At 40.3% G+C, this 57,671-nt stretch carries 40 protein-coding genes and 1 other RNA gene (2 of these 41 cut by a window edge); 38 read left to right on the plus strand and 3 right to left on the minus strand.

The features are described 5' to 3' along the window. From L877_RS0100310 to L877_RS0100350, 9 genes are all read left to right on the plus strand, one after another. Nucleotides 1-809 carry the 3' portion of a PEGA domain-containing protein gene (locus tag L877_RS0100310; protein WP_026834382.1) on the plus strand. It extends 565 nt beyond the left edge of the window, so 809 of the gene's 1,374 nt are visible here — the last part of the coding sequence; the start codon falls outside the window, past its left edge; it ends in the stop codon at nt 807-809. Between the two features lie 31 nt (nt 810-840). After that, nucleotides 841-2,568, plus strand: a complete 1,728-nt coding sequence (locus L877_RS0100315) for a phospho-sugar mutase (protein WP_026834383.1) — start codon at nt 841-843, stop codon at nt 2,566-2,568. A 22-nt stretch (nt 2,569-2,590) separates the two neighbouring features. Beyond that, nucleotides 2,591-4,837, plus strand: a complete 2,247-nt coding sequence (gene glgB, locus L877_RS0100320; RefSeq protein WP_242837095.1) for a 1,4-alpha-glucan branching protein GlgB — start codon at nt 2,591-2,593, stop codon at nt 4,835-4,837. Nucleotides 4,838-4,843: 6 nt separating this feature from the next. Further along, nucleotides 4,844-5,788, plus strand: coding sequence for a S1 RNA-binding domain-containing protein (locus L877_RS0100325; RefSeq protein ID WP_051437583.1), 945 nt, complete (start codon nt 4,844-4,846; stop codon nt 5,786-5,788). A gap of 51 nt (nt 5,789-5,839) precedes the next feature. Continuing rightward, nucleotides 5,840-7,960, plus strand: a complete 2,121-nt coding sequence (locus L877_RS0100330; RefSeq protein ID WP_026834386.1) for a fibronectin type III domain-containing protein — start codon at nt 5,840-5,842, stop codon at nt 7,958-7,960. Nucleotides 7,961-7,990: 30 nt separating this feature from the next. Further along, on the plus strand, nt 7,991-9,121 hold the full coding sequence (locus L877_RS0100335) for an exonuclease SbcCD subunit D (protein ID WP_026834387.1): 1,131 nt from the start codon (nt 7,991-7,993) through the stop codon (nt 9,119-9,121). Nucleotides 9,122-9,125: 4 nt separating this feature from the next. Beyond that, a complete protein-coding gene (locus L877_RS0100340) occupies nt 9,126-11,894 on the plus strand; it encodes an AAA family ATPase (RefSeq protein WP_026834388.1) in 2,769 nt (922 codons plus the stop codon). 199 nt (nt 11,895-12,093) lie between these two features. Next, nucleotides 12,094-13,248, plus strand: a complete 1,155-nt coding sequence (locus L877_RS0100345) for a hypothetical protein (protein WP_026834389.1) — start codon at nt 12,094-12,096, stop codon at nt 13,246-13,248. Between the two features lie 115 nt (nt 13,249-13,363). Then, entirely contained in the window at nt 13,364-14,512 is a 1,149-nt protein-coding gene (locus L877_RS0100350; protein WP_026834390.1) for a hypothetical protein, read from the plus strand. Nucleotides 14,513-14,716: 204 nt separating this feature from the next. Here the strand turns inward: L877_RS0100350 and L877_RS0100360 are convergent, their stop codons facing one another. After that, nucleotides 14,717-15,082, minus strand: coding sequence for a putative signal transducing protein (locus L877_RS0100360; protein WP_026834392.1), 366 nt, complete (start codon nt 15,080-15,082; stop codon nt 14,717-14,719). Between the two features lie 249 nt (nt 15,083-15,331). Between L877_RS0100360 and L877_RS0100365 the strand changes: the two genes are divergently transcribed. The 25 genes from L877_RS0100365 to L877_RS0100480 all read left to right on the plus strand — a co-directional run bounded on the left by L877_RS0100365 (nt 15,332) and on the right by L877_RS0100480 (nt 49,580). Continuing rightward, the gene (locus L877_RS0100365; RefSeq protein ID WP_026834393.1) at nt 15,332-18,862 is read left to right on the plus strand and encodes a CotH kinase family protein; all 3,531 of its coding nucleotides are present in this window, start codon (nt 15,332-15,334) and stop codon (nt 18,860-18,862) included. Between the two features lie 210 nt (nt 18,863-19,072). Further along, on the plus strand, nt 19,073-19,591 hold the full coding sequence (locus tag L877_RS0100370; protein ID WP_207637205.1) for a hypothetical protein: 519 nt from the start codon (nt 19,073-19,075) through the stop codon (nt 19,589-19,591). Between the two features lie 25 nt (nt 19,592-19,616). Further along, the gene (locus L877_RS0100375; RefSeq protein WP_026834395.1) at nt 19,617-19,814 is read left to right on the plus strand and encodes a helix-turn-helix transcriptional regulator; all 198 of its coding nucleotides are present in this window, start codon (nt 19,617-19,619) and stop codon (nt 19,812-19,814) included. A gap of 267 nt (nt 19,815-20,081) precedes the next feature. Continuing rightward, the gene (locus L877_RS0100380) at nt 20,082-20,294 is read left to right on the plus strand and encodes a FeoA family protein (protein ID WP_026834396.1); all 213 of its coding nucleotides are present in this window, start codon (nt 20,082-20,084) and stop codon (nt 20,292-20,294) included. 17 nt (nt 20,295-20,311) lie between these two features. Then, nucleotides 20,312-20,533, plus strand: a complete 222-nt coding sequence (locus tag L877_RS0100385) for a FeoA family protein (protein ID WP_026834397.1) — start codon at nt 20,312-20,314, stop codon at nt 20,531-20,533. An 18-nt stretch (nt 20,534-20,551) separates the two neighbouring features. Continuing rightward, a complete protein-coding gene (gene feoB / locus L877_RS0100390) occupies nt 20,552-22,960 on the plus strand; it encodes a ferrous iron transporter B (RefSeq protein WP_026834398.1) in 2,409 nt (802 codons plus the stop codon). A 20-nt stretch (nt 22,961-22,980) separates the two neighbouring features. Then, nucleotides 22,981-23,160, plus strand: coding sequence for a FeoB-associated Cys-rich membrane protein (locus L877_RS0100395; protein WP_026834399.1), 180 nt, complete (start codon nt 22,981-22,983; stop codon nt 23,158-23,160). Between the two features lie 325 nt (nt 23,161-23,485). Then, the gene (locus L877_RS0100400; protein ID WP_026834400.1) at nt 23,486-24,289 is read left to right on the plus strand and encodes an alpha/beta fold hydrolase; all 804 of its coding nucleotides are present in this window, start codon (nt 23,486-23,488) and stop codon (nt 24,287-24,289) included. Nucleotides 24,290-24,428: 139 nt separating this feature from the next. Then, a complete protein-coding gene (locus L877_RS0100405) occupies nt 24,429-25,394 on the plus strand; it encodes a helix-turn-helix domain-containing protein (RefSeq protein WP_026834401.1) in 966 nt (321 codons plus the stop codon). Then, the gene (locus L877_RS0100410; protein ID WP_156922945.1) at nt 25,379-26,131 is read left to right on the plus strand and encodes a hypothetical protein; all 753 of its coding nucleotides are present in this window, start codon (nt 25,379-25,381) and stop codon (nt 26,129-26,131) included. Before L877_RS0100405 ends, L877_RS0100410 begins: the two co-directional genes overlap by 16 nt. A gap of 167 nt (nt 26,132-26,298) precedes the next feature. Next, nucleotides 26,299-27,906: a GNAT family N-acetyltransferase gene (locus L877_RS0100415; RefSeq protein ID WP_026834403.1), complete on the plus strand. Its 1,608-nt coding sequence runs from the start codon at nt 26,299-26,301 to the stop codon at nt 27,904-27,906. A 73-nt stretch (nt 27,907-27,979) separates the two neighbouring features. Beyond that, nucleotides 27,980-28,444, plus strand: a complete 465-nt coding sequence (locus L877_RS0100420; protein ID WP_026834404.1) for a low molecular weight protein-tyrosine-phosphatase — start codon at nt 27,980-27,982, stop codon at nt 28,442-28,444. 64 nt (nt 28,445-28,508) lie between these two features. Continuing rightward, the gene (locus tag L877_RS0100425) at nt 28,509-29,105 is read left to right on the plus strand and encodes an HAD family hydrolase (protein ID WP_034784712.1); all 597 of its coding nucleotides are present in this window, start codon (nt 28,509-28,511) and stop codon (nt 29,103-29,105) included. 35 nt (nt 29,106-29,140) lie between these two features. Next, on the plus strand, nt 29,141-30,922 hold the full coding sequence (locus L877_RS0100430) for a sensor domain-containing diguanylate cyclase (protein ID WP_026834406.1): 1,782 nt from the start codon (nt 29,141-29,143) through the stop codon (nt 30,920-30,922). Between the two features lie 62 nt (nt 30,923-30,984). Further along, nucleotides 30,985-31,193: non-coding RNA, 6S RNA (gene ssrS, locus L877_RS13770), on the plus strand. Between the two features lie 82 nt (nt 31,194-31,275). Continuing rightward, nucleotides 31,276-34,728, plus strand: coding sequence for a PD-(D/E)XK nuclease family protein (locus L877_RS0100435; RefSeq protein WP_156922946.1), 3,453 nt, complete (start codon nt 31,276-31,278; stop codon nt 34,726-34,728). Further along, nucleotides 34,715-38,317, plus strand: a complete 3,603-nt coding sequence (gene addA / locus L877_RS0100440; protein ID WP_026834408.1) for a helicase-exonuclease AddAB subunit AddA — start codon at nt 34,715-34,717, stop codon at nt 38,315-38,317. The genes L877_RS0100435 and addA overlap by 14 nt, the downstream gene beginning before the upstream one ends. Then, the gene (locus L877_RS11585; RefSeq protein ID WP_051437584.1) at nt 38,310-39,083 is read left to right on the plus strand and encodes a class I SAM-dependent DNA methyltransferase; all 774 of its coding nucleotides are present in this window, start codon (nt 38,310-38,312) and stop codon (nt 39,081-39,083) included. The genes addA and L877_RS11585 overlap by 8 nt, the downstream gene beginning before the upstream one ends. Further along, complete coding sequence (locus L877_RS13225; RefSeq protein ID WP_026834409.1) at nt 39,070-40,953, plus strand: SH3 domain-containing protein; 1,884 nt, start codon at nt 39,070-39,072, stop codon at nt 40,951-40,953. Before L877_RS11585 ends, L877_RS13225 begins: the two co-directional genes overlap by 14 nt. A gap of 25 nt (nt 40,954-40,978) precedes the next feature. Further along, nucleotides 40,979-42,280, plus strand: coding sequence for a cohesin domain-containing protein (locus tag L877_RS0100455; protein WP_026834410.1), 1,302 nt, complete (start codon nt 40,979-40,981; stop codon nt 42,278-42,280). An 11-nt stretch (nt 42,281-42,291) separates the two neighbouring features. Further along, nucleotides 42,292-44,733 (plus strand): ATP-dependent Clp protease ATP-binding subunit, encoded by a 2,442-nt coding sequence (locus tag L877_RS0100460; RefSeq protein WP_026834411.1) that lies wholly within the window; start codon nt 42,292-42,294, stop codon nt 44,731-44,733. 82 nt (nt 44,734-44,815) lie between these two features. Then, nucleotides 44,816-45,232 carry a hypothetical protein gene (locus tag L877_RS0100465; protein ID WP_026834412.1) on the plus strand — a complete coding sequence of 139 codons (417 nt, stop codon included), beginning with the start codon at nt 44,816-44,818 and terminating at the stop codon, nt 45,230-45,232. Between the two features lie 90 nt (nt 45,233-45,322). After that, the gene (gene radA / locus L877_RS0100470; protein ID WP_026834413.1) at nt 45,323-46,702 is read left to right on the plus strand and encodes a DNA repair protein RadA; all 1,380 of its coding nucleotides are present in this window, start codon (nt 45,323-45,325) and stop codon (nt 46,700-46,702) included. A 54-nt stretch (nt 46,703-46,756) separates the two neighbouring features. After that, nucleotides 46,757-47,212 (plus strand): hypothetical protein, encoded by a 456-nt coding sequence (locus tag L877_RS0100475; protein ID WP_026834414.1) that lies wholly within the window; start codon nt 46,757-46,759, stop codon nt 47,210-47,212. 49 nt (nt 47,213-47,261) lie between these two features. Next, entirely contained in the window at nt 47,262-49,580 is a 2,319-nt protein-coding gene (locus L877_RS0100480; protein ID WP_026834415.1) for a CotH kinase family protein, read from the plus strand. 116 nt (nt 49,581-49,696) lie between these two features. Here L877_RS0100480 and purF read toward each other — a convergent pair whose 3' ends face one another. Both purF and L877_RS0100490 read right to left on the minus strand, forming a co-directional pair. After that, a complete protein-coding gene (purF, locus tag L877_RS0100485; RefSeq protein WP_026834416.1) occupies nt 49,697-51,064 on the minus strand; it encodes an amidophosphoribosyltransferase in 1,368 nt (455 codons plus the stop codon). A 33-nt stretch (nt 51,065-51,097) separates the two neighbouring features. After that, complete coding sequence (locus L877_RS0100490; RefSeq protein ID WP_026834417.1) at nt 51,098-53,194, minus strand: glutamine synthetase III family protein; 2,097 nt, start codon at nt 53,192-53,194, stop codon at nt 51,098-51,100. 222 nt (nt 53,195-53,416) lie between these two features. Here L877_RS0100490 and L877_RS0100495 point away from each other — a divergent pair, with 222 nt between their 5' ends. From L877_RS0100495 to L877_RS0100510, 4 genes are all read left to right on the plus strand, one after another. After that, nucleotides 53,417-53,875, plus strand: coding sequence for an NUDIX hydrolase (locus tag L877_RS0100495; RefSeq protein WP_034784715.1), 459 nt, complete (start codon nt 53,417-53,419; stop codon nt 53,873-53,875). A gap of 113 nt (nt 53,876-53,988) precedes the next feature. Beyond that, nucleotides 53,989-54,813 (plus strand): hypothetical protein, encoded by an 825-nt coding sequence (locus L877_RS0100500; RefSeq protein ID WP_026834419.1) that lies wholly within the window; start codon nt 53,989-53,991, stop codon nt 54,811-54,813. 221 nt (nt 54,814-55,034) lie between these two features. Beyond that, complete coding sequence (locus L877_RS0100505) at nt 55,035-56,807, plus strand: ammonium transporter (RefSeq protein WP_026834420.1); 1,773 nt, start codon at nt 55,035-55,037, stop codon at nt 56,805-56,807. A 24-nt stretch (nt 56,808-56,831) separates the two neighbouring features. Then, nucleotides 56,832-57,671 carry the 5' portion of a CTP synthase gene (locus tag L877_RS0100510; RefSeq protein WP_034784718.1) on the plus strand. The gene runs 762 nt beyond the window's last position, so 840 of the gene's 1,602 nt are visible here — the first part of the coding sequence; the start codon lies at nt 56,832-56,834; its stop codon lies beyond the right edge, outside the window.

A 57,671-nucleotide genomic window follows, 5' to 3' on the forward strand; every position in this document is an offset into this window, starting at 1 on the left:
ATAGCCTAGTTATGACCAAGGGACATGGATATTTAAAGCCAGATAAGTACGAGAAATTCGTGGGTGGAACCATGACTATTGGCGGTATTAGTATATTGCCGGTGACGGATAAGATGCTGATTCCTTTGCCTGAGGGAACTTATGATGTCAGCATGAAAAATGGTGATATCGAGGGTGAAAGACAGATAAATATTCAGCGAGGCAAAGAATATGTACTAGATATGTCAGTATTTAAGAGCAAGGAAGTTGGAAGCGGAGCTGTGGTATTTAAGATCGATCCGGTTGGGGCAGATCTCTATATCAATCAGCAACTGACAGATTATAGCAAGCCGGTTTCGCTAAAATATGGCAAGCATTCAGTTAGAGTTGTGTTGGATGGCTATAGCACTTACTCTGGAATTATAGATGTTCAGACGGCCAATCCAACGGTAAATATAAGTCTTGCCAATAAGGATGCATCAGTGCAAGAAGCTGACGAAAAAGCTGATAAAACAAGTAAGACGGAGAAGAGTGAAAGCTCTAATGACACGGGAAGCGGGTCAAAATCGTCAAGCGTGGAGAAGTCGGAGAATGTAACTGCCGACCAATATGACAATGATCATTCGATAAAGGTTGAGACGCCGAAGGGCGCCACCGTTTATCTTGATGGTACATATATGGGAACTGCTCCTTGTAGTTTTCCCAAAAAAATAGGAGACATTACACTTACACTGGAAAAGAGTGGTTATACGACAAAGAGCTATTCTGTCACTACGATAGATGATGACAAGGATGTTCAATGGAGTTTTCCGGATTTGACAAAAGAATAATGTCGGATACAATTGATAGGAGGATTATGTTATGGGTTACATGGAAACTTACAAAGAGTGGCTGGAGAGTCAGACATTCGATGAACAAACAAAAGAAGAGCTGAGAAGTATTGCAGGAGATGAAAAGGAAATCAAAGAGCGTTTTTACGCAGACTTGGAGTTTGGTACCGCGGGACTTAGAGGTATAATCGGTGCCGGAACTAATAGAATGAACATGTATACAGTTCGCAAAGCAACACAGGGACTTGCCAACTATATAATAAAGAAAAATGGTCAGCAAAAGGGTGTTGCTATAGCCTATGATTCTCGAAGAATGTCACCGGAGTTTGCTGAGATTGCTGCATGTTGCCTCGCTGCCAATGGTATTAAGGCATATGTATTTGAGAGCTTGAGACCAACGCCTGAACTCTCTTTTGCAGTCAGAGAGCTCGGATGTATTGCCGGCATCAATATTACAGCGAGTCACAATCCACCGGAATACAACGGATACAAGGTTTATTGGGAGGACGGAGCACAGATTACTCCTCCAAATGATACTGGAATTATGGATGAGGTTAAGGCAGTAACGGATTATAGTATTTGTAAGAGCATGTCAAGAGAAGAAGCTGAAGCTCAGGGCTTATTCGAAACAATCGGTGAAAAGATAGATGATAGATATATAGAAGAATTGAAAAAAGTTGTTCTTCATGGAGATATAATCGGAGAAGTGGAAAAGGATCTGAAAATTGTCTATACTCCGCTTCACGGAACGGGAAATATTCCGGTTAGAAGAATCCTCAAAGAGCTTGGATTTACCAATGTCTTTGTTGTTCCGGAACAGGAACTTCCGGACGGCGAGTTCCCTACAGTTAGTTATCCTAATCCTGAGGCAGAAGAGGCGTTTGAGTTGGCTCTTGCACTGGCAAAGGAAAAGGATGCAGATCTTGTTCTGGCAACAGACCCGGATGCCGATAGACTGGGTGTTTATGTGAAGGATACAAAGTCAGGTGAGTACATCTGCCTTACAGGAAATATGTCAGGATCATTTCTTGCAGACTATGAGATCGGTCAGAAGCTTGCTATCGAGGGCAAACTTCCTGATGATGGAGTTCTTATCAAGACTATTGTTACGACAAATTTCGTCGATGCTATCGCTAAATCATATGGGGTTGATGTGGTTGAGTGCCTCACAGGATTTAAGTGGATAGGTAGAGAGATCCTCGGCATGGAGACAAGCGGTAAAGGACAGTATTTGTTCGGTTTCGAAGAGAGCTATGGATGCCTTATCGGCACACATGCCAGAGATAAGGATGCAGTTGTTGCGTCAATGGCACTTTGCGAGGCAGCAGCCTACTATAAGAGCCAAGGAAAGACAATCTGGGATGCCATGATTGAGCTCTATGACAAACTTGGATATTACAAGGATGCAGTTGTAGCAATTACACATAAGGGAATAGAAGGGCTCGAGAAAATCAAGAATACTATGGAGAATTTGAGAAATAATCCACCACAGAGCTTTGGGGATTATAAAGTGCTCAAGTTCAGAGATTATGAAAAGGATATAATCAAAGATCTTGCGACCGGAGAGGTTACACCTACAGGACTTCCTAAGTCCAATGTTCTCTACTTTGAGTTGGATAACGATGCTTGGATCTGTATCAGACCTTCCGGAACAGAACCTAAGATCAAGATTTACTACGGAGTTGTGGGAACTAGTATGGAGGATGCCAATGCTAAGTCAGCTGCACTTGGTGAGATTGTCAAAGACTTGGGAAATTAGTCATTAGGAATGGAGAATGTGTATGAATGATGTGGTAAAAGCTTGGATGAACCCCGCTCTTCTAGATGAAATGGATGAGGGAGTACTGAATGCGCCACAGGACATTTTGGGGATGCATTTTTATGAAAATGTTCAGATATTTGTAGTGCGCAGACCGGGAGCTAGACGAGTTTGGGTGTTCGACCCTGAGGGGACGAGAGATTTGGAGCTAGAGCTGCTTGACGTCGGCCTTGGAATATTTGGCGCAGATATCAAGAATAAGAAGAAGCAGTTCAAAGACTATAGAGTCAGGATTGAATACAGTCCTGGGGATGTTGTGGAGACGGCTGATCCGTATAGTTTTGAGACAACATTTACGGAATTTGACAGATATATCTTCGGAGAGGGAAGACACTTCAAGGTGTTTGACAAACTTGGAGCCCATCCGGGAGAGGTGAACGGGGTCAAGGGAACACACTTTGCGGTGTGGGCGCCGGATGCCAGAAGCGTAAGCGTTGTGGGAAACTTCAATATGTGGGATGGAAGACTTCACACTATGAGGCTTTTGGGAGAGAGCGGAATATTTGACCTTTTTATACCGGATGTGGGAGAAGGGGCAGTTTATAAGTATCAGATTACTTCGAGATCGGGAGAACTTCTGTACAAGACGGACCCCTATGGAAACTATGCTGAGCTCCGTCCGGGCAATGCTTCCGTGGTCACCAGTTTAGAGGGATATGAGTGGAATGATGAAGATTATATGAAAGCTCATGCCAAGAAAAAACGTGAACAGCGAGACCGCGGACCGATGAATATCTATGAGGTGCATCTCGGGTCTTGGAAGAAGCGAGTAGAGGACGATGACAATGGATTTTTCTCCTATCGTGAGCTTGCTGCAATGCTTGGGGATTATGTTGTGGAGATGGGATATACTCACATCGAGCTAATGGGAATTTCAGAGTATCCATTTGATGGCTCGTGGGGATATCAGGTTGGATGCTACTATGCGCCAACCAGTCGATATGGCAATCCGAAGGATTTTATGTATTTTGTAGATGAGATGCATAGGCGGGGCATCGAAGTGATTCTCGACTGGGTGCCTGCACATTTTCCTAAGGATGCGCACTGCCTGGGAAATTTCGACGGACAGGCTCTCTATGAGCACCCGGATAGAAGGCGTGGAGAGCATCCGGATTGGGGAACATATATCTTTGATTATGGCAGGAAGGGCGTTCAGAACTTCTTGATTGCCAATGCTCTTTTCTGGATAGAGAAGTTCCACATTGATGGATTGCGCGTTGATGCAGTGGCGTCGATGCTCTATCTTGATTATGGAAAGCAGGACGGTGATTGGCTGCCAAACGAAGACGGTGGAAATGAGCACTACGAAGCGGTTGATTTTCTTCAGAATCTCAATACAGCTGTTGCAAAGTATCATCCAGATGCGTATATCATCGCGGAGGAGTCTACGGCATGGCCTGGAGTGACAGAGCCGGTTGAAAACGGTGGTTTGGGATTTTCCATGAAGTGGAACATGGGATGGATGAATGACTTCCTAGAATACATGAAGTTGGATCCGTATTTTAAACAGTTCCACCATGACCAGCTGTGCTTTAGTTTGTCCTATCATCTCAGTGAGAGGTATATCCTTGTATTAAGTCATGATGAAGTGGTTCATGGAAAATGTTCGCTTCTCAACAAGATGCCTGGATTGAAAGGCGACAAGTTTGCAGCGCTCAAGGCGGCATATGGTTTTATGTACGGACATCCCGGCAAGAAACTTTTGTTTATGGGGCAGGAATTTGCTCAAGAGAGAGAATGGTCCGAGATGAGAAGCCTTGATTGGTTCTTGCTTGACGAGGAGCCTCACAAGGGAATCCAGAGATTTGTTAAGGACTTCAATAAGCTATATAAAGATTATAGTGCATTGTGGTACAATGACAATGATATGATGGGATTCGAGTGGATGGATGTTGCCAGTGCGGAGAGTAGTACTGTGGCATTTGTCAGAAGGGGCAAGACCAAGAGAAGGCAGCTTCTGTTTATGGTGAACTTTACGCCGGTTGGTCATGAAAAGTATCAGACCAAAGTTCCATGTGGAGGAACATTTAGAGAAATCATGAACTCCGATAAATCCATATACGGGGGTCAAGATAGATTGAACAGTGAACCGATTAGAGCAAAGAAGAACAAAGGGGAAACTTCCAAAGCAGGAGATGGAGAGTATTACATCGAGTGCAATTTGCCACCTTTGTCTGTTGTTGTAATGGAATATGATTATAAGGATTGAGTATATATGAGTGAAGAAAGAATTGAAAGCATGGCAGACTATGAAGATGCTATAAATGCTTCGTTTAAGAGATTAAGAGAGGGAGATATCGTCAAGGGAACGGTGGTTTCTGTTGAGGAGGATGAGGTGCTAATTGATCTTCATACCTTTAGTCAGGGGGTTATACCTTCAGATGAGTACAGCGATGATCCTGATTTTCATGCTATGGATGAGATCGCTGTTGGGCAAGAACTGGATGTGATGGTTCTATATGAAGATGATCAGGGGCGCACAGTGACTTCTCTTCGCGAAGCAAATCGCAGCAATGGCTGGGAAGCGCTAAGAAATGCCATGGATTCTCACAGACGCTGCAAGACCAGAATCAAGGAGGTTGTTCCATCTGGAGTAGTGGCATATGTGGAGGGAATCAGGGGCTTTATCCCTGCTTCAAAGTTGGATTTGAACTATGTTGAAGAAGAAGATTTAAAAAATTTTCTTGGAAAAAATGTAGAAGTTTATCCAATAACTATTGACGAAGAGGGGGATAAGCTGATATTATCAGTAAAGGACGTCTTGCGAGAAGAGGCGGCAAAGGAGCATGAAGTTAAGCTCTCAGCGCTGCAAAAGGGCTTCATCACAACGGGAAAAGTGTCGCGAATCGAGCCATACGGCTGCTTCGTTGATATAGGTGATGACTTGACAGGTCTTGTTCATATCTCGCAGATTGCCAATAAATTCATCAAATCACCAAAGGAAGTTGTCAAGCTGGGAATGGAAGTTAAGGTTAAGGTTCTTGATGTGGAAGAAGGCAAGATCCGACTTAGCATGAAACAGGCAGAGATGGATGGCTCTGAGCTTGACCAAAAGGAAGATGATTCTGAAAAAATCGAGTCAAAACTCGAGTACCATGATGACGAGGAGGCGACGACAACCCTTGGTAGTTTGCTTGCGGGGATCAAGATTGATGAATAAGTAACAGGGAAAAATGTATTGGGCGTAATAAAGATAGGAAGGCGAAAAGAAATGAAAAAAATGAAAAAAATGATGACTGGAGTGCTCTCAGCAGCACTAATCGGAAGCATGGTATGCTCATCAGTAGAAGGTGTTGCATATACAGGAGATGCTTCACAATTCTTGTATGAAGAAGATGCAGGAATACAGAATGAAAAAGTAAAGGGAATGTACGGGGAAGCTAAGAATGCTCTTGGCGCTGCAAAGACAAAAGTTGATGGCATTGATGGAGTGCTAAAAACAGCCAAAGCTAACTTTGATGCCAGCACCCAGAGACTTACTGAACTTCGAGAGGAAAAGCAGAAGATTGTTGATGGACAGGCCAAGGCAAGAGAAGATCTTAGTGTTAAGAAGGAAGAGCAGAATAAATTACAGAGTGAAAAACCTGCAAAGAGAGAGGCGGCGGATGCTGCACTAACTGCGGTGGAAAAAGCAGAGACGGATCTGGAGACTGCCAAGGACGAACTCGGTGAGGCTAAAGTACAGTTTGATAAGGGCTCAAGAGGCTTTTTCGAGACCGTTGGCGCCACAGGTGCACTTAATGCACTCGATAGAGAGGGAAAGAACAATCTCGGTGCTGACCTCAGGAAAACAGATTCATCAGGAAAAGAGTTTTCTTCATATACTCAGAATGGAGAAAAGGACGATGCAACAAATCTTGATAATATGAAAGAATCCTTGGAGATGATTAAAAAGGCTAATCTTATTCGCAAGAATGAGAATTATCTAACAGCTTGCAATAGCGTTATGCTCAAGGTGTCTGATACTCTCATGGCTATGTCTCAGTCAAATGCCAATTGGTCAGATCAACATCTAAACCATGCTTCATCAGCCGGAAGTAATTATAATATAGGCGAGAATATTGCATGGAATTACGGATCTGATCCATTTATTCAGTGGTATGACGAAGAGAAAAATGTATATATCGAGATGCAGGAAAATCTTGATCTTGATGGTGATGGCCAAGTTGGAAGTTCTGATACGCAGACTGGACATTATACCAATCTCTGCAATGCAGGATACAAGACAACAGGATTTGCTATATGTACTCGCGGTAGCATGCATGGTTGGAATACATATGCACAGTCATTTTCCAACGCCTCATATAATGGAGAAACTGTATACTCTGTAAGTGATTACTATGATAGATTTATGGAGTACTATGACAATTTGACTGTTGTACCTGAGGAAAAAGTTTCGGTTGCAGAGGGCAAAGTTGAATCGGCAAAGGATGCATCCCAGGATGCTGAAGCAGAGTACCAGGCTGTTGTAGATAATATTGCAAAAGTTGCAAAAGAAATATCAGAAATACAGAGTGCTATTACAGCTTACAATGTTAACAGCGGAAAATACAACAAGAGTATCTCAGAAGAGGAAGATGAAAATGAGAGACTTGAAGGTGTAGTTGCTGATTATACGGATAAATATGCGGCAGCAGTTGAAAACTATAATACGAAACTTGCTGCATATGAAAACGCCAAAAAAGCATATGTAGAGGCATTTGGCGTGGATCCTGAGACAGGTATGGCTGTAGGTGAAGGCACAAATAATGACGAAAATAATAAAGAAAATAATAAAGAAGAAAACACTACAGTGGATGATAGTTCAACCAATGTGGAAAACAAGGAAACTACTCCAAGTGAAGGTAATGGAAATAATACAAATAATGCCGGTACAGATGCAAGTACTGTTCCAACCAGTGCGCCAACGGGCATGCCAGCCAGCACTCCTGCCAACACTCCTTCCAGCACTTCTGCCAGCACTCCGAGTGCTTCTGTAAATGGAGCTAATAATTCTGGTGCGGCATCAAATGATATTAATAGTGTTAATTCATATATTGCAAAGCCGGGAAAGGCCAAGATAAAGTCCGCTAAGAACCGCAAGAAAAAGACAGTTGTTGTGAAGTGGAAGAAAGTGAATGGAGCAAAGGGATATCAGATAAGATATGCTCTTAACAAAAAGCTCACTAAGAAGAAAAAAAGCAAGATTACTGTTAAGACTTCATGCACAATTAAAAAGCTTACTAAGAAGAAAAAGTACTATATTAGAGTAAGAGCTTTCAAAGTTGCAGCCGGCAAGAAGCGCATATATGGTTCTTGGAGTGCAGTTAAGAAAGTTAAGATTAAAAAGTAATCATGTAATTAATATAAAGGAGAAGGGGAATTGAGGTTTATACACATATCCGATCTTCATTTGGGGAAAAGACTTAATGGATTTTCTCTTATAGAGGATCAAGACTATATAATCAGAAGTATTATAAATATAATTGAAGAAGAGAAGCCGGATGGAGTACTTATTGCCGGAGATATCTATGATAAAGCAGTTCCATCTGAAGAAGCAGTGAGACTATGGGACTTCTTCCTAGTTAGTTTGTCAAAGCTTGGAGTCAAGACATATGTAATTAGCGGAAATCATGACTCGGCTGTTCGTCTGTCCAGTTACAGCTCCTTGATAGAGGAGGAAGGAATATATCTTTCGCCTGTATATGATGGAAATGCCAGAAAACTAACATTGACAGATGAATTTGGTCCACTGAATATATATCTTCTTCCATTTATAAAACCTGCAACTGTGCGCAATTTGTTTCCGGAGGAGACGATTGAAAATTATACAGATGCATGCCGCGTAGCAGTTGAACAAATGAATGTAAATGAAACTGAGCGCAACATTCTTGTTGCGCATCAGTTTGTTACGGGTGCAAGTAGGTGCGATTCTGAGCAAATTGTAGTAGGGGGCATAGACAACGTTGATGCAACAGTTTTTGACGTATTTGATTACGTTGCCCTGGGACATATTCATGGTAAACAGCGAATTGGTCGAGACAGTGTACGCTATTCTGGAACGCCACTCAAGTATTCTTTATCAGAAAAAGACCATATAAAGTCAGTTACGATTCTAGATATTAAATCCAAAGAAGATATAAATATAAGTGAGAGACCTCTGGTTCCGTTGCGAGATGTTCGCGAAATCAGGGGAGCTTATGATGAGTTAATGTTAAAATCAAATTACGAGGGAACAGATGTCAGAGATTATCTGTCAGTTGTATTAACTGATGAAGATGATATTCCCAATGCGTTAGCTCGACTTCGGAACATTTATCCGAATATCATGAAATTAAGTTATGATAATGCCAGAACAAGAGAAAATAGAACAATAACTGACACTGCTGATGTGGAGAAAAAGTCGCCGTTAGAGCTGTTTGAAGAGTTTTATGAGACGCAAAATAATCAGCAAATGAAGGATGTACAGAGAGAATATGTAACAAATATGATTAATAAATTGTGGGAGGAGTGATTGTATGCGACCTTTGAGAATTAAGATGTCCGCATTTGGACCATATGCGGGAGTTGTTGAGATACCGATGGAGGATCTTGGGAGCAGTGGGCTTTATCTGATTACCGGTGATACCGGGGCAGGAAAGACCACTATTTTTGATGCTATTTGCTATGCACTCTATGATAGTGCAAGTGGTGATAATAGAAGTAATACCATGCTTCGATCAAAGTATGCGACACCAGAGACACCGACAGAGGTGGAACTCATATTCCTTCACAGAGGAAAACAATACAGAATCAAGAGAAATCCGGAATACATGAGGCCTGCGTTAAGAGGTGATGGCTTTACTAAACAGGTTGCAAATGTTGAACTAGAGTGTCCGGACGGAGAAATTGTGACTAAGAAGAAGGAAGTTGGAGATAGAATAGAGTCAATTCTTGGGATAAATAGGAACCAGTTTTGTCAGATTGCTATGATTGCTCAGGGTGATTTTATGAAACTCCTATTGGCGGATACTAAGGATAGACAGACGATATTTAGGCATATTTTTAAGACTGGTCCTTATCTGTCACTGCAAAAGAAATTGTATGAAGAATATGCGGAAATTAGCAAGGAAGAAGAGCAAAATAGAGCCGGAACAGAACAATATATCTCCGGAATCAAGACAAAGGAAAATGATCCGCTAGAGATGCAGGTGGAAAAAGCCAAGAACGGAGAGATGACAACTGGCGAAGTAATTGCTTTGATGGAAGATTTGCTTGAAAGAGACCAGAGGGAGCTTAGCGGGCTTGCGGATAATCACAAAGAAATGAGTGAGAAGCAGGAAAAAATCGTGAAAGAGCTTACTAACGGGGAAAATGTGGAGAAGAGCCGTCAGGAGTATGCGAATGCGGAAATAAAATTGAGAGAAGAACTCGAGCGAGAAAAGGAGATTTTGGCTTATTTTGAGGAGGCTAAGAAAGCGCTAGAGGAAATGGAGCCAGAAACTATCAAACTTAATAGCTTGAGAGAAGATTTGGAATCTTATACCAAGCTAGACAATAATAATAAAGAAGTATTAAGGCTTAAAAGTGAGATAGAATCGAAGAATGCCCAGATTAATACAATCAAAGAAAGTATTGATGACTTAAAATGTCAGATAAAATTATATAAAGATGAGCTTGAAAATTTGGATGATTCTAAGGCGAGTAAAGTCCAGCTCGAAAGTGAGAAGAAAGAAGCTACATTGCGTCAGGAAGCTCTTCTGTCTCTTGAAAAGGACTTGAAGCAGTATGAATCTTTGAAGCTAGACTTGGAGAAAAAGCAGAATATTTACATGCAATGTGACCAGATGTACAACGAATTGGATAGTAAGTTCAAACATCTCAAGCAACTTAATAGGGATGACAAAGCCGGTATACTTGCAGAGAGATTGTCAGAGGGGGAACCATGCCCAGTTTGTGGATCAACTTCTCATCCAAAACCTGCAACTCGAGGAAAAGAGGTGCCATCAGAGACGGAACTCGATGAGTATGAAAAAAAGGTCGATGATGCCAAGAATGCTTTAGATAAGAGTGCTAGTGAGGCAGGAGAGTCCAAGGGTAAATTAGTTACCATGTCTGAGAATCTGGTCAAACGCGGCAGAGAAATCGTGGGTATAGAGGATGTGGAGAAACTGAAAGCAAGTATCGCATCAGAAAAAGAAACAATAGGTGAGCGAATTCTTCTAATCCAAGATAATATCAATAAGATACAGAAAAGTATAGAAAGAAAAGAGGAGCTTGAACGACTAATACCTGCGAGAGAAAAGAAGATTGCAGATAGTGAAGAAGATTTGAAGAGGTATTTTTCAGATGTTCAAAACAGTGAAATAAGCCTTGCGGAAAAGGTAGCAAGCCTTAATGCACTCCGACAGAATCTTCGTTTTGAGAAGAAAGAGGAAGCTGAAATAGAAATCAAAAACCTTGAAAATAAGATTTTTAAGACCAAAGAGGCATATGATAATGCAGAAAAGAATAGGAATGATATACGGGGCAGAATTCAGAAACTTGAGACGAAAAAAGAAGAGCACAAAAGAATAATAGAAGGATATGATGAAGTTGATCTGGGCGCTCTTAGGGAGAAGAAAGCTGCAATTGATTCTAGTTTAGAGGAGCTCAATTCGAGATATAATGGTGTATTTGCGAGAATTAAGAGTAATCAGGATATTCTTGATAATATTCGCGCAAAAAATGAGGAACTGGCAGAAATAGAAGAAATTTACAAATGGAAAAAGGATCTTGCTGATACTGCCAATGGAAAGATTAGCGGGAAAGACAAGATAACTCTGGAGACTTATATCCAGATGACCTTTTTCGATCGCATAATAGATCGAGCCAATATAAGGCTTTTGAAGATGTCCAATGCACAATATGAATTGATGCGTAAGAGAGAGTCAGATACTAAAAGTGCGCAGAGTGGACTTGACCTAGATGTGATTGATCACTACAATGGAACAACCAGAAGCGTCAAGACACTTTCAGGTGGTGAATCCTTTATGGCATCTCTATCTCTAGCCTTGGGATTATCGGATGAAATCCAGCATGTTGCAGGAGGAATACAAATCGATACGATGTTTGTTGACGAGGGATTTGGATCCCTTGATCCGGAATCCCTTGATCTTGCATACAAGGCGTTGGCGGATATAAGTGAAGGGAACCAAAGACTTGTTGGAATAATATCTCATGTGGCGGATATGAAAGAAAGAATAGATAAGCAGATTGAGATAAAGAAGAACAGGGACGGTGGAAGCGGCTTTAGGATGGTTTTGTAAGGGCTAATTATATGGCAGAGAAATAATTGGTTTTTTCGAAAAAGTATTGATTTTACGAAAAAGTATTATATCTTTCGAAAAAGCATTGTCTTTTTCGAAAAAAGTATTGACTTTTTTCGAGGGGGAGGTATACTAAAGTGGTAAGTGTCACTTTGGAGAAGAAACATATTATCAAATACAAGATGTAGAGGAGCAGATAATGAATAAGATTATAGCTAGATTTGCGATGATAGCAACTATTATACCTATTATGGTTGGATGTGGAAATGAGAAGTCGAAGGTAAATAAAGAAGATTATGATGTGGTTTTAGAAAGCAGGACGGAAAGTAGAGAAATAGTTCATGATATTATAAAACTGCCATTAGAGAATGAGGTTGGTATAAATAATGGATTTCACTTATTTGATCAACTCGTTATAGAAAAAGAGGGGAAGCCTGTTGTTATATCTAGAATGGAGAATGAAAAAAAAGATAGGATGCATTTCACAGTATCCGAACTACAGGACGATGGTACTTGGAAGACCGAAGACCCTAAGTGGAATGATGCGTGTTGCGGAAAAGATCGGTATGGCGCATTACAATTTATGTTTTCACCGAATAACGAATTATATGTTTTAATGGTAAAACAAAATTTTTCTAATCCGATATTGCGTCATTTAAGCCCAGATGGAGAAACATATGATATAGATCTAGGAAGTGTTATAAAAGAGAATCCCAATCGTACGCTTTTGGGAGGTAAATTTATTGATAATTCAAGGATTGCTTTAAGTTTAGATGTGGTTAGTTTTTCGAGTGAATCAAATCTGGAAAAAAAGAAAAAGCCATCAAACGAAGATGAATATAATAATGAAAAAACTTTAATACAGGTTTTTGATATTACCAAGGCTCAAATTGATAAGGAAAAGGAGTTTGTATTTGCTGAGCCGAGATTTTATGATTTGGATTTAAATGGGTATATTTATAATAGTGAGTATGATTCCATTGAGGTGAGAAAGATTGGTGAAAAAATACCTAAAAAAAACATTCAATGCGGATTGAAGACAATGGAAGGTGAAACAGGGATGTGTTTTGAATTTATATCTGATGATAAGGAAAACGCATATCTTTTTAGCTCAAAGGGTATACTTGGAGGCAAATTAGATTCTGATAAATGGGATTGTATACTTGATAAGGACGATATTTCGATCGAAAAGGATGAATTAGTTAAAGAAATAATAAGTAAAGGTATGCAGTCAACGGGTACTGATATTATGATAAAAGGAAAAGAGTCAGATTATGATTTTTATCGTTTAATCAATTATGTTGGGGAGAAATCATCACAAAAGCTTTTGGTTCATTACCATGAAAAAGAGTAAATTTTGGTATAAATCAATGGATATGATAAACTGTTGTCTAGTATGGAGTCGGTGAAGTGTTTATGTGATTATATTCAAGAGATATAATTAATACAGTTGAATGGAGAGTTATGATATGAAATCAAAAATGGCAAAAAAATTAGTTATTTTAGGGGTTTTAGGACTTTTAGTTGGTTGTTCAAATAAAATTGATGATAAAGATTCGATTAATAAAACATCAGTTGTAGAAGAAAGTGAAAAACCTCAAATTGTACATGATATAATAGAAATGCCAGCTGTGAAAGAAGAGGAAGGGTACAAATTTAATGATTATCTTTATGTGGTAAAAGATGGAAAACCCGAAGTAATATCACGGCTTATAAATAAAGGAAAAAAGAGAGTCAGATTTACAATATCTAATTTGAATAAAGATAATACATGGACAACGCAAATTGCACCTTGGTCGGAAAATTGCAATTATCAAGATCTGTATTCTGTTATGTGTTTTTCTTATAATGCAGAGGGTGTTTTATATGCCTTGATGCTTAAACAGGATTTTACTAATCCAATTATTCGATGTCTAGGAGATGATGGAAAATCTTATGATATAGATATGCAAGATGTAAAGAAAACATATCCGAATAGATTTCCGTATAAATTCAGTTTTATTGATAACAATCGTTGTGTATTATATATGGATTATGATAAAGAAAAAGAGAAAGGAACTCAAAAAAAACAAGGAACCTACAGAAGTAGTCAAGATATTGAAGCAGAGAAAACATTGATGCAAGTATACAACATCGCAGAAAATAGGATGGAAAGTGACAAAGAGTTTCTATTTTATGATGTTAGTATTTATGATAAAGATTTGCGAGGTTATGTTTATAATCCTGAAAATGATGCAATTGTCGTAAAAAAAATGGGTGACAAGATCTCAGAGAGAATGATAAAGTGCGGCTTAAAAGAGTTTTGGAGTAAACCCAGAAGGGGATATGAATTTTTATCTGAAGACGGAGATAAGGGTTATTTATTAAGTGAATTTGGTATTGTAGGGGGGAATCTAGATGCTGAAAAATGGGATTGGATTGTGGATAGAGGTGAATTTGTCTTAGGTGGAGATGAGGAAATAATTAAGAGAGTTAATTCAAAAGGAATGACTCCGATGGGAACAATAAAAGTTTTAAAAGGAAATGAATCTGATTATGATTTTTATCGTTTGATGAGGTATGCAAATAACAATGAAAGCGAAATGTTTTGGGTGTATTATCATGAAAAAGAAGTATAAGGATGCATTGGCTTTAGCAATGACAATGATTGGTCAAGTAGTCGGTAGCAGTACTATTTGCGAAACACATACTGCTAGTCTTACAAGCTTTGCGCAAGGAATGTCAGTACTAGATATGTATAAAAAACAAAAAGCGGCCAACCAGCGAGAGACTTCAACGCGAATGCGTTGCGTCTCGAGTCGGTTGGCCGCTTTTTGTTTTTATTAGAATATTTGATTTATAAATGCAAATATGTAAGAACCCAGCAAGAATAGCAATATGAGTATGACGGCTATTCTTGTTTTAAACTTGCCATCTTTGAAGCGTGGCTTATCCGATACTGTTGCATTTGCGTCGTTTGCAGAAGTATTAGATTCAAAGATTGAGTGTATAATATCAGAAGCTTTCTCAGCATCACGTTCTTGAACCATTATATCCACACCATAAGGAGACATTGACTGGGCTACATTCAGGTATTGGCCACTGCCGACTTCCGAATATGTGGACTGTATTCCCGATTCAAGCAGAAGGCTTTTTATCTGCTCAGCTATCATTTTATTTTGTGCATTATAAATTTTTACTATTTCCATAATTACTAACCTCCGTAATGTATAATTATGCTATTCGCCTATATATTAGCATAACAATTTGTGTAAGGCAAGAGAAATATTATTAAATAATTTTGAATTTTCCATAATAATTGGTAAAAATATTGTAACAATATTTTAAAGAAAAAATGTTTGAATTGTTAACATTACTATGCTATAATATTTCATGCTGTTGTGGCGACAGCAAGAAGAAGGCGGAAATCCCGTAAAGAATAGAAAAGGAGAACAGTGATGAGAATCAAATGGAACAAAACATGTAGCAAGAGACTTGTCGGAACTATGTTAGCACTTTCGCTTATATTGAGTGGTGTGCCAACTAATGTTATGGCAAGCGAACCAGTGCAGAAGCTGAGAGACGAAGAGCCAATCGGTGAGGGATTGGATGGTCAGGGAACAGAGATTGCTGAACCTGAGACTCAGACCAATGGAACAATTCCACAGAATATTATCGATGAGGCTATTGCGGCAGGAGTGCCAGATGCTTTTGTTAGACATAGCTTTGCAGATGAAGCTGATAAGCTCGAGGCTCCAGCTGTAGAGTTAGCAGATGGTGAAGAGGATCCGGGGCTTCAGTTGAAGGCAAAGAAAACTGGTGATGAGACAGAAGGACTCGTGCTCGAAAAAGTTGACACAGGCGTATTGGCAAGAACCAAGATTGACCTTGGAGAGTTCAACTTTGGAGAAGATGGTCTTAAACCAGGAAAAGTTATTTTTAATATGTTAGCATCTAAGAAGCTCAAAGGAAAGGCCAAACTATATTTCGGAGAAAGTGATGAGAGCTTTGCAACAATTAATATTAGAAGATGCGCATCAAGTGACTGGGAAGCACCTAGAAACTGTGTGGGAAGTATTAATCCAGGAGGACTCAAGGGCAAAGAGCATATTTACCTTGTATTTGAAGCTGAGTCAGGCGTAAATGAAGATGGTGTAAGTGTTGGTGTTTCCGGAGAAAAGGGAAGTTTATACATAGAGAGTATGTTCTTCACAGAGGGAAGCACTCCAGTAATCAGTATTGATGTAGATAAAGAAATTAACAATATGGATGCAATCAATGGGTCACCAAAGCACACAGTATATGGTGCCGGTGACATGACAATTGAGATTCCTGAGGGATATAAGGCACAGTATACAGACGACAAGCTTAAGAGCGCCACATATGAGCTTGAGTACATCAGAGGTAGAGGAAACTCAACTTGGGAGACAGAGAAGAAACCATATAAACTTAAGCTTGAAAAGTCATCTGATTTATTTGGAATGGGCAAGTCCAAACATTGGGTGCTCATGGCAAATTACTATGATTTCTCACTTTTGAGAAACAAGTTTACCAATTATCTTGGTGAGAAGATGGACTTGGAGTTTACTCCTAAGAGTGTATGTGCAGATGTAATTGTTGACGGTGAGTTCTACGGAAGTTATCAGCTTAGCCAGCATGTTAGAATTGGCAAGAATAATGTAAATATCGATGATCTTGAGGACAAGCCAGCTTCCACTTTGCCAGAAATCAGTGGTGGATACTTGTTGTCAATGGGTACATCATGGTTGTCAGAAGATGATGACAAAGTAGACCTTATGAATGTAGGTGGAAACATTTTCAGAATCGAGAAACCAGAATATGATTCAGAGTATCCGGAGGATGCCAGAGATGCACAGAAAAACTATATCAACGGATATTTGAAGGAACTCAATGCAGCAGTAGAGAGCTTGGTTCCTGAAGAAGAAAGAGAGAATATTAATTCTGAAGACGAGACAGAAGAAGAGCCGGTTGTAGTACCAGAGGGAAGAACATGGCGCGATTATATGGATGAGCAGTCATTTATCGACTACGCGTTGATTCAGGAAGTGTCAAAGAATGGTGATGCTTATGGTTCAGGAAGTACATATTTGTATAAGAAACGCAGTGATAAACTGTTCTGGGGCCCACTTTGGGACTTCGATTATGTTGCATGGGGCGCAGTTGACTTTACTGATGGTCAGCCATTCGGCGGATTTGCCACATTCTCAAGTTGCCCATGGTTCTCAACTCTTTTCAAGTATGATGAAGAGTTTAAGCAAAATGTTCTGAAGAGATGGGAAAAACTCAGTGCAATTCTCAAGGAAGGCGCTGGTCCAGATGGATTTATTGACGAATATGCTAAAGAAATCTATTACTCAGCACTTGCTAACTATCAGGTAAGAAAGACATACTTCTCAGATTATGGCATGGATATGAATGGCTATGATGGTTATGATGATGGAAACTATGGTTCAGAAGAGAGCGAAGAATCTTATGTAATCAATTATGGCAATGAGATTCAGCGTTACATGGCATGGATTAATTGTGAGGCAGAGTGGCTTGACGAAAACCTAAAGTCATACGATGGTGAGGGAAGAGGCTACTATCAGGAATTGCCACCAATCAAATTCTATGTTGATGACAATGTTGTCAGTGAAGTAACTTTGGATCCTAGAACAGAGGGTATTGTGGAATCAGATTTCCCTGAGGAACCAACTAAGGATGGATATAAGTTCATCGGATGGGAATTTAGACAAAAAACAAATGATGGAGAGGAACTAGAGCCACAGTTCCTTGAAGTGGGAGATTTCCCATTCCATTATTCATATGATGAAGAGGACAATGAAACTATAGAGTCATACAAGATCGTTGCAAAGTTTATCCCATTGTCAGAGTACAAAGTACCGGAAAGTATCACTTTTGCAAGAGATACAGTATTTTATACAATGTACAGTGATGATTCATATTATGAAGATTATGAAGAGGGTGCTTCAACTTTAATGCCAGAAGAAGTGGATATGGCGAATGTTATCAATGTCAGACCATTTAACGCGGACAAAAAAGAACTTAAGTGGACAGTGACTCCACAGGTTGAAGGCGTAGGCGACATGACAGATGATGAAATCGCTAATTACGGAATAATAAGTAAATCTGGCAAATTGACCGCATATCAACCAGTTGACTTTGTAGTTACATGTGAGTACAAGAATCTCAAAGCTACTGTAAATGTTAGATATGTAAGCCAAGAGGAATTAAAGGCACCTAAGACTATATATGTTGCTAAATCATTGGAGATGAATCCGGGAGAGTATGGAGATGTAAACTTCAGCTTTGACTCTGAGGTTGGAGTGACTCAGAATATCTATAATTCTGTAGTATTTAAATCTGCTGACGAAGACGTGGTAGAAGTATCAAATAATGGCGAAGTTTACGCTAAGACTGCAGGTAATGCTACTATCGTAACTGTATATCGCAATATTGATACTGATGATTATATCATCAAGACAACAAAAGTTTCCGTTAAGGGTGATGAGCCTAAGGTGACACCAGCTCCTGCAACTAATGATACTGCCAGTGCTGAGGCATCAGCTACTCCAAGCGCAGCTCCTACAGTTGCACCAACGAAGCCAGCTGCTCCTACAGTGGCTACTGCTGCACCTACGGTTGCTCCTAATAAGGCTACAAAGGCTAAGAAGCCAGCTAAGGCCAAAGTGGTTAAGGTTTCTAAGAAGAAGAAATCAACTAAGGTTAAGGTTAAGGTGAAGAGCCAGAAGGGCGTAAAGGGTTACCAGGTAGCTGTATTCAAGTCATCTAAGGATGCCAAGAAGGGCAAGAAGGCAATTCTCAAGAAGGTTGTCAAGAAAGCAAACGCAACCCTTAAGTCCAAGAAACTTAAGAACAAAAAGAAGGTATATGTCAAGGTTAGAGCATTTAAGAAAGACGGCAAGAAGACTGTTTATGGAAAATGGTCCGCAGTCAAGAAGTCATAATAAAACTTGACAAATGATAAATCCAAGGCACCGCTTCGGCGGTGCCTTTTTTATGGCGTTTTGGTGCAGTTCAATAGCATTAATAAAAAAATATTTGAAAATATGTAAAATATACTTGACATAATGTAAGGTAGGTGGTATTATAATATCAGAAACAAGATAGAAGGGGTTGTGAGAGACTCTTCTAGAACCAAATTAAGAAAGGAAAAGGTGAGTGTTATGAGAACAGCGGGAATAGCTATAGGAATTATGGTGGGGTTGATAATAGTAGTATTTGTATTGAAGGCCATCAACAAGGACGGCAAGATGAAGACTGAGTATGATGAACGCCAGAAGATTGTGAGAGGCGAAGCATATATGTACGGCTTTTACGCTTTGATTATTTCATTGGTTGCTGAGTTTATGGTTGATTCAGCGGTATATGATGTGAGTAAATTGGGAATTACAGAATTCGTTGCACCTATTCTCATTGGAATTATTACTCAAGTAACTTACAGTATTTTCAATGACGGATATGAGGGGATTAATACTAACATGACCAAATTTATCGTCGTTATGATTGTTGTCACATTGATTAATTTCTTGTCCGGTTTCGGAAGTATATTTAATGAAGGATTATTCCGAAGTGACGTGTTGAACGATTCTTTTGTAAATATTTTGGTAGGCGGAATGGGATTGATACTGATGATTGAGTTGATGATTAAGAAGGGAATTGAAAGCGGGGCATAATTGCTATAGATTGGAGCGTGAAGCTATGAAAAATTTACGTTTAAAGGCAGCCAGAGCTGGGATGGATATGTCTCAGGATGATCTGGCCAAGGCCGTGGGTGTGTCAAGACAGACTATAAGTGCCATAGAAAAAGGGGATTATAACCCGACAATTAACCTTTGCATATCCGTATGCAAGGTGTTGGGAAAGACACTTGATGAGTTGTTTTGGGAAGAAGGATAATATATAAGTAAAATGTTCAGTTAAGGTTTGCTTGGCTGAACATTTTTTTGTTTTTGGAAACGCATATTGCTGGTCTTACTTCCTGCGGTCGTAAGACAATAATCGCATATTGCTGGTCTTACTCCCTATGGTCGTAAGACATTTTTTTCTAGTGAAATAAAAAAACTTCTTGACAAGTTAGGTTGTGCTAACTATAATAGAATATGGTTAGAACGTTCTAACTGCAATTAGATGTATCTCGAGATATTATTATTAAGGAGGAGAACAATGATGCCTCTTGTATTTGCGGAAGTAGATCAACCGGTTATTATCAAGAAAATTGGAGGAAATCCGGAAGTGAAGAAACACTTAGAGGATTTGGGCTTCAATGTGGGCGGCGAAGTTAGTGTCGTCAGCGCACTCGGAGAAAACTTAATTGTGAAGGTTAAGCAGAGTAGAGTTGCAGTCAGCGAAGAGCTGGCAAGAAAGATTATGATTTAATTGAGGAGGAACCTGCGGTGAAGACACTTAAAGATGTAAAAATAGGTTCGACTGTAAAAGTTGTAAAATTACACGGAGAAGGTGCGGTAAAGCGCCGTATAATGGACATGGGAATTACAAAAAATGCTTCAATCTATGTTAGGAAAGTGGCGCCTCTCGGCGATCCGATTGAAGTAACCGTCAGAAATTATGAGCTATCACTCAGAAAAGCAGATGCTGAAATGATTGAAGTGGAATAGCAGAAAGGAAAAATGAAGATGAGTCTAAGAATTGCACTTGCAGGTAATCCGAATAGTGGTAAAACCACGTTGTTTAATGCACTCACGGGTTCTAATCAGTTTGTTGGAAACTGGCCGGGTGTAACTGTAGAGAAGAAGGAAGGAAAGCTCAAGAAGCACGATGATGTTGTTATCACTGACCTTCCGGGTATATATTCTCTATCGCCTTACACACTTGAGGAAGTAGTTGCCAGAAACTATTTGATTGGAGAGAGACCGGATGGTATTCTCAATATCATCGATGGAACTAACTTGGAGAGAAACCTCTATCTCACGACACAGTTGACTGAGCTTGGAATTCCGGTAGTAGTTGCCATCAATATGATGGATATTGTCAGAAAGAATGGCGATAAGATTAACATTGAGGAGTTATCTCGTCAGCTTGGATGTAAAGTAGTAGATATATCTGCTCTCAAGGGAGATGGAGTTATGGAAGCGGCTGAAGCGGCCATAGATGCTGCGAAGAGAAGTAAGACTGTACCGCTTCACACATTCTCTGGTCCGGTTGAACACGCTCTTGCCCACATCGAGGAGGCGATTATCCATGATATGCCGGAGGAACAGCAAAGATGGTATGCTATTAAGATATTTGAGCGAGATGACAAGGTTCTCGAGAAGATGAATATTCCGGCCGACAAGATGTCTCATATTGAGAAGGATATCGAGGCGGCTGAGACGGAGCTTGATGACGATGCGGAGAGTATTATCACAAATGAGAGATATATCTATATCGCACAAGTTGTCAAAGCTTGTTATAAAAAGAAGAATGCCGGTAAGGCATCTACGTCAGACAAGATTGATAAGATTGTAACGAATAGAATTTTGGGACTTCCTATATTTGCCTTAATAATGTTTTTGGTTTATTGGATTGCCATGGTCGGTGTTGGAGCATCGGCAACTGACTTCGCCAATGACAATTTGTTTGGAGATGGTTTCCATCTGTTTGGCATGGATGGCGGATATGAAGCTATTGCAGAAGAGTACAGTGGAGCATCTGCTATTGTCGATGGATATGATGCCTATGTAAAGGAAAATGGAAAGGCACCAACCGGAGACTTCCAGTATGATGTAGAAGATGAGGAAACTCTTGAAGTTTCTCAGGAGACAGCTAGTCTTGCAGATTACGAAGAAGCTAAGAAGACAGTTGAGAAGATTGGTGATGAACCAGATCCGGCTGATTATGGTACATGGGTACCAGGAATTCCGGCACTTGTAGAGAAGGGCTTGGATGCAGCCAATGCAGCAGAATGGCTCAAGGGCCTTGTGCTCGATGGAATTGTTGGTGGTGTAGGAGCAGTGCTTGGATTTGTTCCACAGATGCTCGTTCTGTTCTTGATGCTTGCATTCCTCGAGGCTTGCGGATATATGGCTCGTATCGCATTCGTGCTTGACCGTGTATTCAGAAAGTTCGGACTTTCAGGTAAGTCATTTATCCCTATGCTCGTTGCTGTAGGATGTGGAGTGCCCGGTGTTATGGCAAGTAGAACTATTGAAAATGAACGCGATCGTCGTATGACTATCATGACCACAACATTTATTCCTTGTGGTGCGAAGGTGCCATTTATCGCCATGATTGCAGGTGCTATCTTTGGCGGAAGTTCATTGAAGGCATCGATAGTGTCAACATCGGCGTACTTTATCGGAATGGCAGCAATAGTTGTTTCCGGAATTATGCTTAAGAAAACTAAGATGTTTGCTGGTGATCCGGCACCGTTTGATATGGAGCTCCCTCCATATCATCTCCCAACACTTGGCAACGTACTTCGTTCAATGTGGGAGCGCGGATGGTCATTTATTAAAAAAGCTGGAACAGTGATACTTCTTTCCACTATTGTTATTTGGTTTACATCATTCTTTGGATTTACGGAAGATGGATTCCGTATGTTATCTGAGGAAGAGCTTGAGTTTTCACTACTTGCAAAGTTTGGTAGCGTGTTGTCATGGTTATTTATCCCATTGGGATGGGGAAATTGGCAGGCAACGGTTGCATCTATTACCGGCCTTGTTGCAAAAGAAAACATTGTGGGAACTATGGGCATCCTTTATGGCAGTGGAGAACTCACAACATGGCAAGCACTTGCAGCAGCCTTTACAGGTATTACAGGTTATTCATTCCTTGTATTCAACCTTTTGTGCGCTCCATGTTTCGCGGCTATTGGTGCTATCAAGCGTGAGATGAATAATGCCAAGTGGACTTGGTTTGCAATCCTATATCAATGTGGTTTCGCATATGTAATTGCATTTATGATCAACCAATTTGGCGGATTGTTTACGGGAAACATGAATGTGATTGGAGTAGTTTTTGCAGTGGCGGCTCTCGTAGCTATGATTTATATGCTTTTCTTTAAGAAGTATAAGGAGGCTGACAAGCTTACAATCGCAAATTAGTTTTGGAGGGAGATGAAGTGATGCTTGCATGGCTTACTATAAATCTCGGGACGATACTGATTACATTGGTATTAGTACTAATCGTCACATGTATAGTCCTCAAACTAATAAAAGATAAGAAACATGGCAAATCGTCATGCGGAGGAAATTGTGCTCATTGCAATATGTGTGCAGGGCATTCCTCAGGAAATAAAAGATGAATTAATTGTCTTACGAACGACGTGAGTAAGACCAGCGATATGCGTTTCCGATAATTGTCTTACGAACGACGTGAGTAAGACCAGCGATATGCGTTTATTGTCTTACGAACAACGTGAGTAAGACCAGCAATATGCGTTTCAAATTAAGAACCGCTACAGCTTTGCTGTGGCGGTTTTTGCAATTATAGTGACTGTTGGTGGAAAAGAACGGGGGCGGGGAGATAAGTTGAAGAAATATTCCGAATATGGTAAGATAGAATTGTTGATTTTATGATATGAGCTTATCAATATAGTTAGAGTAAAATCGAAGAGATAAGGAGTATATATGATTGAAAAGATACTACATTCGGAATCAGGAGATGTACATTATTGGATATCAGAATCAGTTAACAATGAGGCATTATCGCTATTTTTTCTCCATGGCTTGACAGCAACTCATGAGTTGTTTATAAACCAAGTGAATTATTTTGAAAAAGAATATAATGTAATAGTATGGGATGCACCTGCACATGGGTTATCCAGACCGTATTGCAATTTCTCATATGAAAAGGCAGCAAATGATGCGGTTAATATTTTGAAGGAAAACCGAATTGAATCCGCAGTGTTCATTGGCCAGTCTATGGGTGGATACATGGCTCAATCTGTTATTAAGAGATTTCCGAATTATGTTAAAGCATTTGTATCAATTGACAGCACTCCCTTTGGTGAGAAGTATTACTCAAAATTTGACAGGTGGATACTTAAGCACTTTGAGGGAATGGCAAAGATGTATCCTGACAAGTCCCTTCGCAAAGCTATAGCAAAGCAGAATACAAATTCCAAGCATGCATATGATAATATGTATAAAATGGTGTCGATATACGATAAAGCTGAATTATGTCACCTAATGGCAGTGGGGTATGCAGGTTTTATGGAGGATAATAGTGACATTCATATTGACTGCCCCGTTCTATTGATCGTTGGTGAGTGTGATAACACAGGAAAGGTCCATAAGTATAACAAGGAGTGGGCGAAGGATATAAATGTTCCAATAACATGGATTAAAGATGCAGCTCATAACTCAAATGACGATCAACCAGAGCAAGTAAATAGGTGTATTAAAGAGTTTTTGATTAGCATTGTAGATTAAGGAGAAGAAAATGGTTAGAGTACTATTCGTCTGCCACGGCCCTCTACCAACCGAGCGGTCAAAAAAAATAACTAACATAAATATTGAAAACTAACATCCTATATGTTAATATAAAATAAAAATGTTAGAAGGCGATTATATGAAGAAACTATTCGAGCAGGTATATGGACGAAAACTAGATTATTTTGAAGAGATAAAATATTCGTTACCTCTTTATTTACAAGACGGCAAGAAATTCTACAGGGTGTCTGTTTCAGGGAAGAAGTTTGTTGTTGTGTTTTCCGAAACACAAGAGCGATTTAATATAAAAACCTTGAAAAAGCAGCTGACATCCTATCAAAATGTCATAAAAGAGGATGTTGTTTACGGCTTTGGAAAGATCAGTTCTTTTCAGCGTAAGAGCATGATAGAGAATGAAATACCTTTTGTATCTCGTAATGGGCAGATGTATCTGCCGTTCATGGGGGTATTATTTGGGAAGTGCGCCAAAGGAGAGGATATCGTCAAAGACCACTTTGCGCCGGGTTCGCAAGTTCTTTTCCTCCTGTTTTTATATGAAAACGATAGTTATACGAAACTTGAGGCGGCAAAAAGGCTGCAGGTTTTACCGATGACCATATCCAGAGCATCAAAGCAATTGCTTGAAAAAGGCTTGATAGAGGAAAAGAAGCAGGGCACTGAAATTGTAATGACGGTTAGTGTTAAGGATCGAAGAGAGCTGTACAGTAAAGCAGAGAAATACCTTATTAATCCGGTTCAAAGTTTTTTGTATTTGCCTAACGGTAGGGTAGATAGCAGCACACCTGCATCCGGAGAATTCAGTTTATCTCAGAGATCTGACATGGGCTATCCAAAGTATGTTGAGTATGCTTTATACAAAGACTTGCCTTTTTTTAAAGGGTTAACTTCTGTGGATCCAGATCTGAATTATGAGACTGATATTGTCCGCATCCAAAAATGGAAATATAATCCGCTATTGTTTTCGTGTAATGGGCAAGTCGACCCGGTCTCTCTTATTTGTACGTTTGCGGATAGCAGGGACGAGAGAATTCATAAGTGTCTTGAACAGGTAAAGGAGGAAATCTGGAATTGGCAGATAATATAGAATTAAAGAACAATCTTATGTCTTTTCGTGAGACATTCCGAGAGTATACAGATTATTATACCGTAATAGGCGGAACGGCATGTATGATCCTCATGGAAGAGGCAAGCAGAGATTTTAGAGCTACAAAGGATATTGATATGATCCTAATCATGGAGGATGGTGGGAGGGAATTTTGTGAGACTTTTTGGAAATACATTCTGCGTGGGAAATATACATGTGGTTGGAAGGATTCTGAACCACATTATTACAGATTCACAGAACCGCTCCCGGGATTTCCGTCACAGATAGAGTTGTTTTCCAGACGCGCAGATTTTGAACTGGATTCTCGTATTATTCCTGTTCATATAGATGATGATGTATCCAGTCTGTCTGCAATCGCTTTGGATGAAGATTTCTATGCTTTTATGAAAGAAGGACGAAGAGTAGTCGATGATATCTCGATTTTAGGAGCTGAGTACATTATTCCATTCAAAATGTATGCATGGCTTAATAATACCGACTTGAAAAAGCGGGGAAAGAAAGTCAATTCGGATGATATCAAAAAGCATAAGAATGATGTGTTCCGTTTGCTGCCATTGATCAATCCTGATGTAAAGATCCAAACAGGTGGAAATGTTAGAGGTACAGTTCTTTCCTTTATTGAGAAGATGGGACCGGAAGCTGTTGCTGACGAATTCCTCTCAAACGGAAGGACGAAAGAAGAAACACTGGATATCTTCAGAAAGGTATACATATAAATTGGGGGATAGAGAGGTATTGTGACGGATTTCACAAATGATCCCTTGGAATCAGAATATTGTTCGACTTCTTTCGGATTTAAGGGATGAATATATAAAACAAGGTTTGGAGGACATGTGATCATGGAATATGAGAGTGAGCTGTTTGAAGGGATTGATGATCAGAGATGAGTGAACTAAGTTACAAAATATCCACATTGTTTCGTAAATGTGGACTGGGGAATGTATGCGGTACCATAGAGCCGGTCTCCGGCGGGCTTATGCATAGGATGTATAAAGTCAGGACGGAATCGAAGATATATGCAGTTAAATGCCTGAATCCCGAGGTTATGAAGCGTCCCAGGGCTTTGGATAATTATGCAAGGGCGGAAGAGCTTGAGAACATTTTAGAGAAAGAGGGGATTCCAATCGTTCCGGCGCTTTCTTTTGACGGAAAGAAGATGATAGAGGATGATGGACGGTATTATTATATTTTCCGATGGCAGGAGGGAAGCATTACAGATTATAACGCCATATCGAAGCAGCAATGCTATATGGCGGGTGAGATTCTGGGAAGGGTCCATAAGATTGATCCTCAGAATACAGAGCCGGAAGAGCCTGAGGTCAGTGATATAGATTTTGAAGCATATGCGTCCGAGGCTGATAAGGGAAAAAGCGTCATTGCCGGGCTGATCACTGATAATCTGCTTCTTCTTAAGGAAGCTCAGGATAAACTGAATAACGCAAGACGAATGCTGCCTGTTATGAGTGCGATAGATGATCCGGATATGGATCCTAAGAACATCATGTGGAATGAAGATAAGGCGTATGTGATAGATCTTGAATGTCTTGAGAGAGGTAACCCAATCGCCACCTGTCTGGATCTGGCCCTTCAATGGGCGGGGACTGTTAATGCTAAGTATTCCAAAGAAAACCTGGCTGCTTTTTATGAAGGATATCTGTCTTCCTATGACAACGGATTTCGTTCCTATGATGAATTGTTTGGGATAAGCTATACTTGGGTGGAGTGGCTTGAATATAATATCCGGCGTGCGCTTGGAATAGAAGGCTCAAACGAAGAAGACATAAGGCTTGGAGAAGAAGAGGTTAAGAATACGATAGAGCGGATTAAGTATCTCAGCAATATCGAGGAAGATGTATGCGGTGTACTTGACGGTCTGAAGGCTTCGGATCCGAAAAAGTATAAGACGCATGATAATAAGCTGTGCTATGTTGACCTTTTGTTTGAGAGTGAGCTGCAGGAAATACCTCAGAAGGACCTGCCTGAGGGCTATCGTTTTGCGATGTATAAACCAGGTGATAAGACTGCATGGATAAATATAGAATTGTCTGCGGAAGAGGTACTTGATTATAAGCATGGCGAGGAATGCTGGGAACGTTACTATGGCGGGCGTGAAGATGAACTTCCGGAGAGAATGATATTTATAGAGAACAGCACCGGTGAGAAGATAGCCACGGCAACGGCATTCTATGATATTCATGGAGACAGCAGACCCGGAGAAGGTCAGCTTCACTGGGTTGCGGTCAAGAAGGAAGAACAGGGTAAGGGCCTTTCGAAACCCCTTATCACATATACTTTGGGAGTCATGAAAGAATTGGGTTATGAAAAAGTAAAGATCCATACCCAGACCAATACCTGGCTTGCCTGTAAAGTGTATTATGATCTGGGGTTCAGACCTGAAAGGGAAAGTCTTGTAAAAAACAGATTTGGATGGAAAATGGTAAGTCAATTAACGGGAAGAGTTGCACCTTATTTTGCACCTTTTGGCGGATAAAATATGCCAAAATATGCAAAGACATGCTAAATCGTGAAGGTGCAACAATTCAGTATTTATGAGGTTTTGAGAGATGATAAGAGTACTATTCGTCTGCTGGGGCAACATATGTCGTTCCCCGATGGCAGAATACATATTTAGAAAAATGGTCCGTGAGCGCGGGCTGGATCAGAATATTTATGTGGAGTCAGCGGCCACATCTACAGAAGAGTTAGGGAATCCGGTATATCCTCCGGCGAGAGCTGAATTAAAAAAACATGGAATTGACTGCAGTGGACATCATGCACGACAGGTAAGACCTAAGGATTATGAAGAGTTTGATTATATAATTGCCATGGAGGACATCCATCATAGAATAATGAGGGATAGATTCTTCAGAGGAAGAGATGACAAGATTTCTCTGTGCCTTGATTATACGGATCATAGGGGAGAGCAGATAGCAGATCCCTGGTATACCAGAGATTTTGTCACAGCATACAATCAAATCGCTGAGGGATGTAGTGGTTTATTGGATTATATAGTTGATAATAGTTTGTAGATATGTTATACTAGGGAGTAACAATATAGATCGGTTTGGATATATTAGTCATGAGGAGGGTAATGTGTTAAAGAGTATAATATTTGATGTAGGTGGAGTAGTTTTGGGGTATCGCATGCTGGAATGTCTTATGGAGTACTTAGGTGATGACATCGAAGAGGCTAAGAGATTAGGTGATTTGATATTCTCAGATGAAGCATGGCTTGATCTTGACAGAGGTGCGAAGCCCATAGTGGATAGTTTAATTGCTTTTAGAGAAAAGTATCCCGATGATTATCCGGCCATAGAATGGTTCATAAGTCACGCGCAGAGGATGCCGGTTGGTCGACCTCGGGTTTGGGAGCAGATGAAGCGGCTTAAGGAAAAAGGATATAATATATATATATTATCTAACTATTCAGAGTTTCTATTTTCATTACATACTGATGGCCTTCCTTTTTGGCAATATGTTGATGGTAAAGTCGTATCGTATGAGATTCACAAGATTAAACCGGAACCGGAAATTTATAAGTATTTATTGAAAAAGTATAATTTAAAGGGAGAAGAATGTTTGTTTTTTGATGATCGCAGGGAAAACTGTGAGGGCGCAGAAAAATGTGGCATTCCGGCAGTTTTAGTGACATCAGAAGATCAGTTTCTAAGTAAGTTAAAAGGATTATGATCGAACGGCCATGTGGCCGGTTAAGGGGAGGTATTATGAAGCAATATCAGTATGATGTCTCGAACTTTAACAAATTTAAAGAAGAAACCCAAGAACTAAAAAAACTTGCAATGGAAAATCCAGGATATAAACTTGTATTTCAGATATTTGTTTTTTCATTCGTGGAAAAAGAAGTAAAGGAGTTATGCGAGTATATTGAGGATGAGTTTCCGGAGGCAGGCTACTTTGGATGTTCAACAAATGGAAATATATACAATGGTTGCATGTCAAGTAACAACATCCTGGTTACATGCACTATTTTTGAGGATTCTTCATCGATTTATGATATAGCTCAATACAGTTTCAACCAAGAGAACATGGGGGAAGTGGCGAATCGCATAAAAGAAGATATCGAAAATCGCCCATGGATAAAATCAGTAGAGCTTCTAATTACCAACAGAGGCTTGACTGTCACGGATTTTTGCAGAACTTTGCAGAAGATTCCGCAGGATATATGCGTATTTGGTGGCGGAGCCTTCGAAGAGAACAGATCCATGCCGACAATTGTATTCAGTAAGGGAAATGGATTTTGTACGTCAGGAGTTGTATTTCTGTGGACTGGTGGCGAAAACTTGCACACATATACGGAATATTTTACCGGCTGGAAACCTCTTGGTGTAGAAATGATGATTACCAAGGCAGACAGAGCGATATTGTATGAAATAAATAATGAACCTGCCTTTGATATTTACTCAAGATATCTTGATATCAAGAATGATGAGAATTTCTTCTATAACACCCTTGAATTCCCTATTTTGTATAGAAATAATGGAATAGATGTTCTTAGAGCTCCAACAGAGGTTAATCCGGACGGATCATTTAGAATGAGTGCGGATGTGGATTCTGGCGTCAAGGCACGCTTGTCATACGGCGATCCGGAGACGATTTTGGACAATGTGCGCTGGGGAGCTAGAAGGGTTAACAAGTTTGGCCCAGAGGTTATCAAAGTTTATTCTTGTGCAGCCAGAAAGACATTTTGGGGAGAAGATGAGATAAGCAGAGAGACCAAGCCGTTTAACTCGATATGTCCAACTTCCGGCTTTTATACTTCGGGAGAGTATCTGAGAACCAATGGTTTCATTAATAGACATAATGTGACATTGGTGATATCAGCTACTCGCGAGGGTGCGGCAAAGAAGACAAACAAATTCAATGAAAATTATCCGGAGGCTGAGCTATCTCATAAAGTGTCTATTATCAATAGATTTGCGACTTTTATAGAGGCGTCTACAGATGAACTTCGGAAGGCCAATGAAAAACTGGAAAAGATGGCAATTACCGATGGAATGACGGAATTATATAACCGAATGGAAATCCAGAGAAGGATTAATGAAGCTATAGAGATGTACAATTCTAAGGAAAATGCGGTAAAAAATATTGATAGTGTTTCGTTAATCATGCTTGACATTGACAATTTTAAAAATGTTAATGACGAGTACGGCCATCATGAGGGAGATTTAGTTATAAAAGGGCTCTCGAAACTCTTGATAGATGTTATGGAAAAGAGTCGAGGTAGGATCTCTGTCGGAAGATGGGGCGGTGAGGAATTTATGATTCTTCTGACTGATATCTCCTTAAAGGATACTTTGTCTATTGCGGAGGGCTTGAGAAAAGATTTTTCAGAAAAGAAATTCAAGGAATCAGGCGGACATACCATGAGCCTTGGAGTTTCTATTGTAAAGCCGGGAGAGTGCGGAGATTGCCTGACGCGCAGAGTTGATGAAGCGCTATATATAGCAAAGGATCAGGGTAAGAATAAAGTGGTTTACAAAGAGTAAAAAACACTTGAAATATTTCTCATGACGGAGTATAATAAATATAACAACAAAGACAAACCTTAGGTTTCCTGAAATGCTCGACAATTCTTGAATTTTTGAACCTACAATACTTTAAACGGGATTCCAATATTTGTGTTTGGAAGCCAGGCCGTCACTGCCAGCTTGCTGGTATAAATGGTTTCATTTCAACGGAGGGCTGAAGATCACGTGAGGTTGCCCACCTAGCAAATGCTAGGAGTCAAAAATCGAGAACCGGCATTTTGGGGCTATGAAGAGAATATAGAGCAGCGATTGTTTCGCTGCTCTTTTTAGGTTATTGGTAGATTGAATGTTTACAAGAAAGGGCGAATCAATTGGCAGTACAGATTATGACAGGTGCCTCCGGTGCCGGAAAAACATACGAATTACAGAGATGGGTTCTGTCTGAAGCTCAGAAGAATCCTGAGAAGAATTATTATTATATAGTTCCGGATCAGTTTACGCTGGAAACACAGAAGGAACTTGTGCGTAAGAGCGGAGAAAACAGAGAGAGTAATCTAGAGCAGGGTATAAGCAATATAGATGTCCTCAGTTTTTCGAGGCTTGCTTTTAGGGGATTTGAAAAATTTCCTGCCATGTCCAAGACTATACTAGATGATACAGGCAAAACTATGCTTTTGAGAAAGGTACTTGAAGAGGAGAAGGACAACCTAACTTTTTTCAAAAAGGGTATTAATAAACCGGGATTTCTAGATGAGTGCAAATCCCTTCTTTGCGAGTTCAAGCAGTATTCTATAGGTGAAGATGAATTTGATAAGATGGGCGCCTTGGGGACAAAATTCCAAGACATTAAGTTAATTTCAAGAAGGTTTGATGAAAAGCTTGGAGATTCCTTTATAATGGCGGAAGAGCTGATGGATCAGTTTACGCCATTGGTGACGAGAATTCCTGATTTTAAAGACGCGATATTTTGTTTGGATGGCTTTACGGGATTTACGCCCAATCAGTATGCATTAATCGAAGAACTCATGAGGGTTTGCGAGACATTAATAGTGACGATTACCACGGACTCAACTAGGCGAAGGAATTCTGTTTTTGGTATAAGCTATGAAACAATCAGAAGGATTATCAAGTCAGCAAACAACAATGGAATAATGCTTCTTCCGGAGTGGAAAGTAGATAATAAGCCGATTGATGCAAGGTATGGCGGAAATAAGGAACTGGCTTTTCTCGAGGAGAATATTTTTGCCCATGGTGGAGAAAGCTATGATGATGAGACAGAGAGCATATGCCTATATACTGGAGAGACTCCGGGAGACGAGATCAGATATGTTGCCACCAAGATATGGTGGCTGGTTGCAAGTGGCGAGTATCAATATGAGGATATTGCTGTGATTGCAGGAGATATTAATGCCTATCAAAGGCAGATAATACGCGAGTTTGACAGGATGGGGATCCGATATTTTGTCGACAATAAGAAGAATATTAATGCCAATTGGATGGCGGAGTTTGTGGATTCGGCAATCCAGATGGTGGATAAAAATATGGATCAGGAGAGTGTATTTAGGTTTCTGAGATGTGGACTTTCTCCGCTTGAACGATCTGAGACGGATGTGCTGGAGAACTATGTAATCGCCACGGGAAAAAGGGGTATTAGTACATTTAGAAAAGAGTGGCGCGCTAAGGTTCGCCTGATTGATGAGGGATATGTCAATCAGATAAGGGAAAAGTTCATGGAGGCTATCAATCCCTTCGTGGATGGAATGCGAGGCGGAAAGAAGTCGGTTGAGGAGTTTTCGAGAGCCGTGTATGAACTCATAGAGAGAACAGATTGCTATGAGCGCTTGATTGATCAAAGTCAGGTTTTTGAGGAGAGCGGTGACAAGATTTCCGCCAATGAATACAAGAGAGCATATAATGTAATCATCGAGATAATAGATGAACTTGTGGAGTTAATAGGAGATGAAATTCTAGGTATTGATGAGTATGCAAATCTCATAAGAGCCGGTGTGAGTGATAAGATGATTGGGTTTATTCCGCCGAAGAAAAACCAGGTGGTGGTGGGTGATACCAAGAGAACCCGTCTTAAGGCGGTAAAGGTTCTGTTTTTTGTGGGATTGAGGGCAGATTGCGTTCCTTCGACAGGTGGAGCTCCGGGAATTATTAATATGAGAGAGAGAAAGCTATTAGAACAAGCAGGAATCGAGCTTGCGCCTAACGGAAATAGAAAGCTTGCAAATGATTTATTTAATATATACTTGAATATTGCCAAACCTTCCGAGAAACTTTTTCTCACCCATTGTACCAAGAATAACAAGGGAGAGAGCTTAGAGGTGTCAAGCGTTCTGAGTAGGATTATGCAGCAGTTTACCCATATAACCAGGGAAAAATGTGATGATAATATATACAAGATAAGCACTGATAAAGGGCGATTGGCTTTTGTCAGCGGGCTGTATGACGGAATATTTTTGCATGATGACGAGGAAGCGAATGCTTGGAAAGAGATCCTAAGATATAACAAAAATCAACTTGATGGAAGTTGGGTTGATAGGGCTTTGCATGTGCACTTTAAGCCGGTTGAGGCGATGAAATTGTCTGATAGGGCGGTAGAAATGCTCTACGGAAATAATTTGCAGGAAAGTATTACAAAGCTGGAGAGATTTATTAATTGTCCTTTTTCATTTTTCTTGAAATACGGTTTGAAATTAGGGGAGAGAGAAGAATATAGCGTGTCTGCGTTGGACTTTGGAAATATAGTTCATGAGGTTTTGGAAAAGGTATCTGAGGATGTTGTGAAGAGCGATAGAGGGCTTGCAGATCTGGAGGAACAGGAGATAGTGGACCTTGTGGAGGATGAAGTTGACAAGGCAGTGGAGGAATATCAGAATCAAAAGTTTTCACAATCCAAGCGGGTTGAATATATGGTGAGAAGATTTAAGATTATGATAACAGAGTCTCTGATGGCCATGGTCGCGCAGATGAAGCGCGGACGCTATAATCTCGAGTTCTATGAGAGCAGCATTGAGTCCAGCGGGAATATTGCCAGTATGAAGGTGGAGATTGATGAAAACAAGAGAATCTCTTTTGCCGGAAAGATTGACCGAATCGACCTATGTAAGAGGGTTGATGAAGTGTTGGTAAAGATTATTGATTACAAGACAGGGGCTCACAATCTGTCTTTGTCGGATATTTATAATGGAATTAAGCTTCAGCTTGTCATGTATATGGCTGCGGCCATGGAAAAGTGCGCCCAGATTGACGGTGACAAGAAGCCCACACCGGCAGGAATGTATTATTTTCATGTCAAAGAGCCTTCGCTGGAAATAGACAATTCTGAGTATTTTGAGAGAAGCGAAGAGCATGAGAAGAGCATCGGAGATAAAAAGAAGAAAAGCTATATGTACTCGGGATATACGAACAGTCGTGTGGATGTCATCCAAAGTCTCGATGATGTGTTTGGAGACGGGCCGGAGTTGGAAGCTAGAAAAAGTTCTGATATATATAAGATTAAGACCAAGGCTGACGGAGGATTTGATTCCAGTGCGCAGGTTTTGTCTGAAGAAGACTGGAGAGATTTGATGGACATAGCTGTGAACAAGGCCGCCCAATATGGAAAGAGGATATTTGATGGAGATATTGGAATTAATCCACTCAGATGTGGCAAGACAGATGGCTGTGAGTACTGTCCTATGAATGGTATATGTGGGGTCGAGCAGTCTAATAAGGATAAATTTTCCAATAGGGTGGAGAATCTAGATGATAAAGAAGTGGTGGAGAGATTGAAGAGAGAGAGAGGAAACGGAGGTGATGAAGATGAACTGGACTGATGATCAGAGAAGAGTTATTGAGGATAGAGGGCACAATGTTCTTGTCTCAGCGGCGGCAGGATCAGGTAAGACTGCTGTACTGGTTAGGAGAATTATCGAGAGAATACTCAGCGAGGAAAATCCCGTTGATATAGATCAGTTTTTGATTGTAACATTTACCAATGCGGCTGCAGGGGAGATGAAGGAGAGAATCCAGAAGGCAATCAGTGATGCTTTGGTTGAAAATCCGGAAAATGAGCATCTTCAGCGCCAGATTCTCTTGGTTCAGGGAGCGCAGATTACTACGCTTCACAGCTTTTGCAAGTTTATAATAGAGAATTATTTTTATAAAATAGGATTTGATCCATCTTCTAGAATCGCCAAGCCGGCGGAGATAGAGATGATTAAGGATGAAATATTAGACGAGCTTGTGGAAGAAAAATACGATTCTCTCGACTCCGCTTTCCTGGAGATGATGTCTCATAAGAGCAATAAATCTGCAGATGAGTCCTTTAAGGCCTGTGTAAATAGTCTCTATGAGGGCGCTCAAAACGAGCCATTTCCCGAGGATTTCTACGAGAGAATGTATGAATTTTGCCGAATGGAGACATTGGATGAAATCATAGGAAGTAAGATTGGTCAGTGGGCTCTGGGGCAAATCGATAAGATGATGAAGTCGGCTTTGGAGGGATACCAGAGTCTTAGAGATTGGGTTCGACTCAATAGTGCGGATTTGAATGAAAAGTTTGAAAAATTCGCCAGGAAAGAGCATGAAAGAATCCAGTCTGCATATGATAAATTTGTGAGTGGAGATTATGAGTCATTCTTTGCGGAAATAAGCAGCAGGTTTGATACGCTTTCTCTTGGAAGAAAAAAAGAAGAACAGGAGTATAGAGAGTACTTTAAGGCGCGTAGGGAAGTCTGTAAAAGCACTGTGATAGAAGCGAATTCCTATGATTTCTTTACGAATTCTTATGTAGCTGATTATCACAAAGAGATGAGAAAATATGCGGAAGTGTTCCTCTCTACTGCCGAGGAGTTCGGGCGGAGATTTGCTGAGGAAAAGGCGAATAGAGGGATACATGATTTTGACGACTTGGAACATTTTGCCATTCGAATTCTCATAGAGCGAGACGAAGAGAAGAACGAGACTTTGTCAGATGCAGCCCTCCAGTTAAAAGACCAATTTGTGGAACTGATGGTAGATGAGTACCAGGATAGCAACTTTGTTCAAGAGAAGATTATATCTGCTATTTCCAGGGACAATAATAGGTTTATTGTGGGAGATGTAAAGCAGAGTATATACAGGTTTCGCAACGCTAGGCCCGACCTATTTATCGATAAAATGTTCCGATACGGAAGAGAGGAAGACAAGAATAGTGTTGTAATCTCGCTAAATCAGAACTTTAGGAGCAGGAAGTCCGTGATTGATGGCGTTAATGATTTGTTCTTAAAAATCATGCACAGAGATTTTGGGGATATTGAGTACGATGACGTGGCAAAACTCTATTACGGAGAGCTTTATGAAAAGGCGCAGGATGATCCACGCACTACAGAAGTAGAACAAGAAGACGGCTCGGGGAAGAGTACCTATGATACTTCGGAGGTTTTCTATATTGAGGACGGGGGAATTGAAGAAGAGGGAATACTTATCGCCGATGAGATAGAAAAGTATGTAAACGGCGAGAATCCCCTTTATGTGCTTGACGGAGATAGCTATAGAAAGGCTGAATACGGGGATTGTGCGGTTCTTCTCAGAAGCATCAAGAGCAATGGGAAGGCAATCTGTGATGCTCTTGAGTCCAGGGGAATACCTGTTTATATGGAGAATTCCAATGGTTTTTTTGATACCAGAGAAGTGGCTCTCATAATGGATGTTTTGAGAATTATAGATAATCCGCTTCAGGATATACCGTTGGTGGCGGTGATGAGGAGTCCGATCTATGATTTTTCTGACGAGGAATTGGTATTTATAAGAGAGAGGAATTCATCGGAATATTTTTATGAATCTGTAAGACACTACAGCGCCAACGAATCGGCTGACAGAGTCTTGGTAAATAAGGTTGCAGACTTCTTGGGAGACTTAGAGATGCTCCGAGAAATAGCCTCTACTAAAACCGTGACAGAAGTGATGGAAACGGTATTTAACATATCACAAATAGACTATATACTGATGTCTATGCCGGGGGGAGAACAGAAGAAAGCCAACTTGGAGCTCCTCATGGAATTGGCGGAGGAGTTTGATGAGAGTTCATATAAGGGCATACATCAATTTGTGCGATATGTGGAGAAAGTGAAAAAGCAGAAAAGTGATTACGGGGAAGCTAGTATAGCCGGAGAGGGACAGAACAGTGTCCGCGTAATGACTATTCATAAGAGCAAGGGATTGGAGTTTCCTATATGCTTTGTGGCGGCAACAGGGAAGCGACTTTTGAAAAACGATACTGAGGGAATGATGACTTTCAGCTTTGATTATGGAATTCTGACGCCTATATATGATGGGGAGAGATACGTGAGTACAAAGTCAGTTTTCAGTAGCATATTTAAGAAGAATGAAAAATATCAGAGCTTAGCTGAGGAACTCAGGGTTCTCTATGTAGCCCTTACGAGAGCTAGAGATAAGCTTATCGTCGTGGGAAGTGGAAGTCGTGTGAAGAGTATTTCTCTTGATTTTTATGGCAGAAGTACTGCTAAGAGCTATATGGAGTGGATAGTTTCCGCCGTGAGTCAGAGTGATTACTTCCGTTTTCACAATCTGACTTCGGATGATATCGCCGAGTTAGAAGTGGAAAAGGTTGTAGAAAATCGGATTGATAATGCGATTATTAACAATTTTGACACATCCGTAGAGTATCATAGTGAGATAGAGAGAATATTTGACTTCATGGACCACAAAAACCGAGAAGAGTACCTAGAGACGCCTATTAAGCTCACCGTAGCCGAGATCAAACGCAAATCCCTTGAAGCGTCAGAAGAAGGCGCGGAGGACGTCTATGAGATTGAAGTTGATGATCGAAGGATTCCACAGTTTATAGCGGAGTCAGAGGAGAAAACTCAGTCGGGTACAGTTTATGGAAATGCATGGCATCATTTCTTCGCCAACGTAAACCTGGATAAAATGCCGGACGGAGATATTATAAAGTCAGAGATTGATAGGTTGTTGGCTGAGGGCATGATAACGGAGGAAGAGGCCAAATTCCTCAGTGTTAGAAAGATTTTAGCATTCTTTGAGACCGACGTGGCAAGACAGATTATAGAGGCCAATGAGCGCGGGCAGGTGTTTAGAGAGCAGCCATTTGTGATTTCAGTTTCCATGAACGAGATAGAGAAGTATGGCTATGAGGCTGATGAAGATGGCAAGGAAAATGTTCTGATACAGGGAATCATCGATATTTACTACTTCGATGGCGACAAGATAGTGCTTCTTGACTATAAGACGGATAAGGTGGAGGATGAGGAGCAATTGATTGACAGGTATCAGATTCAGATTGATCTCTATGCCAAAGCTCTTCAGAATAGCCATGGAGTGAGAAAAATCGACAAGAAGATCTACTCTTTTTCTCTCGGAAAAGTAGTGGATATGGGAGGTTTGAGCGACACAAGTGAGTGATAATGCATATACGGATTTTGCCAATATATATGATGATATGATGGAAAATATTCCCTATGCCGATTGGGTGGAAAAACTCCACAAACTCTTCGCCGGACGAGGTGTGAAGGGGGTTTGCGAATTGGCATGTGGAACGGGAGTGATTCTTGAGGGGCTGTCAGAGCATGGTTATGACTTGGTTGGAATAGATATTTCTGAGTCCATGCTCAGTGTGGCAACTGAGAGGCTTTCTGATGCAATCATGGAGGGAAAGTGTGTTGTTTCCCTTCAAGATATGCGCCGGTTTGCCCTGCCAAGTCCGAGTGATGCAGTGATATGCCTCTGTGATTCCGTAAACTATTTGAGCAAATCGGAATATTTACTTGACATGTTTCGAAGTGTGCGAGAAAATATGAAAGACGGGGGAATATTCATATTCGATGTCAAAACAGAGCATTGCTTTAGGGATGTCATGGGAGATGAAGTAAGAGTAGATGAGGGAGAAGAGGGAGATTATCTGTGTATATGGGATAACAACTATGATGAAGGGGCAAAGTGCAATGAATATTTGCTGACTATTTTTGAACGATGTGGTGACGATATATACAGAAGAACAGACGAACTTCATACTCAGTATGTTCATGACCATACAGAAATAATCGAGGCCATGGAAGATGCCGGGTTTAAGAATATAGGATGGGGATGTGATATTGATGACATTCTCGTCAGAGAAAAGCAAGATGTAGACAATATGCTTGAAAGGATATATTACTATGGAGAAAAGTAGATTAAAGAAGAGGTTTCTCGCATGCGTGGCGATGTTTGCCCTAGTGCTTGGGGTAGTTGTAACCAATGTTTCGACGGAAGCTGCTACTAAGGGAAAAGTTACTGCAGCCAGTGGGCTCAACATGAGATCGGGAGTGGGAACGGATTACTCAGTAATTACCACAATCCCCTCTAATGCCACAGTGACAATTAACAGCAAAAATGCAGGTACGGATTCAAATGGCGTGACCTGGTACAAGGTGACATATTCCGGGAAAACGGGATATGTTTCTTCGGCATATATAAGTATCCAGAGTTCGGGAAGCTCCAATAGTGAAGTGGACCCGGCGGAGCCAAGTGGCGGAAGCTCTGCGACTATTTACAAGACTGAGGTTTCGTATGTGAAGATAAATGTTCCGGTGACTTTGAGAGGAAAAGTTGTTCCAAAGAAGACAGCCGGGGGCAAGGATTACAAAGTTGGAAAGAAGAAAGTGACCCTTGTAAAGGGGAGTTCTGCCAAGATAATAGGCGAGAAAACTGTTGGCACAGTCAAGTGGTTCAGGGTAAAGTTTAAGTATAACAAGAAATATCACAAGGCTTATGTCAAAAGCACTAAGGTCAACATGAATCTTGGAAATTCGGCTAACGGCCAGGTTATCACTGTAAAGAAAAACCTCAATATCAGGAAGAAAGCCGGATCGAAGAGTGCGTATTATAAGATCAAGAAAAAGATTGTAAAGATTCCATTATCGTCCAAAGTAAAGGTGATAAAGGCAAAATTTGTGGGAAAGACGCTGTGGTATAGGATTTCATTTACCTACAAGAATAAGACCAGAAAAGGGTACTGCAAGGCGAAGTATATAAAGCTTGTAAAGCTCAAAGTCACTAAGAAAGTAAAGGTGACAGCCCTTACATCTGCACAGTTTGAAAAGTCCATGAAGGATCAGGGCTTCCCGGATTCTTACAAGGATAGTCTTCGAAAGCTCCATGAATCCTATCCTTACTGGGAGTTCAAGGGATTTAAGACGGGGATTACCTGGGCGGATGCTATAAAAGCTGAGTCAAAACTGGGGATGAATCTTGTTTCAAATGGCAAGAGTGAGGCGTGGAAGTCAAAAGCCGAGGGGGCTTACGATGCATCAACAGGAAAGTGGATTGTATTTGACGGTTCAACTTGGGTTCAGGCCAGTGATGCCGCTATCAAGTATTACATGGATCCCCGCAACTTCTTGACTATACAGAGTGTGTTCCAGTTCGAGCTTCTGGGATATCAGCCACAGTATCAAACAGCGGATGGTATCGCCAAGGTTATACAGAATACTCCGTTTGGCGGAAAGAGCTTTAGTTATACAGATTCTAACGGCAGCAACAAGACAATTACATATGCACAGGCATTTGTGGAAGCCGCCAAGGAATCCGGTGTGAGTCCATATCACCTGGCATCAAGGGTTAAGCAAGAAGTTGTAACAAGTGCTACTACTACCAGTATTGCTGTTACGGGAACGAATTCCACATATCCGGGAATATTTAACTTCTACAATATCGGAGCTACAAGCGGAAGCAATCCTGCGTTAAATGGCCTTAAGTGGGCGAGCCAGGGGTCGACTTATATGCGTCCGTGGAATAATAGATACAAATCCCTTGTGGGAGGAGCTACATATATAGGCAATAATTATATCAATAAGGGCCAGAATACAGGATATCTTCAGAAGTTCAACGTGACTTCGACCAACAGGTATTCTCACCAGTATATGACCAACCTTGAGGCAGCTAATTCAGAGGCCCTCAAGACGAAGAATGCCTATGCGGGTAATCTTGACAAAGCGCCGTTGGTATTTTCAATTCCTATATATGAGAATATGCCATCAAATCCGTGTGCGGCACCACAGTAGAGAGTAGTATAAAGAGGAGATTTTTATGAAGCTTAATTCAAGTAAAATATTCTGCAAGGCGGTATTACTCATGTTAATATGCCTTACAGGATTTGCGATAGACAGCAGTATTTCTAAAGCGGAGGGGGCTAAAATAGAATTATCTATGTCTGCTCCCAAGGTGCAAGTTGGAAAAGAAGTGACGGTGATATGTACTATTACCTCAGATGAACCCATAACTGAGACAGAGTTTACGGTAGCTTATACTCCGGGTGTTTTGGCATTTGTAGAGGGAGGCACCAATGTTAGCGGCGGAAATGGTTATCTGTCTGTAAAGTCCGATGATGGCGGTGAAGGCCTGCTTCGCAAAACATTTTCCTTTAAATTCAAGGGATATGCCAAGGGAAGTACAGAGATTTCACTTTATGGAAATTGTGATGTGTACAACGAAGCTGGGGAGAAGATGTCTGTGTCTGCCAATACCACATCGGTTGAAGTGGTGGCGGTAAATGAATCAGTAGAGACGCCAAATCCCAAGAGCACCATGGTACCGGCACAGCAGGTGAAAATGGTCAAACTGAGCAAGAATAATAAACTCAAGTATCTTCATGCAAACTGCGTGTCAATGACGCCAAAGTTTAACAATAATACTAATCATTACAATGTTACTGTAGATTGTAATACGGATTACCTATATCTCAATTATGAGACGGCACAGTCCAAAGCTACAGTGTCATTTAAGGGAAATACGGAATTAGCTCCGGGAGTAAATCATCAGAAAATGATAGTTAAGTCACAGTCCGGAGAAAAGAGAGTTTTCGAATTTGACATAATTAAGGAGTCAGAGAATGACACGGAAATCCGCAAGATAAAGGAAGCGGGGGCGAAAAATATAGAGTTTACTGTCATAGAAAAGGCAGGAAAAGTATATGTAAAGAATCAATATCAGTTCGAAGTGGTATCAGTTACCGACGAGGATATCCTTCCTTCGGGATATGTCAAGACCAATATTGAGCTTGATGGAAGAAGTGTTACGGCATATACCATGGAGAATGATCTTGGAAATAATTATCTTCTCATGTATTTGAAGTATGAGGGGGGCGAACCTACGCTATATCAGTTTGATAGGCAGGAAAAAACTCTCCAGAGATACACGGGAACCATGACAGAAAAAGTAAACAAAGGGATTCAGGAGCAACAGAAAACTATCTTTACGAATACCACATTATATGCTATAATTGTAGGACTCGTAATCCTAGTTCTCGTCCTAGTAATCACGCTCATAAATATGATAATAAAGAAGCGAGTGGGGAAGGGAAAACGCGAGTTAGATGACACAGATTTTTAGGAGGAAATACATTGAGTATAGAATATACAAAGGTCGCAGAGAAAGTATTGATGCGGACTAACGAGGTTGCAGCCAAATTTAATACAGCAACTATTGACACAACTCATCTGGCATTTGCCTTGATTAGCACCAGGGGAGTTGCCGCCAGGATATTAGTTGAAAACGGAGGGGACAAGGAGAAAGTTCTGGATATGATATTTGAGTCCATGGGACGATGTCAGCCGGATGAACAGCTTGAACCATCTCCAAGATTTAAGGAAGTAGTTGAGCATGCAGAGAGAATAGCTAAGTCCAATAAGGACAAGAAGGTTGGAACAGAACACCTTCTAATCGCTCTTCTTCTCAATAAGAATTGCACCGGAACAGTTATGTTACAGCAGTGTGGAATTGATGTCAGGAAGGCATATCTTGATGCCAATAAAACCATCGGAATAGACGATAATGCGGCTATTGCGGAGTACTCTTCCGCGAAGAAAAAGAAGAAAAAGAAAAACAAACATACCATGCTCAAGGAGTATGGAACTGATCTAAACGAGCTCGCCCTTGCGGGAGATATCGATCCGGTTTATGGAAGACAAGAAGAGCTTGATAGCATGATTGAAACTCTTAGCAGACGCAAGAAGAACAATCCATGTTTGGTAGGAGATCCAGGTGTGGGTAAGACTGCCCTTGCTGAGGGACTTGCACTTAGACTCGTAGAGGGAAATGTTCCGGAGAGTGTCAAGAAAAAGAGAATCGTGAGCCTTGATCTCACAGGTATGGTAGCTGGGGCAAAGTACAGAGGCGAGTTTGAACAGCGAATCAAGGATTCTATCAAAGAGGCTATAGATGATGGAAATGTCATTCTATTTATCGATGAGTTGCATACAGTTATAGGTGCCGGTGGCGCAGAGGGGTCCATCGATGCATCCAATATCTTGAAGCCTGCGCTAGCCAGAGGTGAGCTTCAGGTCATAGGTGCCACAACCCGTGAAGAGTACCGCAAGTACCTTGAAAAGGATGCAGCGCTCGAACGTCGTTTTCAGCAGATAAGTATAGATGAACCTAGTGTTCCTGAAACTGTGGCGATGTTGAGAGGGCTTAAGGACAAATACGAAGAATTTCACGGATTGTCTATCAGTGATGAGGCGATAGAAGCAGCTGCTAAGCTATCCGACAGATATATAAGTGATAGATTTTTGCCGGATAAGGCAATTGACCTTATAGATGAGGCATCAGCCAGATTGAGACTTCTGAGTGCATTGAAAAAGGACAAGGATATCGAGGAGTGCGATGTGGCTCTCGAAGAATACCAAGGTGAGCTTGAGAGAGCCCTGAAGGAAGGGGACCTGGACTACGCAGTTGAGCTCAGAGAACTCCAGGACAAGGTGAACCAGAAGAAAAAGCGCGCCATTCTTCGTCAGGAGAAGCGTACCAACCAGAGAAAAATAGTCCTAGAGGAAAGGCATATCCAGGAGATGGTGGCGAGAAAAACCAATATTCCCGTCAGTAGATTGGAAAAAACTGAGACCAAGCGACTGGCTGAACTTGAGAAAACTCTCCACAAGAGAGTTATTGGTCAGGAAGAGGCTGTTGATGCAGTTTCCAGAGCGGTCAGACGAGGACGTGTCGGGCTTAAGGATGCAAAGCGCCCTATCGGATCATTTTTATTCCTCGGACCGACGGGTGTTGGTAAGACGGAGTTATCTAAGGCGTTGGCAGAAGCTGTATTTGGCGATGAGAAGGATATCATACGAGTTGATATGTCCGAGTATATGGAGAAGCACAGTGCAGCTAAGATTATCGGTTCTCCACCGGGATATGTTGGATATGATGATGGTGGACAGTTAACTGAGAAGGTGAGAAATAAGCCATATTCGGTTATCCTCTTTGATGAGATTGAGAAGGCTCACCCGGACGTATTCAATGTTTTGCTACAGATTTTGGAGGATGGTCAGGTGACGGATTCTCACGGTAAAACTGTTGACTTTAAGAATACTATTATCATTATGACGAGTAATGCGGGTGCAAATCGCATTATCGCGCCTAAGACACTTGGGTTTGTCACAAACGAGAGTCGTGAGGAAAACCACAAGCGCATGAAAGACGGAGTAATGGAAGAAGTTAAGCATATATTTAAGCCGGAGTTTCTCAATCGTGTCGACGACATCATAGTATTCCAGATGTTAACGAAGGATGAGATTGGTCAGATCGCTAAGCTGCTTTTGGATAACTTTAAGAAGCGCGTGAAGGAACAGCTGCAGATCAATATCACTATTCCGAAGAAAGTGGTTGAATATATAGCGGACAAGGGATTTGACAAGGACTATGGTGCACGTCCATTGAGAAGAGCTATACAGCATGATATCGAGGATTGCATCGCTGAAGAAATAGTTAACAAGAATGTTGTTATGGGCGACAATATTCGCTTGGCGCTGGAAGAAGATAAGATTTTAGTCAAAAAGAGCAAATAATTTTCTCAAAATGTGTGGAATTATTGTTCTAGATTTGATATAATCAATACATAAACAAAAGGTGATCAAGGAGGGCAAAAAGATGGCCGTTGTAGAGGAATTGATTCGTAAGGAAGCAGATGGTACACTCAGCTTTGGAAACTACTTGTTGGATTCCAAGACTAAGAAGTCGGATTTCAAGTATGAAGGGGATATATACAAGGTAAAAACCTTCAATGAGATTACAAAGCTTGAGAAGAACGGTCTATTTGTTTATGAATCAGTACCGGGAAGTACAGTTACTAACTATTCAGATGATGGAAACACAGTTTCTTTTTCAGTAGAGGCTGCTAAGGATTTGGGATTTACGCTTGAATTAGAGCCTTCACAGGAATATGAAGTTTCTCTTGATGGATCTTCACTTGGAAAGATGAAGACAAACTTAGGTGGAAAGCTCAATGTAAGTATAGAGTTAGATGAAGGCAAGAAAGCTGATATCAAGGTTAGTAAGTGTGATTAATTAAAAGAACAAGTTAGATGATAGTAGCGGTGCTGTCTTGGCACCGTTGCTATTTTGTGTGGGAAAACTTAGCATGGGAGTTAATAAAATATGGCAAAATCAAAAGTGATTTTTTATTGCAAAGAATGTGGCAATGAGACTAGCAAGTGGCAGGGACAGTGTCCGGCATGTAAGGCTTGGAATACTTTGGAAGAAGCACCCTCAGAGCGAATTGTTGCAGGGAAGAGTGTGAAGACATCTGTCAAAGTCGGTGATGTTACTCCGACTAGATATAAGGATATAACCACGGAGAAAGAAGTCAGAACAGGAACGGGAATGGCGGAGCTTGATCGTGTATTGGGCGGCGGTATAGTTGCCGGTTCGCTGGTTTTGGTTGGTGGAGATCCGGGAATCGGAAAATCCACATTGCTATTGCAGATGTGTAGAAACTTATCAAAAGAAGGTAAGAAGGTTTTATATGCTTCAGGTGAGGAGTCGCTCAAACAGATAAAGATGCGTGGTGACAGGATAGGAGAGTTTTCGGACTCTTTATTTTTGCTGTCTGAAACCAATATGACCGCAGTCGAGATGGCAATCGAAAAACTTGAACCCGAGGTTGTGATCGTGGATTCCATCCAAACTATGTATGAGGAAAACATAGATGCTGCTCCAGGCAGCGTGAGCCAAGTTCGAGAGATCACAGCGGTTTTGCTTAGGATTGCAAAGAAAAACTCAATCAGCATTTTTATAGTTGGTCACGTTACCAAGGAGGGAAATGTGGCCGGGCCTAGAATGCTTGAGCATATGGTTGACAATGTTTTATATTTTGAGGGTGATCCTTCGGCGTCATATCGCATTCTTCGCGCAGTTAAGAACAGATTTGGTTCGACCAATGAGATAGGCGTGTTTGAGATGAGAGAGATGGGACTGGTTGAAGTTCCGAATCCTTCAGAGTATATGATGCAGGGTAAACCGGTAGGAGAACCGGGATCCGTTGTGGCTTGTGCCATCGAGGGAACTAGGTCTTTTGTGATTGAAGTCCAGGCACTTGCGTGCAATACCTACTTCAATGTTCCGAGAAGGACGGCAGCTGGAACTGATTATAATAGAGTAAACCTTCTCCTCGCGGTTGTGGAGAAAAGACTTGGAATGCAGCTTTCATCGTATGATATATATGTAAATGTGGCAGGCGGCCTCAGAATCACGGAACCAGCTATGGATCTCGGTATTGTGGCAGCAGTAGTATCGAGTTTTAAGGGAAAGGCAATTCCGGATGATATGGTTATATTCGGTGAAGTTGGTCTTGTAGGTGAAGTAAGGGCTGTAACTCAGTGCGAGAAGAGAGTAGTGGAGGCAGCCAAATCCGGTTTTAAGCAGTGCATCATGCCGATGACAAATCTAGAAAATATTCAGAAGTCCGGTCAGCTAAAAAACAGCGATATAAAGCTTGTGGGAATCAGAAATATAAGAGAACTTTTGAACCATATATAGCCCGTAGGTTCAGGCGCCTTGGGTAAAAATACAAGCCTGAGATAGGAAGAATAAATGAGATTTAATACATGGGAAGACAAGTTGACTCCGTTATATAGATTTCTTATTGGAGCCTTGATAGTTATAATAGGTATTGTAAAGCAGCTTTTTTCAGATAAGCCGCTTGAGATGTATGCATTCTACATTATGGTATTTGGTGTTCTTTGTATTGCCAACGCAATCATGATGAAGATAACCAAAGAAAAAGTCAATATAATATTCTATGTGATTTGCACCATGATTCTTCTAATTGTGGGAATCAACCTGAGAGAATTCGAAGGTCTAAAGGGAGTGATGTTAAATACCATATATGTTGTATTGTTTGTAGTAGAATGGATAAAAAATGCTATTGTTATCAAAATTGATGACGGAATAAAGCGAGCTGTTATGGGGTTTGTAGCCGCTTTTATCAATGTTTTATTTATGGCAATTACATTCTTGATACCAATATTGATTGCTGTATTTAAATAAAATGGCGCCCAAGGGGCGCAAAATATTTTACAATATGGAGGTATGCTAAATGAGGAAGCATAGGATTATTAGTGGGGTGCTCGGGTTAGCGCTTGCTGCTGGGACAATATCTTTTGTGCCAACAACACCTGTGGATGCAGCAGCAAAGTTGAAGTTAAGCAAAACCAAGATAACTTTAAAGGTTTCACAGAAAAAGGTTATCAAGGTCAAAGGAACTAAGAAGAAAGTCAAGTGGAAATTAAGTAAAAAAGGAATCGTAAAGCTCAAGAAAAAGGGCAAGACGAAAGTAATGATTACAGCAAAAAAAGCTGGAAAGGTTACAATTAAAGCAAAGATAAAGGGTGTTAAGAAGAAGTTAAAATGTGTAGTAAAAGTTGTAGCGAACAAGGAGACAAAGGCAAAGTCTACAGCTACAGCGAAGGCAGCTGTAGCTGTCGTGGCATCGGCGGCAACAACAAAGGCGCCGGTTCATACACCACCTGTTCTCACAACACCACCTATTAGTTCATTGGCACCAAGTGCAGTGGCAAGTGAGGTTCCAAGTCCTGTTGTAAGTGCTGAACCAGTGGTAACTTCAGGACCTGTTGCAACTAAACCACCAGTGGTAACAGCGGCACCAACAGTTACACCAACAGTTACACCAGTGCCTACGATTGCGCCACCAATTTATCCAGTTCCGGAGCCAAAGGAAATTCCTGAGATTGAGACATATCAGGCAGGGGAAGCAGTTCAGGAACCATTTTTCACATATGACAGTGGAGCATACGGAGGAGCTTTTGAACTTCAACTGGCATCACAGGAGGGAACAACAATCTACTATACAACTGATGGATCAGTTCCAACAAAAGACTCTATTAAGTATGATGGAACAATCCAGGTTATAGATAGAAATAATTTTGCCAACGTTTTGTGTTCATCTGAGAATGTCAAGAAGATGGCATTGCCGGGAAGTGATTATGGATACGTTCCTAAGGTGAGTGAAGTGCCTAAGTGTACTGTGATCAGAGCAGTTGCAATCGCAGATGATGGAACGGCAAGTAAGGTTGTTACCAACAGCTACTTTGTTGGAAACGATCTGGAAAAGCAATATCCAGGAGCGAAGGTTATATCCCTTGTAACTGATCCTAAAAATCTTCTTGATCCGGAAATCGGTATCTATGTCCTTGGTAACAAGTATGATGAGTGGATAAAAACTGATGAAGGCAAAAATATGACTAACGGATGGTTTAAACAATATTATAATTATCAAGGTAATTATACACAGAAAGGCAAGGACTGGGAGAGACCAGCTAATGTAGAGTATATTGATCCAGCTACAAGAAGTGCTGAATTCAATGTACCAGCCGGAATCAGACTTCACGGTGGAGCGAGTAGAATGTATACTCAGAGAAGTTTCAATGTATACATGAAAGAAGAATATGGTCAGAAGAATCTCAAGTATCCACTTATCCCTGGAGATCTTGATAAAGATGGAAAGCAGATTAAGAAGTACAAGAGATTTATGATTAGAAATGGTGGAAATGATACAGAGTATACTAAGTTCCAAGATATATATATTCAGAACAGAGTAAAGAATCGCGCTTATGCGACACAGGCTTGTACTCCTGTTGTTCTTTTCCTCAATGGAGAGTATTGGGGATTGTATAATATGGGAGTGAAATATAGTGATTCATCTGTCGAGGAAACTTACGGAATAGACAGTAAAAATGTTGTCATATACAAGGAAGCTGAACTTGACGAAGGAAATGATGAAGATCAGGCTCTATATGATCAACTTATGGAGTATGCAGACAGCTCTAAGAAGGATATGAAGGATGATGCTGTATTTGATGAATTCTGCAATATCATGGATATTGATAGTTTTGCAGATTACTATGCAACAGAGCTTTATATAGCAAATCAGGATTGGAACTTAGAGAAGAATTATGAGATCTTCCGTGCAAGAGAGGTTGATCCGGAAAATCCATATGCAGATGGTAAGTGGAGATATATGCTTTATGATACAGAGCAGTCTATGGATCTCTATGGTTCAGGTGGCCCAACTGATAAGACATTTACCAATACACTTGGAAAAGACGGACTTTTTGCCAATGCTATGCGCAATGAGAAATTCCAGACCAAGTTTATGCAAACAGTTGATGAAATCTGTGATGTGAACTTTAAAGTGGATGAGTGTCTTGCAGATATAGATAATTATGCCAAATTATACAAACCACTTATGGAGAAGTTCTTTGATAGGTTCTATGGAACAAGCTCTAATTATCCAAGAAGCGAGTTTGATAATCATGTTCAGAAACTTAAGAACTTTGTAAATAATAGAGCTGTTAATTACAAAAAGGAAGTTAGTTCTTGGTGTGAAAAGAATTAATTATTCGATATTACAATTTAATTAAGATATTAAAACTCCCAGTTGTCGTAGATAGCTGGGAGTTTGTAAAATCTGATATTTGTAGGGAACATTGACAGAATACGATATCAAAGATTCTATAACGGATAATCGTTACAGAAGCATGCTTTACAGAGAGGCAAATCTCCTGTCATTTGATCAAAATCTTCAATTTTCATATATCCCAGAGAATCAGCTCCAATATGCTTTCGAATTTCATCAGTAGTATATTTATGAGCGATAAGTTCGCTGCTGCTTGGAACATCTGTCCCATAGAAGCATGGATATAAGAAAGGCGGTGAGCTGATTCGCACATGTACTTCCTTTGCACCGGCTTCTTTTAGGTGCTTAATTAGAGAGGCAATAGTAGTGCCTCGCACGATGGAATCATCGATTAAGACGATTCTTTTGCCTTTGACAGCAGCATCTAATATACTGAGTTTAGTTTTTACTGCTGTTTCTCGTTCCTCTTGTGTAGGCTGGATAAATGTTCTGCCCACATATGTGTTCTTGTGAAAAACTAGTGAAAATGGTATGCCGCTTTCTTTGGAATAGCCAATTGCAGCGGCGAGTCCTGAGTCTGGAACACCTGTCACGAGATCCGCCTCAACAGGGTAGGATTTGGCAAGAGCTCTACCACCATTAATTCTAGCATCATAAACAGATATTCCATCAATAACTGAATCTAATCTTGAAAAATAAATATATTCAAATATACAATGAGCTCTTTTTTCTGAGACTAATGAGTAATCGCTATTTATGCTGTCTTTTGTAATGGTTATTATTTCACCGGGTTCTATATCTCGTATAAACTCTCCACCAATACTTTTAATAGCACAGGATTCAGAAGATAAAAAGTAGCAGTCATTTTTCTTGCCTAGACATAGGGGTTTGAGTCCAAGGGGATCTCTAACTCCTATAAGCTTTCGCGGACTAGTAATTATGAGAGCATAACCTCCTATTATTTGACTCGCTACTATCTGTATAGCTTCTTCTACACAAGAAACTTTGGTTCTATTTTTGGCAAGAAGACAAGCAATAACTTCCGAATCCGTTGTGGTGTGGAAGATACTGCCTTCTTTTTCCAATTCATGTTTTAAATTGTCTGCGTTAATTATGTTGCCATTATGAGCCATTGCAAGAGTTCCCTTGTAATACTTCATTACTAGGGGTTGAGCATTTACAGCATTGCTTGCGCCTGACGTGGAATAGCGAACATGTCCTACACCGAGATTGCCAGAAAGGTTTTCTAGGATTTCCTGATCAAATACCTCATTTACAAGCCCCATGTCCTTGTGATGACAGATATTGCCAAGGGGTCCGCTAGTATCGCATATTGCAATACCAGCAGACTCCTGACCTCTGTGTTGAAGCGACATGAGTCCCATATAAATGTAGTTGTTAACATTGTTATTATTTATAGAATAAGCGCCAAATACGCCACATTCTTCTTTTAACTTATCCATATGATTATCTTTGCTCCTAACACTATAAACTAATTATACTGTAAATAATAACTGATCATAAGTAGCATAAGGAAGCAGTTCTTCAGGGATAAGTATTTCTGTGGCATCAACCACGCTTCTAAGCTCATCCATCAATGGGAGAACTGTATCATGATAGTAGCGTGATGATTTGAGAGGGTCATCAGCATACTGCTCAGCTTCTTTGGTCTTGGCAGTTAATTCATTGACAAGACTGAGAATTGATTCTTGTTTTTTAGTTAAATCAGAATACATATCAAGTGTATTCTGTCCAGGTTTTCCAAGTAATTCTTTCTGACTCTTTAAGGTGTCAGAAAGCTTTTCTGCGTACTTGAGTGTTGCCGGCAAGAAGTCTTTGCGGACTATTTCATCCATAGCTAATGCTTCAATATGAAGTGTCTTTTCATAGTTTTCAAGTAAGATTTCAAGACGTGAGTTAAGCTCTGTCTCCGTAAATATTCCGTGAGAAGTGAATAATTCAACATTCTTTGGATCGATGAAGTGAGGAAGAGCATCAACAGTTGATGGAAGGTTGTAAAGCCCCCTGCTTTCGGCTTCCTTTACCCATTCGTCTGTATAACCGTTGCCATTGAAGATAACTCTTTTGTGATTTTTGAGACAACGCTTGATGAGTTCATGTACTGCCTCATCAAGTTCATCCTTTGATACATCTTTCAACTCTTCATAAAACTGTTTAAGAGATTCTGCAACAGCTGTGTTGAGAACAACGTTTGGACCTGACACAGAAAGCTCTGAGCCAAGGCTTCTGAACTCAAATTTATTTCCTGTGAATGCAAAAGGTGAAGTACGGTTTCTGTCCGTATTATCCTTGAAGAAATGAGGAAGAACAGTTGCGCCCGTTTCCATCTGAATCATCTTCTGCTTACCAAGGATTTCATCGTGCTCAATAGCATCCAATACCTTTGTTAATTCCTCTCCAAGGAAGATGGAGATGATTGCAGGAGGTGCCTCATTAGCTCCGAGTCTGTGGTCGTTTCCGGGACTGGCAACACTGATTCTAAGGAGATCAGCATACTCATCAACTGCTTTAATAATAGCCATCAATACAATCAAAAATTGAATATTTTCAGATGGAGTTTTTCCAGGTTCAAGAAGATTGATGCCGGTGTCTGTTATCATAGACCAGTTATTGTGTTTTCCTGAACCATTGATTCCGTCAAATGGTTTTTCATGAAGAAGGCAGGTAAGACCATGCTTGTTAGCTACCTTTTTCATGACTTCCATTGTAAGCTGGTTGTGATCTACTGCCACATTTGCGGTATCAAATACCGGAGCCATTTCGTGCTGTGCAGGGGCAACCTCGTTGTGTTTTGTTTTTGATGGAATACCAAGCTTCCATAATTCTTCATCCAAATCATGCATATAATCAACTACTCTTGGACGAAGTGTTCCGAAGTAGTGGTCATTCATTTCCTGTCCCTTTGGTGACATTGCTCCGATAAGTGTACGACCGGTGAATACAAGGTCTTTACGTGATTCATATTGTTTTTTATCAATAAGAAAATATTCCTGCTCGGAACCAACTGTTGTATTTACGCGCTTTACTTCAGTCTGACCAAGAAGATTAAGTATTTTAGTGGCTTCTTTGCTAAGTGCGTCCATAGACCTGAGAAGAGGAGTTTTCTTATCTAGTGCCTCGCCGCTGTAAGAGCAAAATGCTGTAGGGATACACAGGGTGCCTTCTTTGATAAATGCAGGTGAAGTTGGATCCCATGAAGTATAACCCCTTGCCTCAAATGTAGCTCTAAGTCCGCCAGAAGGAAAACTTGAAGCGTCAGGCTCTCCCTTGACAAGCTCCTTACCAGAGAATTCCATAATTACTTCGCCGTCTCCAATAGGTGTGATAAAGCTATCATGTTTTTCAGCTGTCTTACCCGTCAATGGCTGGAACCAATGAGTATAGTGAGTAGCACCTTGCTCAATTGCCCACTCTTTCATTGCAACAGCAACGGCATTTGCAACATCCAACTCAAGATGAGTGCCGTTTTGAATTGTCTTTCTGAGTGCCTTATAGGTATCCTTTGGCAACTTTGCTCTCATGATTTTGTCATTAAATACTTTACTTCCATAAAGTTCTGGAATTGATTTCATATTGAATTCCTCCTGTTTTCTATTTATTATAAATAAAAAAAGGCACCTCGGATAAATCCGAAGCGCCTTTGCTTTCGTTACAAGATTTATTATACACGGAATATTTTAAATGTCAAGAAAAAAATTTATTTTTTTTTAAAGGGTAATAGATAAATGTGATAACATTGACATTTTTTCGTGGATTCGCTATCATTAATTATAGTAAAATTAAGGAGGAATATCATGGCATCACTAACGACTCTATGCTATATTGAAAAGGACGAGAAGTACTTAATGCTTCATAGAATAAAAAAGGAAATTGATGTTAATAAAGGAAAATGGATTGGTGTTGGAGGGCATTTTCTAGAAAATGAAACTCCGGAAGAGTGCTTGTTAAGGGAGGTCAAAGAAGAAACTGGGTTAGAACTAAAATCGTATAAATTCAGAGGATTGATCACTTTTATTTCAGATGAATGGCAAACTGAGTATATGTGTTTATATACAGCGGATGATTTTACAGGGGAACTTATACCATGTGACGAAGGTGAATTACAGTGGATTCCCAAAAGGGATATAATGAAGTTAAATCTCTGGGAGGGTGACAAGATCTTTTTGAAGATGTTGATGGAAGATGCAGATTTTTTTACACTGAAGTTGAGATATGAGGGAGACAAATTGGAGGAATGGAAACTTGGAGAATAATATTTTAACATAGTATAAGTTAAAAAATATATTTACAACTTGACAGTTGATGTAAAGGAGTGATATAATCATACCTGTTGTGAAAATAATTAAAATTGGGAGGTTATTTCGAAATGAAAAAAATACTGATTATACTTATTATCATCGCTGTGGCTGGTTTAAGTATATATGTAATAACAAAGGAAGATAATAATAATAATAGTTCATTGAGTTCAGAGAACAAACAAACAATCAATGTCAGTTTAATTAATGCAAACGAGTCTAAGGCTTTTCAATTTAAAACAAGCCTTGAAGGAAAAGAGTCCGTAAGTAATGACGGCACTGGACCGGTTCATAATTTTAATTCAAAAAATTCAATCGATGAAATGATTTCATCAAATAAGGATTCTTTTGTTGGAAAGGTTTTTGAGGGAACAGATAAAGAAAAAGCGTTATTTTTCAAGGATAATAACTATTATGTTTTAGAAAAAGTGTCCGACGAAGGCTCGAATGAACCATATTATAAGCTCAGGAATGCGGCGGGATCTGCTAGTTATAATACTACTGACAGCTATTGGTTCCCTATGCCGGTTGGGTTAACGCTTGATGTAGATATATATGCACTTTACCTTGAGACGAAGAAAGATTATTCCAAGACTCTCTTTGATTTTTCCTTTGAGGAGTTGGTTAAATTCTATCAGCGTCTGGATAAGGAGGATTGCAGTATAGATACAGAGAACCAAGTTATCAAGTGTTCAGGTTATAATATTAGGGAAAACTGCAAGAAAATGAAAGATTTTCTTACTATAGATTATAAGAATAAACTTTTGAAAACAAAAGTAGAAAAAGGTGTAAAATTCCCATATGTTGTTTCTCATGAAGGCGATGGTAAGACCGCTGAAATCAAGGTTAAGGGTAAGCATATGTGTTGGGAGTTAGAAAAATTTTATGATATTTAAAATTTTTTCTTGACAAATGTTTTAAGAAAATATATAATAAGCTTTGTAATGACAATGGTGTCAGAAGTATAATGCTTCTGGCACCTTTTTTTGTTTAATTACAATTCGTTATTCTTTCATCGTTGATGTGAGAGAAAATTTCCTAGGAAAACATCGAGTCAATTGTTTCTGATCAAAGCAATTGAAAATACCAACTTAAAATTTCTCGGAGGTGTTTGACTATGTCACAAGAAGTAATTAAATATGTAGATGAAAATATATGGGGAATATGGTTTCTTATCGGAGCTGCCCTTGTATTCTGGATGCAGGCGGGATTTGCCATGGTGGAGGCTGGATTTACCAGAGCGAAAAATGCTGGAAATATCATAATGAAAAACCTTATGGATTTCTGTATTGGTGCCGTAATGTTTATCCTGATTGGAGCATCTTTATTAATTGGTGAAGATATTTGTGGTTTTATTGGAAAACCTGGTTTTGATCTATTTACGGCCTATGAAAACTTTAATTTATCTTCATTTGTATTCAACTTAGTATTCTGTGCAACCACTGCTACTATCGTATCTGGAGCAATGGCTGAGAGAACTAAATTTTTGTCATATTGTATTTATTCCGGAATTATTTCTGGTATAATTTATCCGATAGAAGCTCACTGGATTTGGGGTGGTGGATGGCTTGCCAACTTAGGTTTCCATGATTTTGCAGGGTCATGTGCAATTCACACAGTTGGTGGTGTTTCAGCACTTATCGGTGCGGCAATCCTTGGACCTAGAATTGGAAAGTTCAAGAAGGACAAGGATGGTAAAGTAACAAAGGTAAATGCTATTCCGGGACACAACCTTACAATTGGAGCACTTGGTGTGTTTATTCTCTGGTTTGGATGGTATGGTTTCAACGGTGCAGCCGCTACTTCACTTCCGGATCTTGGCTCAATTTTCTTTACAACAACAATCGCTCCCGCTGTTGCAACAGTTGTATGTATGATTTATACATGGGTAAAATATGGAAAACCAGATGTTTCCATGTGTCTAAATGCAAGCCTTGCAGGTCTTGTGGCAATTACAGCACCATGTGATATTACAGATGCGGCAGGGGCGCTCATTATCGGATTTGTAGCAGGTTTATTGGTTGTATTTGGCGTATGGTTTTGCGACAATATTATCAATGTTGACGACCCTGTTGGAGCTGTTGCAGTACACATGCTCAATGGATTATGGGGAACAATTGCTGTCGGACTATTTGCCACAGATACAGCACCTGGATATAAAATTGCAGTAGATGGCGGTGCTATTAAGGCTGAAGGATTGTTTTATGGTGGCGGATTTACACAGCTTGGATTGCAGGCACTTGGTCTATTGGCAGTTGTCGCTTGGACCGCTATTCTTATAACAATTACATTTTTCGCAATCAAGGCAATATTCGGATTGAGAGTGGATGCAGAGGAAGAAATAGAAGGACTTGACTCAACTGAACATGGGCTTCCAAGTGCATATACAGACTTTATGCCAGCTGGAAACAGATTCTATGCCGCTATGCCAGCTGGAATCAAAACAAGCGAGGGAAATGTTCCGGTGGAAGAGGCTATCAAGATTACAGATGTGCCTACACAGGGTATTACTCCTAAAGTTGATATGTCCGGAACACCACTTAGTAAAGTTGATATCATCTGTAAGCAGAGCAGGTTTGAGGATTTGCAAGAGGCGCTGGCAGGTATCGGCGTAAACGGAATAACCGTAACCCAGATTCTTGGATGTGGTGCTCAGAATGATAAGCATAAGTACTATCGTGGAGTTGCACTTGATTTTACACTTTTACCTAGAACTAAGGTTGAAGTTGTAGTTGCAGCAGTTCCGGTTGAGGATGTAATTAAAGCTTCAGTTGAGGCTCTATATACAGGAAATTACGGAGATGGAAAAATCTTTGTATACGATGTGCGCGATGCAGTGAGAGTTCGTACCGGTGAGGTTGGATTTGACGCATTGCAGGATCACAATTAATAAAAATCAAAGGAGATTGGAATAATGAAGTATGTATTTGTAACAGGCGGAGTTGTATCAGGACTTGGAAAAGGTATTACGGCGGCATCACTTGGGCGTCTATTAAAGGCAAGAGGTTATAATGTAGTAATGCAAAAATTTGATCCATATATCAATGTGGATCCAGGGACCATGAATCCTATTCAACATGGTGAAGTATTTGTGACAGAAGATGGAACAGAAACTGATCTTGACCTGGGACATTATGAGAGATTCATTAATGAAAATCTCCGCACTAATGCCAATGTAACTACAGGAAAAATATACTGGTCTGTCCTCAATAAGGAACGCCGTGGAGAATATGGCGGAGGGACAGTCCAGGTAATTCCTCATATTACTAATGAAATAAAGGAACATTTTTACAGAGATGGAGAATTGCCAGATAATACTATCTCAATTGTAGAGGTAGGTGGAACGGTTGGAGATATAGAAAGCCAGCCGTTCTTGGAGGCAATCAGACAATTTCAGGCGGAAGTTGGAAGAGAGAATGCAATTATGATTCAGGTAACGCTGATTCCATATCTTAAGGCTTCCGGTGAGATGAAGACAAAACCGACTCAAGCAAGTGTAAAGAGTTTGCAGAGTATGGGAATATGGCCTGACATCATCGTATGTCGATCTGATTATCCTATCGATGATGCGATGAGAGAGAAGATTGCACTATTCTGTAATGTAAAAAAGGAGCACATCTTGCAAAATTTGGATGCTGAATCTCTGTATGAAGTTCCTATTATGATGGAACAGGAGAAGTTAGCTCAAGCTGTATGTGAATGTCTCCATATACCATGTCCTGAGCCAAATCTTAATCAATGGAAGGCAATGCTA

The sequence above is a fragment of the Eubacterium xylanophilum ATCC 35991 genome, from assembly GCF_000518685.1.
GTDB classification, from domain to species: Bacteria; Bacillota; Clostridia; order Lachnospirales; family Lachnospiraceae; genus Eubacterium_F; species Eubacterium_F xylanophilum.

Coding starts and splice junctions, on each gene's coding strand:
- L877_RS0100465 (WP_026834412.1), top strand. CDS start 44,816: ATGGCCGTTGTAGAGGAATTGATTCGTAAGGAAGCAGATGGTACACTC.
- radA (WP_026834413.1), top strand. CDS start 45,323: ATGGCAAAATCAAAAGTGATTTTTTATTGCAAAGAATGTGGCAATGAG.
- glgB (WP_242837095.1), top strand. CDS start 2,591: ATGAATGATGTGGTAAAAGCTTGGATGAACCCCGCTCTTCTAGATGAA.
- L877_RS0100405 (WP_026834401.1), top strand. CDS start 24,429: ATGAAGAAACTATTCGAGCAGGTATATGGACGAAAACTAGATTATTTT.
- L877_RS0100340 (WP_026834388.1), top strand. CDS start 9,126: ATGCGACCTTTGAGAATTAAGATGTCCGCATTTGGACCATATGCGGGA.
- L877_RS0100415 (WP_026834403.1), top strand. CDS start 26,299: ATGAGTGAACTAAGTTACAAAATATCCACATTGTTTCGTAAATGTGGA.
- L877_RS0100420 (WP_026834404.1), top strand. CDS start 27,980: ATGATAAGAGTACTATTCGTCTGCTGGGGCAACATATGTCGTTCCCCG.
- L877_RS0100325 (WP_051437583.1), top strand. CDS start 4,844: ATGAGTGAAGAAAGAATTGAAAGCATGGCAGACTATGAAGATGCTATA.
- L877_RS0100455 (WP_026834410.1), top strand. CDS start 40,979: ATGAAGCTTAATTCAAGTAAAATATTCTGCAAGGCGGTATTACTCATG.
- L877_RS0100330 (WP_026834386.1), top strand. CDS start 5,840: ATGAAAAAAATGAAAAAAATGATGACTGGAGTGCTCTCAGCAGCACTA.
- L877_RS0100380 (WP_026834396.1), top strand. CDS start 20,082: ATGATGCCTCTTGTATTTGCGGAAGTAGATCAACCGGTTATTATCAAG.
- L877_RS0100395 (WP_026834399.1), top strand. CDS start 22,981: ATGCTTGCATGGCTTACTATAAATCTCGGGACGATACTGATTACATTG.
- L877_RS0100490 (WP_026834417.1), bottom strand. CDS start 53,194: ATGAAATCAATTCCAGAACTTTATGGAAGTAAAGTATTTAATGACAAA.
- L877_RS0100495 (WP_034784715.1), top strand. CDS start 53,417: ATGGCATCACTAACGACTCTATGCTATATTGAAAAGGACGAGAAGTAC.
- L877_RS0100430 (WP_026834406.1), top strand. CDS start 29,141: ATGAAGCAATATCAGTATGATGTCTCGAACTTTAACAAATTTAAAGAA.
- addA (WP_026834408.1), top strand. CDS start 34,715: ATGAACTGGACTGATGATCAGAGAAGAGTTATTGAGGATAGAGGGCAC.
- L877_RS0100360 (WP_026834392.1), bottom strand. CDS start 15,082: ATGGAAATAGTAAAAATTTATAATGCACAAAATAAAATGATAGCTGAG.
- L877_RS0100475 (WP_026834414.1), top strand. CDS start 46,757: ATGAGATTTAATACATGGGAAGACAAGTTGACTCCGTTATATAGATTT.
- L877_RS0100400 (WP_026834400.1), top strand. CDS start 23,486: ATGATTGAAAAGATACTACATTCGGAATCAGGAGATGTACATTATTGG.
- L877_RS0100480 (WP_026834415.1), top strand. CDS start 47,262: ATGAGGAAGCATAGGATTATTAGTGGGGTGCTCGGGTTAGCGCTTGCT.
- feoB (WP_026834398.1), top strand. CDS start 20,552: ATGAGTCTAAGAATTGCACTTGCAGGTAATCCGAATAGTGGTAAAACC.
- L877_RS0100500 (WP_026834419.1), top strand. CDS start 53,989: ATGAAAAAAATACTGATTATACTTATTATCATCGCTGTGGCTGGTTTA.
- L877_RS0100350 (WP_026834390.1), top strand. CDS start 13,364: ATGAAATCAAAAATGGCAAAAAAATTAGTTATTTTAGGGGTTTTAGGA.
- L877_RS0100505 (WP_026834420.1), top strand. CDS start 55,035: ATGTCACAAGAAGTAATTAAATATGTAGATGAAAATATATGGGGAATA.
- purF (WP_026834416.1), bottom strand. CDS start 51,064: ATGGATAAGTTAAAAGAAGAATGTGGCGTATTTGGCGCTTATTCTATA.
- L877_RS0100375 (WP_026834395.1), top strand. CDS start 19,617: ATGAAAAATTTACGTTTAAAGGCAGCCAGAGCTGGGATGGATATGTCT.
- L877_RS0100315 (WP_026834383.1), top strand. CDS start 841: ATGGGTTACATGGAAACTTACAAAGAGTGGCTGGAGAGTCAGACATTC.
- L877_RS0100345 (WP_026834389.1), top strand. CDS start 12,094: ATGAATAAGATTATAGCTAGATTTGCGATGATAGCAACTATTATACCT.
- L877_RS13225 (WP_026834409.1), top strand. CDS start 39,070: ATGGAGAAAAGTAGATTAAAGAAGAGGTTTCTCGCATGCGTGGCGATG.
- L877_RS0100365 (WP_026834393.1), top strand. CDS start 15,332: ATGAGAATCAAATGGAACAAAACATGTAGCAAGAGACTTGTCGGAACT.